Source organism: Agrobacterium sp. LR_9, from assembly GCF_041954855.1.
Lineage (GTDB): Bacteria > Pseudomonadota > Alphaproteobacteria > Rhizobiales > Rhizobiaceae > Agrobacterium > Agrobacterium leguminum.
Map to the genome: position 1 here is coordinate 56230 of NZ_JAVAYA010000002.1, position 55669 is coordinate 111898.

The following is a 55669-nucleotide window of genomic DNA, read 5'->3' on the forward strand; positions in this document are numbered from 1 at the left end:
GTTTGGGCAGGAAACCGAACTTGGCGTCGGCCGGCAGGTTCTTTGCGAAAGCATCCTCGGCATACCCCGAAACGAAGATGAATTTCAGGTCCGGATAGGACTTTCGCAGTTCCCTCAGCAGCGACGGACCGTCCATTTCCGGCATCACGACGTCGGAAACGACGATGTCGACCTTGCCTTCCAGTTCCTCCATCACCTCCAGGGCTTCGGTGCCGGACCCGGCCTCGTGCACGGTGTAGCCTCTGGTTTCCAGCATGCGCTTGCCGCCGCGCCGCACCGCTTCCTCGTCCTCCACCAGAAGCACGACGGCGGATTTGCCGGTGAGATCCAACGGCTCTTCCTTCACCGGCTCGGTTGCGATGACCGGAGCAAGCGCGGCCTCGCCGGACTGCCCGTTGCCCTGAACGGCCTCCACCACATGGCGCGGCAGGTAGATGCGGAAGGCGGTTCCCTTGCCAACTTCCGATTCGGGATAGATATAACCGCCCGACTGCTTGACGATGCCATAGACCATCGACAGGCCAAGGCCGGTGCCCTTGCCGACTTCCTTGGTGGTGAAGAAGGGCTCGAAAATCTTGTCCATGATCTCCGGCGGAATACCCGTGCCGTTATCGGCGACTTCCACCATCACCATGTCCTCGGCCGGGAATTCCGGACGGCCAAGCGCTGCGATTTCTTTCGCGTCGACGTTGCGCGTCCTGATGGTGATCTTGCCGCCGTCGGGCATGGCGTCGCGTGCATTGACGCAGAGATTGATGAGCACCTGCTCGAATTGCGACAGATCCGTCTTCACCGGCCACAGATCGCGGCCGTAATCGACCTCCAGCTTGACATTGGTGCCGGAAATAAGCCTGTCCACCAGCATGCGCAGATCGCCGATCACATCCGTCAGGTTGAGGATGGCAGGACGCATGGTCTGCTTGCGCGAGAACGCCAGAAGCTGGCGCACCAGCACGGCCGCGCGGTTGGCGTTGCGCTTGATCTCCATGAGGTCGGCGAAGCTCGGATCGGCAGGCCGCGCCTGTAGCAGCAGGTGGTCCGACGACAGCAGGATGGCGGTAAGAACGTTATTGAAATCGTGGGCGATGCCGCCTGCGAGCGTACCAACGGCATTCATCTTCTGCGTCTGCGCCATCTGGGTCTCAAGCGCCTTCTGCTCGGTCACCTCTATGGCATAGACGATAGCCACCTCTTCCGGCGCCTCGTCGTCCTGATCGATCACGGCGTTGACATAGAAGCGGAAATGCCGGCCCTCATCGCTCGGATGGCGGGAATCGAAGGGCGCGATATCGCCCTGACGGTCCTTGGCTTCGGCCAGCGCCTGCTCGAGTCGTGGTTTTTCATTGTCATGGATGACCGTCTCAAGCGCAACGCCGCGATCGATATCGTCGCGACCGACAACGCCGGAGAACAATTTCAGGAAGGGCGCGTTGATCCGCAGGATGCGGCCTTCGCCGTCGAGCGAGGCAATCGCCATCGGCGTGTTGTTGAAAAAGCGGGTGAAACGCATGGCGGAGGAGGATTCCGTATCCTCCTGCCCCTTTGGGCGCATCAGGACGATGGTGCGGCTCTCGCCGGGCGCGCCATCTTTCGAGGTGACCTGATGCACGAGGCGGGCCGGCATGCTCTGGCCGTTCACCCGTCGCATGTCGAGATCGAGGATTTCAGTGCGCTTCGCCGTGCCCTGCGGGTGCACCGATTCGATCAGCGCCATGCCCTCGCCGGCGACGATATCGGAAACCGTCATAGAACCGGGCGAAAACTGCGCGAGATCGATGCCGAGCCATTCCGACAGGGTAGCGTTCAGATAAACGATCTCGCCCTTGCGCCCGGCGGAAAAGAAACCGGCCGGGGCGTGATCGAGGTAATCGATGGCATTCTGCAATTCGCGGAAGAAGCGCTCCTGATCCTCGCGCTCCGGCGTGATATCGGCGATCTGGAAGACGTGCAGCCCCTCGCCGCCCGCATCCTTCAGCACCCGGCCCTTCAGCCTGTACCAGTGCGGGCCTGCATTGGAATCCTCACCCAGCGGCTTCAGCAGCCGGAACTCTTCGTAACCGTCGCGGCCTTCGCGCAGCACGTTGATGAGCCGGTAAAGCGCTTCGGTCGATTCCCGGCTGCGCGACAGGAGCGTTTCGAGACTCTGGATATCGCTCGCCTTGGTGGTGCCGCTCATCCGGCAATAGGTGGCATTGGCATAGACCATATGCCCCTTGGCGTCGGTGATCAGCGTGCCTTCGGGATGGGCCGAGAGAAAGCGGCGGGCAAGCCCGTCGGATTGCGACTGCGGCATGACCTCGATGAAGCCGATGATCGACGATACCAGAAAGAAGATGCCCATCATGGCCAGCACGCCGAGAATGCCGAGCACGATTTCGTTTTCGAGCGAATCCTTGAAATAGACGAAGGCGGCAGCGGCGGCGATCAGAACCAGCGCCAGAAGCAGAATGCGCAGGACCGTGCCGGAACGGGCGCGCCTGTCCACCAGCGGAAGGTCGTTGTCGCTTGTCTCGCGCACCCGTGTCATCTTGGCCTCGCAGTCGTGCAGGTCGTCATTCGGTCAGCCCCATCTCCCTGACGGAATCGGGCAGTAAAATTTCTTGTAGCAACTCGCTTGACCGGCAAAAAGCTCCGCCAGGACACAAAGGCTTAAAAACGCACAGCGAAAACGGCCTGAAAGGTGTATAAATGCCTTAAAAGACTACGGCCTTGTACAGGTCAGCTCCTTCACCTGACATTGAATGCGCGGCGCGGAACAGACGATCTTGCCGTCAGCGACAGTGCAAACCGAGCATCCGTCCGTGAAGTCGACGCAGGAAGGATTGTCGCGCACGAACTCCGCCATGGTCGCGGCGTTGTCCGGCACCTTGTCTTCGGCCCCGGCTATCGAATACGGAAACGCGAAAAACGGTGGCAACAGCAAAACGACACGCATCAAATGCCGTGCGGAGGAGCCGTTAATGCGCAATGACTGGAACATTCCGGAACGCTCCTTCGGCAAAAGAATTGCAACTTTCACTGTCTTTCAGCATTGAAGGACGAGATATGGCGCTTTGGTGGCGTCGTTACGGTTGAGGCGGCAATCCTGTGGGGCGAAATGAATAAACCTTGTATCGCGCCCAAAAAAATCGTCTTTTCCTGCTTGACGTTCACTTTATAAGAACCACGGCAATATTAATTGCCCAAGAAACGAAAAAGCCAAAAAATCTGAAGGGATGATCTCCATGATGGAAGATTTTATCGGCGCTTATGGAAACCGTCTCATCGTCGCCGTCGTCGGTGTGGGTGTGGCCCTGCTTGTTCTGGCGATTGCGCTGTGGCTTCTGCGCAGGCGCAGCGGTTCTGCCCCTTTCATCCGCGGCGGGCGCAACCGGCAGCCGCGCCTGCAGGTTCTCGATGCAACGGCCGTGGACGCACGCCGCCGTCTGGTGCTGGTGCGCCGTGACAATGTCGAGCATCTCGTCATGATCGGCGGTCCGACGGATATCGTCATCGAAAGCGGTATAGGCGCGATCCCGATTGTCAGGGACGTGCAGGAGCCGGAATTGAAGGCGCTGCCGCGCCAGGAAAGCGAGCAGAAGCGAGCCGAGCCGGGGATCCAGCAGGAACGTCGCCCCGCCCTGCCGCAACAGCAGCCCGTTGCAGCTGCGGCTCCCGTTTCCGTGCCTGAAGAACCCGTCAAGCAAGCACAGCGGCCGGAGCCGCCGGCACCTGTGGCGTCCCCGCGTCCAGCACCCGTTGCGGCGGCCGCCGCTCAGGTTCCGCCACGCCCATCGACCCCGCCGCAACCCGTACCCACGCCTTCTACGGCGCGCGAAACCGCGCCGCCGGCAAGACAGGCGGCACCCGAGCGGGAGATAGCGCGCCCCACGCCGCCGCCAATACCGGTTGCAGCGGCTCCGGTCGCTGCGGTCTTGCCCCTGGCGGCGGCATCGCTCGACATGGCGGCGGCGCGAACGGAACCCAGGCGTGCCGAGCCCGTCGTGCCAGCTCCGGCACCGGTCGCACCGCCGATCCCTGCACAGGCGCCCATAGAGGCAAAGGCGGAAGAACGGACTGCGGAATTCGCTCCGCCGGTCTTTGCCGCGCGCGAGCCGGTGATCGACCAATCCATCGCCGCCGATTTTCTCGACGCCGCACGGGAGCGCGTCCTTCCCGACCTGAAGCCGGGACAAACAACGCCGCCCGCACCTTTCCCGCCCAAGCCTGAAAATCCGGCTGTGGCTTCGAACGACGCCGAGCCGAAATTTTCCGACGAGCTCGCCAGTGATTTCGAAAGCTTCCTTGAGGCGGAGATCGCCAAGAGCAAGGAGGCGGATAACGAACCGTCCATCGCCCCTGTCGCGGAAAAGCAGATCAAGCCGCAGCCAGCTTCCCCGCCTGTCACCGGCGCTTCACCGGATGGAGACATGCAGAAGGAAATGGCGCGTATTTTCGGAGAGCTTTCCGTGACCCGAGACCGCTGACGCGCGCGGGTCTTCCGACAAGAAATTCGAAATAGAATAAGGGCACGGAAACGATTTCCGTGCCCTTATTATTTGTCATGCGATTTGCCGACCTCTCGGCCGCAGCGCCTTACTCGTCGCGATAGACTTTTTCGCGACGCTCGTGGCGCTCCTGCGCCTCGATGGAAAGCGTTGCAATCGGGCGGGCGTCCAGACGCTTGAGGCCGATAGGCTCGCCCGTTTCCTCACAGTAACCGTAAGTGCCGTCTTCGATCCGCTGAAGAGCCGCATCGATCTTGGAAATCAGCTTGCGCTGACGGTCGCGGGCGCGAAGTTCGATCGCCCGGTCCGTTTCGGAAGAAGCCCGATCGGCGAGATCGGGGTGGTTGGCGCTTTCTTCGGCGAGATGTCCGAGGGTCTCGCGCGCTTCTCTCAGGATGTCATTTTTCCAGGCGACCAGCTTCGCGCGGAAGTAAGCCCGCTGGCTGGCATTCATGAACTCATCGTCTTCCGAGAGCACATATTTGCTAAGATCGATCTTCTCACTCAACGCGATTCTCCTCGAAGAACATCTCAATGCGGCGGTGTATACTCCAATGATAGTGGCCGATTCAAGTCTGCAGATCAGTTTTCAGGCATTTTTAAAACTGACACAAAAATCATCTAAATGACTAATTTTTATCCTTTATTCGTATTGAAGCGAACTCTTCTTCAATCACTTCAACGCGACTTACCAACAGGAAAGAGGACTTGCGGTCCTGCAACCCTATCCTATAGCATTCAACCCGTGCCCTGACATTCGAACGCCGGTCCCCGCCCTTGACAGCATCTTCCCCGAGCCGAGTTTATCTTCTGCGCCACGCCAAGGCCGCCTGGGCGGCGCCGGGAGAACGGGATTTCGACCGGGGATTGAACGAAGCGGGTTTTGCCGAGGCGGAGGTCATCGCCGACCTTGCCGCCGACCGGCATTACCGCCCCGATCTGCTTCTGTCATCCACGGCTGCGCGTTGCCGGCAGACCACGCAGGCCTGGCAGCGTGCCTTCAACGAAGGCATAGACATCTTCTACGTCGATGAAATGTATAATGCGCGCAGCGAAACCTATCTCTCCCTCATCGCCGCGCAGGCGCAGGCGCAATCGGTGATGCTGGTGGGCCACAACCCCACCATGGAGGCGACGCTGGAAGCGATGATCGGTGAGGATTTGCTGCATGCCGCCCTGCCCTCGGGTTTTCCGACATCGGGCCTTGCGGTTCTCGACCATGATGACAGCGCCGCAAACGGTAAAAACAGCTGGCGGCTGGTCGATTTTCTCGCGCCGGGCAAATAATCGCTGCGGCCCTTCCTACGAATTTTGCAAAGCCGCCCTGCTGAAAATCCGCTGGAGCGCTTCTTTTTTGGGCAGCCATACCTTCCTATATTGCAGCCGTGACCGTTAAACACAGCCAGGAAACTGCCATTGCCGCCTTCTCTTACGTCCCTGACAGACAGCGCGCTTATCGCATTCGATAATCTGGCCGACCGTGCGAGCAACCTCACCCACCCGACATTGCGGCTTGGCGTCACCGGCCTTTCGCGGGCGGGCAAGACGGTTTTCATCTCTTCCCTCGTCCACAATCTCCTGAACGGCGGCCGGCTGCCGCTGTTCGAGGCGATGCGGTCCGGACGTGTCTCGAATGTGCGGCTGGAGCCGCAGCCGGATGACGCCATTCCGCGTTTTCAATATGAGGATCATATTCAGGCGGTGGTACGCGACCGGCTGTGGCCGGATTCGACACGGGCGATCTCGGAACTCAGGATAACGCTGGATTATCAGAGCGCCAGCGGCTGGGGCCGATGGTTTTCGGCCGGCAAGCTTTCCATCGATATCGTCGATTATCCCGGCGAATGGCTGCTCGACCTGCCGCTTCTGTCGCAGGACTATAAACAGTTCAGCGACGCGACCGTCGCCCTTGCCGGAAGCGGCATCCGCGCCGAACTGGCGCAGGAATGGCTGGCGATCGCCTCTTCGCTCGACATCAACGCACCGGCCGAGGAGATGACGGCTCGACGTCTGGCCGAAAGTTTCGCAGCCTATCTGAAGGCCTGTAAATCCGATGAAAGATCGCTTTCCACCCTGCCGCCCGGCCGCTTTCTGATGCCCGGCGATCTGGAAGGATCGCCCGCGCTGACCTTCGCACCGCTTCCCGGCCTGACGGACGAGAAAGCGCCGAAAGGCTCGCTGCGCGCCATGATGGAACGGCGCTATGACGCCTACAAGTCGATTGTGGTCAAACCCTTCTTCCGCGAGCATTTCGCCCGCCTTGACCGGCAGATCGTTCTGATCGACACGTTGCAGGCGGTCAATCGCGGCCCCGAAGCCGTGCAGGATCTGGAGCGGGCGCTGGGCGATGTGCTTGCCTGTTTCCGCCCCGGCACCAACAGTCTGCTGTCCTCGCTGATCGGCCGGCGTATCGACAAGGTGCTGATCGCCGCCACCAAGGCCGATCACCTGCACCACGAAAGCCACGACCGGCTGGAGCGCCTGACCCGCCGTCTGGTGGACCGCGCCATCACCACCATCGGCATGAATGGCGCCGGCATCGAGGTCATGGCGCTCGCTTCCGTGCGCGCCACCAGAGAGGCGAGCGTGCGACAGGATGGCCACGAGCTGCCCGTTATCGTCGGCACGCCCATGGCCGGTGAAACCATCAATGGCGAGACCTTCGACGGCAATCGCAAGACGGCGATCTTTCCCGGCGATCTGCCCGAGGATCCGGAACCGCTTTTCCGCAGCATCGACAGGGATGGCGACAAGGCGTCGCTGCCGGACGTCAATGTCGTGCGCTTCCGCCCGCCGAATATAGACGAGCCGGGCAGCGGCGGCATCCGCCTTTCCGTTCCCCATATCAGGCTCGACCGCGCCATGCAGTTCCTGTTCGGAGACAAGCTCGCATGAAGCTTCCCACACCCACCGATCCGCAGACACGCCGCCCGGCAGCTTTCACGCTCGAGACCGAGGAGACGGCACGGCCGTCGACGGCGCAGAAACGCGCGCCGCGCAGCTTCGACGCCGAGATTTCGCTGACGCCCGACGAGGACGATCCGTTTCTGGCGCCTGAGGAGATCGATGCCGCCGCGCTGCCGGTGGCGTCTCCGAAGAAAAGCCGCTTCTCCTTCGGCAAACTTGCGCTCGGCGCGCTTGGCGTCCTGTTCTCGCTCGCCTTCGGGCTCTGGGCGGATCAGCTCATCCGCAACCTGTTTTCCCGTTCCGACTGGCTGGGTTACACGGCCACTATCGCTCTTATTGTGGCGCTTTTCGCCGTTCTCGTTCTCGTCGGCCGGGAAGTCTTCGGCATCATGCGGCTTAACGCCGTGCAATCCTTGAAGGCCGATGCCGAGACGGCGAGCCTCGACAAGAGCCCGAAACCCGCACGCGCCATCGTCACCCGCCTGAATGCCGTTCTCTCCCACAGGGCCGAAACGGCCAAGGGGCGTGCGGCGCTGAAGGAAACGGAAAACGATGTGATCGACGGCCCGCATCTGATCGAGCTTGCCGAACGTGAGTTGCTCGTTCCGCTCGACAGGCAGGCCCGCGCCCTCATTCTCAATTCGTCCAAGCGCGTCTCCGTCGTCACCGCCGTCAGCCCGCGCGCGGTGGTCGATCTCGCTTATGTGCTGTTTGAAGTGACGCGGCTGGTGCGCGCCATGGCGGAGCTTTATGGCGGCCGTCCCGGCACACTCGGCATGCTGAAGCTGCTGCGCGATGTCGTCGCCCATCTTGCCGTCACGGGCTCGATCGCCGTTGGCGACGGGCTCGCCCAGCAGGTTCTCGGCCACGGTCTTGCCTCGAAACTCTCGGCGCGACTCGGCGAAGGCGTCATCAACGGCCTGATGACGGCGCGAATCGGCATTGCCGCGATGGATCTGTGCCGTCCGCTGCCGTTCCGGGCGGTGAAGCGGCCGGGGATCGGCGATTTCATGTCCGATCTCACACCCGATTTAAGCGGTGGAAAAACCGGTGAAAAAGCCTGATTGCCCGGGCTTGGGCGGTTCAAAAGGTTACGAACGAAGCCGCAAATGAGAGCAAAATAAACCAAGCATTAACCATTCCGCCGGTAGATTGCAGCCTATCGAACAGGCATCTTCGCCGGGGAAAGTATCATGTATTCGCGCTTCTTTTCGCTTGTGGGCGGGCTTGCCGCCATATTGTCCGTCAGCGGCGGTTTCGGCATGTCTGACGTCCATGCCGCATCGCGCGATCGCGACGACGTGTTCTTCCGCTCCGTGGCCGGTGTGTGGAAAGGCCCGGGCGAAATCGTCGCTGGCAAATACAAGGGCACGAAGTTCACCTGCGATCTGACCGGCGAGCCGCTCGACGACAAGCAGACCGGCATCAAGCTCGGCGGCACCTGCCGCGTCGGCGTCTTCAGCCAGCCCATGTCGGCCGTCATCAGCCAGAAGGGCAACTCTTACGAGGGCAAATTCCTCGACGGTGCTGAAGGCAAGGGGCTGGACATCACCTCCGGACAGGTCAGCGGCGACAAGGTCGTCGTCGGCATCAACCGCGCCAAGCTCAACGGTGCAATGGTCGCCCGCGTCTCGAACGACAATTCGATGAACATTACCATTTCGGTCAAGGTCGCCGACCAGATGATCCCGGTCATCGGCGTGACGCTGGCGCGCGATATCGACCAGCTCGCCGTCGGTTCGATCAAGCCGTAAAAGCCATACTCTTCTCAGCCATCGCCAAGCGGGAGTGTCCACCACTCCCGATTTTCGTTTGCGCTGACAATGCCCGTCTTGTCCGCCTGCTGAAGCCATTCCCGCACGGGCTTGCCTTTTACCTCAAGGTCGGGTGCGATATCGGCAAGCGGCATCAACACGAAAGCGCGCTCCGTCATGCGCGGATGCGGCACTTCGATGCTTTCCGCTACGAGAGATTCATTCCCATAGGTCAGCACATCGATATCGATGGTGCGCGGCCCCCAGCGCTCCGTGCGCACCCGCTTCATACCCTTTTCGATGTCGAGGCATAATTGCAGCAGCCCAGGCGCTGAAAGCGAGGTTTCGACCAAGGCGCAGCAATTGAAAAAATCCGCCTGATCCGTCTTGCCCCAAGGCGGCGTGCGGTAAAGGCCGGACACGGCCAGCAGGCGGCAGTCACCATGCGCATCGAGCTCGCGCAGAGCCCTCGCCATGGCGGCTGCGGGATCGCCGATATTGCCTCCGAGCCCCAAGGCGGCGACGGTCATCTTTTCAGGCACGGTGTTCAACGCTCACCTGCGCATAATCGAGAATGCCCGGAACCGGCGCCGAGGGTTTGCGTACCGTTATCCTGAGCCAGACGATCTGCGGATAACGGGCGCGAAGCGCCTTGGCGATGTCGTTCGCCAGCGCCTCAATGAGATAACGGCGCTGGCCGACGACGATTTTTTCGATGACGGCGAAAGCCACGCCATAATCGACGGTGTTTTCGATATCGTCGGTTTCCAGCGCATCACCCGCCTCGACTTCCATCTCGGCATCGACGAAAAAGCGCTGGCCCAGCACCTCCTCCTGTTCGAGAAGGCCATGACGGGCGAAAAAGGAACAGTTTTTCAGGATGATGGTATAGCGGCTCATCGCATCGCCTCCATGGCAGGACTGTTTCGCCAGAAAGCCGCGCCACATTCCGGACACGGCATTCGGGCACTCGTTGACTTACGCATCGGCCTTTGCCGACGTTTTGGCAAGAACCGCATCGGCGATTGCCAGCGCATCGCGGGTCGCGGCGACATTGTGCACGCGAAAAATCGAAGCGCCGGCAAGCCGCAGTATCGCGGTTGTCGCAGCCGTTCCGATATCCCGTTCATGGGCCGCATCCCGGCCCGTCAGCGACCCGATGAAACGCTTGCGCGACGTACCGGCCAGAACCGGCAGGCCGAAGGCGGCAAGTTCGCCGAAACGCGCCATGAGCGCGACATTTTCGCTCTCGTCCTTGGCGAAACCGAAACCGGGATCGAGCACGACGGCGTCGCGGGCAATACCCGCATCCTCGGCGATCTCCAGCGAGCGATTGAGAAATTCGAACTGGTCGGCGATGACATCCGCAAGCTTCTGCCGGTCGCGGCCGGTATGCATGATGCATACGCCGGCGCGGGTGGCGGCGACCACACCGGCCATTCCCGCGTCCTTCTGCAGGCCGAAGACATCATTGACGATATGTGCGCCCGCCCCGACCGCCAGCCGCGCTGTCGAGGAGCGATAGGTGTCGACGGAAATCAGCACATCCGTCTCGCGGCGCAATTTTTCGATGACGGGCAGCACCCGGTCCTGTTCTTCGGCTTCCGTTACCGCGGCCGCTCCCGGCCGGGTGGATTCGCCGCCGATATCAATGATGTCAGCGCCTTCCTCCACGCAGGTCAGCGCATGGGAAAAAGCCGCATCGACGGCGAGATAACGGCCGCCATCGGAAAAGGAATCGGGCGTTGCATTGACGATGGCCATAATAAGGCCACGCCCATCAAGTTTCAGGGAGCGGCCATGGGCCGCTTGCCACGCGTTGCTGCCGGCTGTTATCACGTAACACGCGCCTTTCGGGAATAACGGAGTGTTATGCCAATTCTTATAAGTTCCGCTCCGCCTATGCAGCAAACCTTTTTCAAGTTCAACCGGAAGGCCGGGTCATGACCAAATCATCACGTGCTCTTTGCGCCGCTTTAGCGGTCGCGGTGGCACTTTCTCTACCCGGATCGGCTTTTTCCGAAACCATCGTCCGCAAGACCTATTCCTATTTTTCGATCAGCGGCAAAACCGCCGCCGACCTCGACCAGCAGCTTTCCAGGCACGGCCCGCTGACGCGCAATACCGGCGCGCGCCATCCAGGCGCCACGGAAATCAAATTCGGCGGCGAGCTCACCTATGTCGAGAAAAACGGCCTTTGCAGCGTCGGAACGGCCAAGGTGGTGTTGAATACCCGCATCCTTCTGCCGCAATGGAAAAACCGCCGCCGCACCACGGCGGAATTGGCGTTCATCTGGGATACGCTGCTTGCCGATATCAAGCGCCACGAGGAGCGCCACGCGGAAATCGCCCGCACCCACGCCCGCTCGCTCGAAAGACAGCTGACGTCGCTTCGCCCGCAGAAAAGCTGCGAGACGCTGCAGGAAATGGTCGGCAAGATCACCCAGACGGTGATGGACGAGCACGACCGCGATCAGATGCGCTTCGATGTGGTGGAATCGAAAAATTTCGATGCCCGCATGACACGGCTTTTGAAGAACCGGCTCGAGCAGGGCCAGAACCGCCGCTGAGCGGTCTTACACCCCATCTCATTCCCTTAACATCAAGCGCGGACATGACGCTACGTCATGCCCGATATCACCCGTGAATTCTCGTGATGGTGCCATCGCCAAGACTCATTGTACGTTCTTCGTACGGTATCGGACCATTCGGCCAAGCGGCTTGAGGGCTCCAGCCGTCTCCGGTTCTCCCGGTGCGCACTTGAGGGCTCGCAGGTGTTTCCTCCCTCGCCTGCATGCTGCGTACCCGCCTCGCCCCGCTCCCCGCTACCAGGTGAGCGGGGCTTTTTCTGCGTTCAGCGATGACGAAAGATGTCAGCCCTGACGTTCGGGAACATGAACGACGAGACCATCGAGCTCGTCGTTCATCTTGATCTGACAGGAAAGGCGCGAGGTGGGGCGCACGTCAAAGGCGAAGTCCAGCATATCTTCTTCCATCGGTTCCGGGCCGCCGACGCGCTCGGCCCAGGCGTCGTCGACATAGACATGACAGGTCGCACAGGCGCAGGCGCCGCCGCATTCGGCATCGATGCCGGGAATGGAGTTGCGCACCGCATTCTCCATGACGGTGGAGCCGTTGCTCACGTCGAGTTCATGGGGCGTGCCATCAAAGGCAACGATGGTCAGTTTTGTCATGCCGGAAATCCAAAATGTGATCTAAGAACTGTTCTAAACACATAGAAAGGCCGGTCCGCCTTGGCAACCCGCTTCAAGGGCGCACAGATGCAACCGGCCTTGCAAAATGCCAAATTTGATATGTTGCGCCTCAGCGGCAGAGCTTGAGGATGAAATTTTCGGCCTCGACGATGGTCGCCGCGAGTTTTGCTATCGCCGCGCTGTCATTGCCCTTGACTTCCACCACGGCTGCGGCCGCGGAAACGGCCGAGGCGCCGACGGCCTGCGCAGACCCCTTCAAACGATGGGCCGTCGCCATGACAGCCTTGTCGTCGGCGCCTGCCATTTCATGCAGGGCGGCGCGGGCGTTGCGGCTGAAGAGTTGCAGCACTTCGATCTCCAGATCCTTGTCGCCCATCGTCTGCCGGGCGAGATGATCGAAATCGATCGGTTTTTTACCGGCGGCGGGCGCACCGCCGCAATTGTCGGGAGCTTCGAAAGCAATACTGACCGCTGCCATGGCTGAAATTCCTGTCTCGCCGTTTCCTGTTTCGTGTCACATCTGTGTCGTATTCACGCATCCGGGCCGCTGCTATCGGCTTAAATTACGGCGTGACGCAGGCGAAAATCTTCTGCTATGGTTAATTTATGTTAAACTTATGCGAAACAAGGCGTTCAGCGTGAAACTCAGGTTTAAAAACTGTTAAAAAGCCGACACTTCGCCACCGCCGCAAATCCGCATTAATTGTTTCGAACACCTAAATGTGTCACTACAGTACTGCCGTTCCCACGAGGCTTAAGCTCAAGCTTTGTTATTGCGGCACAGTGATGTAATTTCGCCCGAAAGCTGGACCACCAGCAATTCGGGATTTGGTAAATGGCGGAATTGTTCTCTCTTCAAGGGATAATGTTCCGCTGGCATGATGGCGGCAGTCCGCTTGCGGAACGCAAGTGGTCAACGGCATGAAGCCGGGCGTATGTGTAACGAGGCGTAACCGCATGGCGAATAACAAGATCAGCGACTCTGTCGACGAGACTGCATTTCAGGCGTTGGAAGACGCCCTGCAGCTTGGCGCTTTCGAAGAAAAGCCGGAGACGCGGAAAACTGCAGCGCCGAAGCAGCCGGAGGCCAGATTGAAGGAAGCAAGCAGACCGACCCCTGCTCCCGAGGCCGCCCGCGCGCCTGCCGAACAGACGCCCAGATCGCCCAATCTCGAAGCGGCCAATGACGGCTCCAAGCGCAGCCCGGCCATGATCCTGAAATCGCTGGAAGGCGGCTCCATCGGCGGCGCGCTGCGCAACGCCACGATCATGTCGGTCATCTGGGCGCTCGGCGGTCTTGGCATCGCACATCTTCTTTATGGCAACGCGCTGTGGAACATCGCTTCGCTGGCCGATCTCACCGCGATCCCCGGCCTGATGGCTATCGTCGTTGGCATCCTCATTCCCATCATGCTGTTCTTCGCCTTTGCGATCATGATGGCGCGCGCCCGCGATCTGCGCAACGCCGCCCGCTCCATGGCCGAAGTCGCCCTTCGCCTTGCCGAGCCGGAAACGGTCGCGTCCGACCGCATCATGTCCGTCGGCCAGGCGGTTCGCCGTGAAGTCTCGGCCATGAATGACGGTATCGAGCGCACGATCGCCCGCGCGACGGAACTCGAAACCCTCGTGCATTCCGAGGTCAACGCGCTTGAGCGCAGCTATGCCGACAACGAACTGCGCGTGCGCAGCCTCGTGCAGGAACTGACCGCCGAGCGAGACGCCATCGTCAATCACGCCGAGCGTATCCGCTCCTCCATCGTCGGCGCGCAGGAACAGATCAAGGAAGAGCTTTCCATCGTCGGTGAAGAGCTTTCGATGCGGATCGCCACGACTGGCGAGGCCTTCGCTTCGATGATCGACACCCGCTCGGCCGCGCTTTTGGAAAAATCGCGCGCCTCGACCGAAGCGATGGGCAGCCTGATCGCCGCCAAGACCGAAAATCTGCTTCAGGCGCTGAATTCCTCCGGCGCGACGCTGTCCAACGAATTCGACATGCGACTGCACAACCTCACCTCGACGCTGGATGAGCGCGGTGAAGTCCTGCTCGAGCGTTTCGCAATCCATGCCTCGACGCTGGATAGCGGTGCGGAAAGCCTCAACAGCGCGCTTGAAGAGCGTACCCGCCAGCTCAACGAGACGCTGTCCACGCGCACGCTCGAACTCAACCGCAATATCGACCGCGGCCAGCAGATCATCGGCGGTTCGCTGGATACCGTTCTCGACAAGCTGTCCACGACGCTTGAAGAAAAGGGTCTCTCCTTCCGCCAGAGCCTGCAGAGCACGGCGGACGATGCGATCATGGATCTCGACCTTCGCTCCGGCCTCTACGAAGAGCGCATGCAGGCGACGGTCGGCCAGGTCAACTCCGCCTTCGACGAGCATGTCGCGCAGTTCGCCAGCGCCTTCGACCAGCGCGCCGGCAGCCTCGACAGCAAGCTGATGGAAAGCCTCGCCCGCATCAACGAAACCGTTGCCGGCGGCTCCGAAGCGCTCGACACCATGCTGAGCGCCGGTCTGGAGCGCATCGGCACCACCATGACCGATCAATCGCTGGCGCTCGCAACTGCGCTCGGCACGGGTCAGGAAATGCTGGAAAGCGCCCTTGAAAGCCGGACACAGGCCTTCAGCGACGCAATCGGCCAGCGTACCGCCGAAATCACCGATGCCTTCACCAGTTCGCACGAGAAGATCGACGCCGTGCTGGCCGAACGCAGCAATGCCCTGTTCGGCGCGCTTTCGGCCAGCCAGAACCGTTTCGACGAAGCACTCGCCAGCCGTTCGATGGCGATTACCGGCTCCGTCTCCGGCACGGCCGAACGTCTCGCCGCCATGCTCGACGAACGTGCCGCCGCAATCAACAGCGTCGTCGCCGATGTCGAGCGCCGTCTTGCCGAAACGCTCGAAACCCGGGCAGCAGCCATCACCGGCGCGGTTTCCGGCATCGAGGACCGCATTTCCGACACGCTGGAAAGCCGTACCGCTGCCCTGCATGACGTCGTCTCCGGCGCGGAGAGCCGTATCGCCGATACGCTTGATGGCCGCACGGCCGCGCTTTCCAGCGCCATTTCCGGCGTCGAGGAACGCATCGCCGACACGATGGACAGCCGCACACTGTCGCTCGACATGACCTTTGCCAATGTCGAGGAAAGACTTTCCGAGACGCTCGACAACCGCACCTCTGCCCTCACCGGCATTGTCGCAAGTGCTGAGGAAAAGATTGCCGGCGCGCTCGACAGCCGCACGGCCACCCTCGGAGACGTGGTCGCCGGTGCTGAAACCCGCATCGCGGAAACGCTGGATGGCCGCACCGCAGCCCTCAACGCCGTTGTCTCCGGTGCTGAAGAACGCATCGCCGATGCGCTCGACAGCCGTACCATGGCGCTCGACATGGCATTCTCCGGCGCGGAAGAAAAAATCACAGAAGCGCTCGACACCCGCACCGCAGCCCTTGGCGAACTGGTGGCCGGCGCCGAGACCCGTATTGCCGGGGCGCTCGACAGCCGAACCGAGTCGCTGAAGACCGTCGTTTCCGGCGCGGAAGAGCGGATCACCGATGTGCTCGACAGCCGCACCATGGCGCTCGATATGAGCTTCTCCGGTGTCGAGGAAAAGATCGCCGATATTCTCGACGGTCGCACCACAGCGCTGCAGAATGCCGTTTCCGGTGTCGAAGACCGCATTGCCAGCGCGCTCGACAGCCGTACTGCGGCCCTCTCGGGCATAGTCTCCGGTGCGGAGGAGCGCATCGCAGACGCGCTCGACAGCCGCACCATGGCGCTCGACATGGCGATTTCCGGCGTCGAGGACCGTATTGCCGAGGCTATGGATGCCAGAGCATCGTCGCTTTCGCTTGCGGCGGCCGGCGTCGGCCAGCGTCTCGAAGCCACCGCATTCACGCTTGAAAACGCACTTGCCAGCGGCCATGAGCGGCTCGAAACCATGCTCGGTTCGCAGGCGGAACGCATTGCCGGATCGCTGGAGCGCAATAGCGGCCTGATCGAGCAGAGCGTCTCGGGTGCGGCCAACCGCATCGAAAGCGTCGTTGAAGACGGCAGCACCCGTTTTGCCCAGACGGTGGAAGAAGGTGTTTCACGCCTCGAAAGCAATCTGTCGCAATCGCATGAGGATATTCGCACCGCGCTCGATCAGCGCCAGGCTGATCTTGCCGCGACGCTCAGCTCCGCCACGACCCAGATGGGCGACATGCTCTCCGAACAGGCGATGATGATCGGCACCACGGTCGCCTCCAGCGCCAGCATGCTCGAACTCTCTCTCGAAACCCAGCAGGAAGCGCTGCAGAAGGCGATCGACGGCAGTGCGCAGACGCTGGAAGAGCGCCTGCGCAACAGCGCCGGCGACATCGCCGTCAAGATCGGCGAAGCTGCCCGCGAAATCGGCGGTGCGACGGATGCCCTGTCCTCGAAAATCGAGACCTCCATCGGCAATGTCACCACCCGTCTCGACGAGACCGGCGCCCGTATCGAGACCTCGCTCGATACGTTGCAGGCACGCGTCGGCGGCGATCTGGCCAATGTGAACACCTCGATCGAGGACGCCGGCCGCCGCTTTGCCGAAGCGCTGGAAGACAAGACGGCCGTGTTCGCCCGCGCCAGCGACGAGGCGGCCGAGCGTATCACGGGCATTCTGGACGAACAGACCACGCGTGTCGCAGACACGTTCGAAAACCGGACCAACCGTCTGGCAGAAACCTTCGATACCGGCACGGCCCGTATCGATGAACGCCTCGGCACCATGGACCGGGCGTTGACCATCGGTCTTGAAAACGTCAACCGCACCATTGAAGGCAAGGCGAGCGATCTCGCCGTCAGCCTGCGCGGCGCGGTTACCTCCGCCACCCAGAGCATCGGCGAAGAAGCCGTGCGCTCCACCTCCCTTCTCGCCAAGTCCGGTTCGGAATTCGCCGAACAGGTGCAGGCGCAGAACGAGGCCTTCACCAAGGCCATCGAGGAACGCTCCGGCGAGATCGTCAACCGCATTTCGGATGCGCAGACCCGTCTCTCCGGTCAGGCCGCCGCCGTCGCCCAGACCTTCTCCGAGGCCGGCAACATCATCGTCAACAAGGTTGCCGAGGCTGAAGCCGTCGTTCGCTCTCAGGTCGGCGTCATTTCCGAGACACTCACCAGTGTCGAATCCGCTCTCGACGCCCGCGGTGAATCCATTCGCTCGGCGCTGGACAACCGCACCCGCGAACTCAACTCGATGCTGGCCAGCCGCTCCGCCGAGCTTTCGCGCCTGATCGAGGAGAAAGCCAAGCCTGTCGTCGACGAATACGCCACCATCGGCCGCGAAGCCGCCGAAAAGATCGTTTCCGCAGCCCAGCAGAGCGCGGACCTTCTGTCGCAGAGCAACAGCGGCATGGTCGGCATGGTGGAACAGGCGATCAGCGATTATGCCGCTGCCGGAACGGATGCGGCAAGCAAGCTCGTCGCCGCCACCCGCCAGAGCACCGACATGCTGTCCGAAACGCATACGGCCATGGCGGACGCCGTCGAACAGGGCATCGAAAAATATGCCCGCGCCGGCAGCGATGCGGCCAACAAGCTGGTGGCCGCCACCCGCCAGAGCACGGATATGCTGTCGCAGACCCATAACAGCATGGCGGAGATCGTCGAACAGTCGGCAACCAACTTCAACTCCGCTGTCGAGCGCGCCGCACAGGGCTTCGGCGCGGCAGACGAGGCATTGAACGCCTCGGCGACGCGCTTCTCCGAATCCGCCTCGCAGGCCGCCGACATGGTGTCCAGCTCCAGCCGTCTGCTCGAAGGAAAGATCGACCGCCTGTCGAATATTTCCGGCCAGACGCTGGCGCAGGTTGCCGGCATCGTCGGCCGTTTCGAGGAACATTCGAAGGTGCTGAGCCAGGCTTCCGAGCTCCTCAATGCCGCACAGTCGAGCCTCGTCGGCACGCTGGAAGAGCGCCAGGACGCGCTGCGCAGCCTGTCGGTCGGCCTCGTCAAGCGTTCCGAGGAAATCGAAAGCGCCATGCGCAACGTCATCGGCGTGGTGGAAACCACGCTCAACGAGGCCGAGGAGCGCTCGCAGAACGTCGCCGGCAATCTGCGCGACAATCTGCAGGCCTCCTTCTCCGATATCGGCCGTTCGCTTGATGAGACCGAACAGCGCGCCCGCTCTGCGGCACAGACCATGCGGGGCGCCCTGCTGTCGGCCGGTCAGGATGCCAGCCGCTCGATTGAAAGCACGCTGTCCGACGCGCAGAAATATTCCGACGAGCTGGTCAATCGCCTGCGTGGCGGTGTCGAATCCTCACTTTCGGAAGTCGACAATCTTCTCGTCAGCGCCTCGGAAAAATCGAATGCCGCCGCAGCCAGCCTCAAAGAGACGCTGCGTCAGGCCGTGGAAGAAGCCGTCAGCCGATTCGCCGGCGCGACGGACGAAATCCGCCGCTCGAGCCACGATATCCGCCGCGAACTGGATGCGACCCGTGCGGAATTGAAGCGCGGCGCGTTCGACCTGCCGGAAGAAGCCAAGGAAAGCGCTGCCGCCATGCGTCGCGCCGTTTCCGAACAGATCAAGGCCCTGCAGGATATTTCCCAGCTCGTTGGTCGTTCGACCCACCAGATGGAAGTCTCCGAACCGGTCGCCCGCGCCATCGCCGCAACCCAGCCGGCGGCCGAGCGCCGTGTCGAGACACGTCCGCAGCCGGCAGCTCCGGTTCAGCAGCAGCGCCCGGCCCAGCCGCAGCCTGCTCCCGCACCGGCCGCATTGCGCGGTACCCTGCCGCTTGAGAACCGTCAGGTCGAGAACCGTCAGGCGCCTGCCCCGGCTCAGCCGGGTGCTCCGGCCGGACGCCGCGAAGAAGGCGGCGGCTGGATCAGCGATTTGCTGCGCGGCGCATCGCAGGAAACGCCAGCGGCATCCGCACCACGCGCCGGCGCGGAACAGCAGCCGACCCGTGCGGCCGACACCCGCAATCCGCGCCACATGGTGGAATCGCTGAACTCGCTTTCGGTCGACATCGCCCGCGCCATCGATCACGACGCCTCCGTGGAGTTGTGGCGGCGCTACCAGCGCGGCGAGCGCGACGTCTTCACCCGTCGCCTCTATACGCTGAAGGGTCAGACCACCTTCGACGAAATCAAGCGCAAATATGAGCGGGAAGCGGAATTCCGCACCGCCGTGGACCGCTACATCACCGATTTTGAGAAGCTGCTTGCCGACGTGGCCCGCACCGACCGCGACCGGACCGTGACACAGTCCTACCTCACCTCCGATACCGGCAAGGTCTATACGATGCTTGCCCATGCGGCGGGCCGGTTCAACTGAGCCGAGTGACGCTGAAATGACAAAACCCCGGTCAAGACCGGGGTTTTTCTTTTGGCTCTGCTCGCTGTTTCATCGCTCCTCGAAGACAGCGAACTGAGCGGGTGACGCTGAAATCAAATCTCGAACGTGCCCGAAGCAACGCGCACCGCGTGGCCGCCGATGCGGGCGCGGGCGATTTCGCCGTCCTTGACGTCCATACGCAGGTGGATATGGGACGGTCGTTCCATCTCCACGCCCTGCTCGATCAGCAGAGGATAATGGCCATCGGTCAGGCCATCGAAATGGTGGATGGCGCCGGAAAGGGCGGCCGCGGCGGAGCCGGTGGCGGGGTCTTCTGAAATGCCCATATCTGGAGAGAACATGCGGGCGTGGAACTTCGCAGCGTGATTGACGCCGCCGCGACAGTAGATATAGGCCGCCGTCAGGCGTCCTTCGACCAGAGGGGCGGTGCGCAGCCACAGATTGGCATCGAAATCCATGTCCCTGATGGCGGCGATATTGTGCAACGGTACGATGAGGAACGGTACCCCGGCCGTCCAGATCGACGGCACATGGTTTTCAAAGCCAAGATGCGCCTCGCTGACGCCCAATGCATCGGCAAGCGCGGTGTGATCGAGCGGTAATTCCACGCGGGACGATTTGCGCGGCAGGTCGAATTCCGCGAAGCTGACCGCGCCGGCACGCATCTTCACCGCGCAACGCACCGGACCCACCTGCTCTTCCAGCACGCAGACCATATCGATATCGTCATCGCCCTCGCCGCGATTTCGCTCGGCGATGGCGACCGCCGCGCCAACTGTCGGATGGCCTGCGAAGGGCAGTTCACCCGATGGCGTGAAGATGCGCAGCGAAGCCGCATGGGCCGGATTGCTGGACCTGTTGACGAAAACCGTCTCGGAGAGATTCATCTCCCGCGCGATCGCCTGCATCGTGGCCTGGGGAAGATCATCGGCGTCATACATGACGGCCAGCGGGTTTCCCGCCATTTTCGTCTCGGTAAAGACATCGTAGATATCGTAGTTCAGCGCCACATCCGTCTCCTGCCACTCGTCATTCCGACTGCTTTGGCAAACTGCATCAGGCCGTTCCGCATCGCAACCCTTGTCGGCGGGTGCAAATCAAGAAGCTGTGGACCGGAGCGGTGCGGTCCGCCATCAGGGAACGCCTGCGTCTTCGAAAGGCCTTGTCGCCAGCCGTCGTCTTCATGTACCAAGGGTGCGTCTGGCGGCTTGTTATCGACCTCCCTGTCGAGGTTTAAAGATTTCGAGCCGCTTCAACGGGTTACAGCGCCTTGCGTGGACGGTTTCCGGTCTGCGCGTTGTCGAGGGAAGCGGATGTCGCATTCTACCTATTCACTGTCCTTCGTCGCCTCGGCAACCGAGGAGGCGCAGACGGCGCTGAAAGAGCTGAAAGGCATTTACGGCGATACACCGTTCGAAGAGGCGGAGGTGATCGTCGCGCTCGGCGGCGACGGCTTCATGCTGCAGATTCTCAACGAGACGATGAATTCCGGCAAGCGGGTCTATGGCATGAACCGGGGGTCCGTCGGCTTCCTGATGAATGACTACCGGGTGGACGGCCTGCTGGAGCGCATCGCGGTGGCGAGCGGCAACGATTTCCATCCCCTGCGCATGACGACGACGGATTCCGACGGCGACGAATTCACGGCACTTGCCATGAACGAGGTCAGCCTGTTTCGCCAGTCGCATCAGGCCGCCAAGCTTCGTGTGGAGGTGGACGGCAAGGTGCGGCTGGAAGAATTGATCTGCGACGGCATGATGGTGGCAACCCCGGCAGGGTCGACAGCCTACAATTTCTCCGCCCATGGACCCATCCTGCCGCTGGAATCGCCGCTGCTTGCGCTCACCCCGGTCAGCGCTTTCCGGCCGCGACGCTGGCGCGGCGCGCTTTTGCCGAATAAGGTAACGGTCGATATTCATGTTCTCGAACGCGACAAGCGCCCGGTGAATGCGGTGGCCGACCACACCGAGGTGAAATCCGTTCGTCACGTTCGGATCGCACAATCGCAGGACAGGACGGCCAGAATTCTCTCGGATCCGGATCGTTCATGGTCGGACCGGGTTCTCGCGGAACAGTTCAACAATTGACGCCCACAATCGACAATGGCCATGCAACTGACAAGACCTATCCTCGCTGCCTTTCTTTTCGCCGCCGCCGTGCTTCCCGCGCGGGCGCAGACGGAAGCGATTGACACGCTGCCGGTTTCGGCAATCTTCGTCGTCAGCAGCGGCATGTGGGAAGATCGCAATCTTGAGCCGGTGAAAGGCCCCGACGGGCAGTTGCGGCCGCCGCCTGCCTCGCCCACGCGCGGCTATTACAAGGTCATCGCCATCCGCCAGGGCGACGGCACGGCGAAAATCTACCTGCAGCGAATCGTCTTTACCGCCGATGGGCCGAATCTCCTGGAAAATATCGAGCTGGAAGAATTCAGCCAGATGAAGTCCTATGTCACGGATATTCGCCCCGAAAGCTCGAATGGCGCACCCGCCTCGCCCGGCCTGTTCGTGACCGTCTACCTGAAGACGGACCCGATAGCCAAGGAAGCGGAAAGCTGGACGATCCTGATCGATGAGCTGGGCGAGATGAAGATCGAGAAAGCGTCCAACTGATCGGCCAGATGCGCGGCTCGGGCAAGGTTACGCTTGCAGCGCCTCCGGCCCGACAAGAACCGCACCGAAATGATGTTTCCACAATCTCGCACCGAGTTCACCGCTGCGGTCGAGACTGGAGCCCACCGTAAGCCACGGCAACAGCGTGGGATGCAGCCCCGCATCGAAGAGGGCAAAACCGGCGGCCAGCACGCAGGTATCGGCCTGAATGCCGCAGACCAGCACCCTGTCGAGTTTCAGCGACAGAAGATGGTCGATGACCTCCCGGGGTGGCGCATAACCGTGTTTGACGAATATGCGATCTGCCGCAACAAGCGACTCGTCGTCCCTGCCCGGTTTCCAGCCGAGTTGCCCCTCAAAGGGTGTTACGCTTTCATCATGGCGCTCGACACTGGCGATGCTGGGCATTGTCAGGGCGAGAGCGGATATTTCCGCCACCAGCGCAGCCGGCGGATTGAAGCTTGGCTGGACGTCAACGATATAGAGCGCCTGTTTCATGCTTGTCCTCCAACGAAAAACCCCTCGCAATGGGTTTGCGAGGGGTAATCTTTTTCAATCGACGCACTTGGCGCGTCAGTCGATATCCGCGACTTCCACATCCGCGCCGCCGCTGATGCGATGCGCGAGGGCCGCTTCCATGAACTCGTTCAGATCGCCGTCCAGCACGTTGCTGGGTGCGGTGCTTTCCACGCCGGTGCGCAGGTCCTTGACCAGCTGATAGGGCTGCAGAACGTAGGAACGGATCTGGTGGCCCCAGCCGATATCGGTCTTGGATGCAGCCTGCGCATTGGCCGCCTCTTCCCGCTTCTGCAGCTCCACCTCGTAGAGGCGGGCGCGCAGCATGTCCCACGCCTTGGCGCGGTTCTTGTGCTGGGAACGCTCCTGCTGGCAGGCAACGGCAATACCGGTCGGAATATGCGTGATACGCACGGCCGAGTCGGTGGTGTTGACGTGCTGGCCGCCTGCGCCGGACGAACGATAGGTATCGATGCGACAATCGCTCTCGTTGATGTCGATCTGGATCGAATCGTCGACGACGGGGTAAACCCAGACGGAAGAGAAAGATGTGTGGCGACGCGCATTGCTGTCATAAGGCGAAATACGAACGAGGCGATGCACGCCCGATTCCGTCTTCAGCCAGCCGAAGGCATTGTGGCCCTTGACGAGGATCGTCGCGGACTTGATGCCGGCTTCTTCGCCGTCGTGAACTTCGAGCACCTCGACCTTGAAACCTTCGCGGTCGGCCCAGCGGGTATACATGCGCAGAAGCATGTTCGCCCAGTCCTGGCTTTCGGTGCCGCCGGCACCCGAATGCACTTCGAGATAGGTATCGTTGGTATCGGCTTCGCCTGAAAGCATGGCTTCCACCTGACGGCGGTTCGCCTCGCTCTTCAACGCCTTCAATGCGTCTTCGGCGTCCTTGACGATCTCGTCATCGCCTTCCATCTCGCCGAGTTCGATCAGCTCGATATTGTCCTTGAGCTGCTGCTCCAGCGCCTTGACGCCATTGATGCTGTCGTCCAGCTGCTGGCGTTCGCGCATCAGCTTCTGGGCTTCAGTGGCATCGTTCCAGAGGGTCGGGTCCTCTGCCTTGTTATTCAACCAGTCCAGTCGTCTTATCGCCTGGTCCCAGTCAAAGATGCCTCCTCAGCAGGCTTATGGCCTGCTTGATTTCGTCGACTACGTTCACGATTTCATTGCGCATTTCGCTGGTTCTTCACCTTCATTGAAACTCGTTGCTCAAATAAATGCGGGGGGCGCGGATGTAAAGACCCGCGCCCCCGCCAAACGTCAGGAGTGATATCAATAAAGACCGCCGCCACCGCCGGTGATGGCCTGCTGCGCCTGCGGCGACGTCTTCAGAATGTCTTCCTGCGACATGTATCCGTCATCGCCGATGACAGAGAAGGTGGAAGCAGGACCCGTGCCGGGCTTGAAGGCTTCCATGATGGTGTCGGGCTCGCCCTCGACCGCCGCCATGCCGGTCTTGCGGTTGACGGCGACGAAATTCATGCCGGCAGGTACGATGAACTTGCTTGGCTCCATGTGCTTGGCCGCATCGGAGATGAACTCACCGAATATCGGCGCCGACAGCGAGCCGCCCGTGCCGCCACGGCCGAGAGGGGCCGGCGAATCGAAACCGATATAGAGGCCGGCGACCATGTCCGGCGTGTAACCGACGAACCAGGCATCCTTTTCATCGTTGGTCGTGCCCGTCTTGCCGGCAACCGGCAGATCGACCTTGATCTTGCCCGCCGCCGTGCCGCGCTGCACGACGCCTTCCAGCATCGAGGTCGTCTGATAGGCGGTCATCGGGTCGAGAACCTGTTCGCGATTGTCGACGATGACAGGCTCATCCTGGTTCTGCCAGCTTGTCGCGTTGCAGCCTTCGCAGGCGCGCTCCTCATGCCGGAAGATCGTCTTGCCGTAGCGGTCCTGAATACGGTCGATCAGTGTCGGCTTGATCTGCTTGCCGCCATTGGCGATGACCGAATAGGCCGAGACCATGCGCATCACCGTCGTTTCACCGGAACCCAGCGACATGGACAGAAGCGGCGGCATCTTGTCGTAGATACCGAAGCGTTCGGCATATTCCGCAACCAGATTCATGCCCATATCCTGCGCCAGACGCACCGTCATGAGGTTACGGGATTTCTCGATACCGAGACGCAGGGTCGACGGGCCGGCGGAACCGCCGCCGTAATTCTGCGGCTTCCAGACCTGATTGCCGGAAACGACCTCGATCGGCGCATCGAGAATGACCGACGCCGGCGTATAGCCATTATCGAGTGCCGCCGCGTAGATGAACGGCTTGAAGGAGGAGCCCGGCTGGCGCATCGCCTGTGTCGAGCGGTTGAATTCCGACTGCGCATAGGAGAAACCGCCGACCATGGCCAGAACACGGCCGGTATGCGGGTCCATCACCACCATGCCGCCCTGCACTTTCGGCGGCTGGCGCAGGCGATACTCGTTACCGGAATTGGAAAGCGGCTGCGCATAAACCACGTCACCGGCGGAGAGGACGCCAACCGGAGACTTGGCGGTCGCCTTCTTGCCGGTCGCATCGCGGAAAGCCCAGCGCATGTTTTCAGCGGAGATGTGGCCGCGCGTGCGCTTGTCGCCATCTTCCGTTTCCGTATCCGGCTGCACGCCGATGTCGACGCCATCGGCAGCGACAGCGAGGACCACAGCGACTTTCCATTCCGGAACGTCGCGCAGGCCCTTGACCTTGGCGAGCGCCGCCGTCCAGTCCCCCGCAGTCTCGATCTTTTCGACGGGTCCGCGGAAACCGCGACGCTCATCATATTGCACCAGACCGTCCTGAAGCGCCTTGCGGGCTTCCATCTGGATCTGCGGATCGAAAGAGGTGCGGACCGAGAGCCCGCCTTCGAGAAGCGCTTCCTCGCCGTATTTCTCGACGATCTGGCGGCGGACTTCCTCCGCGAAGTAGTCAGACGCGAAGATATGCGCGCCACCGCGACGCAGATTGACGCCAAGCGGCTGCTTTTTGGCGTCCGTGGCGTCGGCGACCGTGATGTAGCCATTTTCGGCCATGCGGTCGATCACCCAGTCGCGACGCTCAAGAGCCGCCTTTTCGCGGCGGATGGGATGGTAGTTGGCCGGACCCTTCGGTAGCGATGCGAGATAGGCGGTTTCCGCAATCGTCAGTTCCGTCACCGATTTGTTGAAATAGGTGAGCGCCGCGCCGGCAATGCCGTAGGAATTCAGGCCGAAGAAAATCTCGTTGAGATAAAGCTCGAGAATCTTGTCCTTGGAGTAGGTCTGCTCGATGCGGAAGGACAGAATGGCTTCCTTGAGCTTGCGGTCGATGGTCTGGTCGTTGGTGAGCAGAAAGTTCTTCGCCACCTGCTGGGTGATGGTGGAGGCGCCGACCGGACGGCGGCCGGAGCCAAAATTCTGGATATTGACGAGAATCGCGCGGCCGAGGCCGAAGACATCCACACCCGGATGGTTGTAGAAATTCTTGTCTTCCGCCGAAAGGAAAGCAGCCTTCACCCGGTCGGGAATGGCCTGGATCGGCAGGAACAGGCGTTTTTCATGCGCATATTCCGCCATCAGCGCGCCGTTGCCGGCATGCACGCGGGTCGTCACCGGCGGCTCATAGGTGCTCAAAACTGCGTAATCCGGCAGGTCCTTCGTCACGCCGTGCAAATAAATCGCACCGGCGGCGGCGGCGCACAGGAAGAGCACGCTGGCCAAGCCGAAAAAATATCCAATCAGTCTGATCATACCAAGCTACCGATAATTCGAATCGTAACCATCAACGCCCGACGATTTACGGGCGCATCCTTGCATATCGCGTGCCGTTTTGCACACCATACCTTCGATGACAAGCCGGATACGGCAGCATTCGCTGATATGTTACCGGGCGGTAGGCCCGCAATCGCGCTGCGGACGCTTTGCGGATCGCCACCGAATCCGCTTTCCGAGTAACGCGGCGAATGTGAGTAAAATAGGGCTTCGCCTTCGTAATCGTCCGCAAGACCCAAGAATTGAACAGCTTTTCGGCGGTCAATTGCAGGGCGGCAACAGCATTGCCGCTCCGCCGGCTGCCCTCTCAGCCGCCATTTGCCATGGCCTTGGCGCGGTATCGCCCAACGGCGGTTGCCAGCGTATCGGCCACCTTCTTGCGCCATTCCCCATCGAGAAGCAGCTTTTCGTCTTCCGGATTGGAGAGGAAACCGAGTTCCAGCAGCACCGACGGCACATCGTGGGCGCGCAGCACCATGAAACCGGCGTAACGGTGCGGATTGTTGATGAGCCCCACCTGCCCCTCGAAGGAGGAGACGATGTTTTCAGCCAGCGTCACCGAAAAGGCCTGCGTTTCACGGCGGGTGAAATCAAGAAGAATATCGGCCACTTCCGGCGGCTCGCTGGAAGCAGCGACGCCCGCGATCTGGTCAGACTTGTTTTCGCGCTCCGCCAGTTCCTGCGCCTGCCGGTCCGATGCCCGGTCCGACAATGTATAGACGGTCGCGCCCCGGATGCCCTTTTGCTTCAACGTATCCGCATGAAGGGAAATAAAGAGGTTGGCATTGTTCTGCCGCGCGATGGTCACCCGTTCCGACAAGGCGAGAAAGGTATCGGAATCGCGCGTCAGGAAAGCCTTGATGCCTGGCTCGCGGTTCAGCCGCTCGGCAAGTTCCTTGGCGAAAGTCAGCGTGATAACCTTTTCCTCGGTGCCGGTGGTGCCGCCGGTGGCGCCCGCATCGATGCCGCCATGGCCGGCATCGACAGCGATGACGAATTCCGCTGGCCGCGACGTCTTGTCATCCGGCGTGATCGCGGCAGTCGTCACCGGGGCCGGCGCCTGCCACTGCTGATCCTTCACCAGTTCCGCGAACTTGCCCTTGGTGGTGATTTCCGTATCGAGCACGAAATGGAAAGATTGGCCGTTATCGGTCTTTTTGGTTTCGGCGACCGCCACCTGAACCGGCTTTTTCGCCGTCAGCACGATGCGGGCGCTGTTCTGCCCCATGCTGCCGAAACGGATATCCGAAAAAAGACCGGTCGGCTTCAGGTCGGATGCGGGAAAGCTGAAATTCACCGCCGGAAAGTCCACAACGATGCGGGCGGGCGAATCGAGATAGTGAACGTCGAATTCCGGCTCTTCGGCGAAGTCGAGAACGATGCGCGTGCGCGCCTCATCGCCGATGATCCGCGCCTGATGGACGACGAGCGGCTCCACGGCATGGGCTGCCGGCGCGGCGAAAACAGAGGCGACGACGGAAAATGCCAGAGCCGCCGCAAGCCGCGCGATTCGCGCGCCAAGCCGCCCTCTCCCACCGAATATCGCTGCGTTGCGCGTGAAATTCATGGTCTTCAAGAAATTCCGTATTTCAGTCATTTTCGATAAAGGGCGAGGAAAAACGCCGGCAACAGTGCCGTTTCGACCACGCCGTACGATAGTTTGCGCGTTTGCGCCCCACAATCGCAGGCCTTGGTGAACCAATTGTTAACCCGGAAATTCCACCAATAATATTGCATATTTAGCCAGCCTATTGCTATTATGACAGAGAAAACATACAACACGGATGAGGGTTAAAAGTGTTGACGGGATAGATGCCCGCCGGCTGCCAATCGAAAAAGACGCTGGCGCTGCAAATCGGGCAATCATCTGCCGTCGTTACATTTATCCTGAAACTCGATCAATTCCGGCCGTGGCCGGAGACCTACCCGGTGGCGCTGCCACCGCCGCTCTGAGGAGAGCAAATTCATCGGATCCCAAGGGGTCTATATATTATTGTCGTTCCGCCTGGCCAATGATGTCGCAGCAGTTTTCACATGAACCGGATACCAGGAGCAGGCCAAGCGCCTCGCCGTCGGTCCGGATGCTGCCAGTTTACAGACGCCCGGCAGGAGACTTCATTTCCGGCACATCCTTGCACTCATATGAAAGGCTCGTCCGTGTGGCGGGCCTGTTCTCGTATAAAACAAGGCTGCGCCGAGGAGCACAGCTTACATGGCAGACAAAATGCTTATCGACGCCTCCCACGAAGAGGAGACACGCGTAGTCGTTGTCCGTGGGAACCGGATCGAAGAATTCGATTTCGAATCGGAGCACAAGAAACAGATCCGCGGCAATATCTACCTTGCCAAGGTCACGCGGGTTGAACCCTCGCTTCAGGCGGCCTTCGTCGATTACGGTGGAAACCGCCACGGCTTTCTCGCTTTTGCGGAAATCCATCCGGACTATTACCAGATTCCGCTCGCCGACCGTCAGGCCCTCCTGAAAGCGGAAGCCGAGGATCATCGCCGCAGCGACGATTTCGAATCCGCTGACGCACCCGAGCCCGGCGCCCCCATGATCGACCTTTCGCAGGTGGATCAACCGGATGTCGGCATTGTTTCCGCCAGCGAAACCACTGAAACGGTCGTCGTGGAAGAGACTGCACCTGCCGCGGAAGAGGTTTCCGGAGAAGCGGCCGTCGAGGCCGTAGCCGAAGAAGCGCCCGCCGAAGAAGAAAAGCCGAAGAAGCGCACCCGCCGCCCCCGCGCCAAGAAGAAGACGGCCGAAGAAGAAGCCGCAGCGGCCGAGGCCGCCGAAGCGTCTTCCGAAGACGATGGCAGCGCCGGTGGTGAAATGGCCGCCATGGTCGATACCGACACGATTTCGGAGGAAGTCGAGGGTCTTCGCCGCGGCAATGACGATGATGACGACGACGATGACGATCACCACGAAAAGGAAGTGATCGAATCCGTCGGCGCCGAAGACGCCATGGAAGAGGTTCCGGACCGCGTCGCCCGCAAGCCGCGCAAGCAGTATCGCATTCAGGAAGTCATCAAGCGCCGCCAGATTCTTCTGGTGCAGGTAGCCAAGGAAGAACGCGGCAACAAGGGCGCGGCGCTGACCACTTACCTGTCGCTCGCCGGCCGTTATTCCGTTCTGATGCCGAATACGGCGCGTGGCGGCGGTATTTCCCGCAAAATCACCCAGCCGGCCGACCGCAAGCGCCTGAAGGAAATCGCGCGCGATCTGGAAGTGCCGCAGGGCATGGGCGTCATCCTGCGCACCGCCGGCGCAAACCGCACCCGCGTCGAAATCAAGCGCGACTTCGAATATCTGATGCGCCTGTGGGAAAATGTCCGCACGCTGACGCTGAATTCCACGGCCCCCTGCCTCGTTTACGAGGAAGGCTCGCTCATCAAGCGTTCGATCCGCGATCTCTATAACAAGGATATCGGCGAGATCATCGTTTCGGGCGAAGACGGCTACCGTGAAGCCAAAGACTTCATGAAGATGCTGATGCCGAGCCACGCCAAGGTGGTTCAGCCTTACCGCGACATTCACCCGATCTTCTCGCGCTCCGGTATCGAAGCGCAGCTTGACCGGATGCTGCAGCCGCAGGTCACGCTGAAGTCGGGCGGCTATCTCATCATCAACCAGACGGAAGCTCTCGTTTCCATCGACGTCAACTCGGGCCGTTCGACCCGCGAGCATTCCATTGAGGAAACCGCGCTGACGACGAACCTCGAGGCGGCGGAAGAAGTGGCGCGCCAGCTGCGCCTGCGCGACCTTGCCGGCCTTGTCGTCATCGACTTCATCGACATGGAAGAAAAGCGCAACAACCGCGCTGTCGAGAAGAAGCTCAAGGATTGCCTGAAGAACGACCGCGCCCGCATCCAGGTCGGCCGCATCTCGCATTTCGGCCTGCTGGAAATGTCGCGCCAGCGCATCCGCGCTTCGGTGCTGGAATCGACCACGCAGGTCTGCCAGCATTGCGGCGGCACGGGCCATGTTCGCTCGGAATCCTCCATCGCGCTGCATGTGCTGCGCGGTGTCGAGGAATATCTGCTGCGCAACACCACCCACAACATCACGGTGCGCTGCACGCCGGAAACGGCGCTCTACCTGCTCAATCACAAGCGCGGCACGATCGTCGATTATGAAGGCCGCTTCGGCGTGTCGATCATCATCGCTGCTGACGCCGGCGTCGGTGCGCAGCATTTCGCCATCGATCGCGGTGAAGCCGTCGAAAATCCGGTGAAGATCGAAAGCCTCATCCAGATGCTGCCGAACTTCGTGGAAGAGGAAGACGATTTCGTCGCCGAGGTGGAAGAGGACGAAGACGAGGAAGAAATCGTCAAGGCGCAGACCTCCGAGCCACGCCAGCAGCAGCAGGGCGACAATGGCGAGGAAGGCAAGCGCAAGCGCAAGCGTCGCCGCCGCCGTCGCGGCAAGGGCGGTCAGGGCGAGCAGAACGGCGCGCTCGACGCCCAGTCCGGCGATGCGGAAGGCGATGATGCCGAAGGTGATGACGATGGCGTCGAAACCGATGAAGCCGATGCTGAAACCGAAAACGGTGCAGCGGAAGCCGTAACCTCCGAAGAGGACGGCAAGCGCAAGCGCCGCCGTCGCGGCAAGCGCGGCGGCCGTCGCAACCGTGCGGAAGACGAGGCTCTCGATGCTGCCGATTCGGAAGCCGAGGGTGAAAGCGAAGAGGCTTCCGCCGAAGCATCCGTAACCGAAGAGCCGACCGCCGCCGAGGTGGTGGAAGGTGCGGTTGCCGAGGTCGCGGAAGAGGACGTGCCGAAAAAGCCGCGCCGCACCCGCAAGGCGAAAGCCAAGACTGAAACCGAGGAAGCGCCGAAGGCCGAAGCCGTTGAAACGGTGGAGCCGGTGATCGTTGAGGAAACCGTGGTGGACGTCGCCATTGAAGAAGCGGGTGAGGCTTCGGCCGATCTGGCTTCGGAAGCGGAAGCACCGGCCACGGAAGAAAAGGTCCGCGCGAACCGGGGCAGCAATGTCTCGAGCTCGGAGCCGGTGGTCACCTCTTCCGGTTCCTCCACCCCCGCCGATGGCGAGGAGCCGAAGCCCCGCAAGGGTGGCTGGTGGCAGCGCAAGGGCTTCTTCTGAGAGAAGCCACATCCTGAATAAAAGACGCCCGCAACGATGTTGCGGGCGTTTTCTTTTGTCGGCGCAAAGAGCGGTTTTTTGAGCTGCTGACATTTCCTCATTCCTGCGCTTGTCACAGGGATGAGTAGTGGGAAAGGCCAACCCGTCAAACAGACCGCGTCAGCCCGCCATCAACGCGGATATTCTGACCGGTAATATAACCGGCCCCATCAGAGGCAAGGAATGCCACGGTGGCGGCGATTTCCTCGCTCTTGCCGTAACGCTGCATCGGCACGCTCTCGCGGCGCTCCTCCGTCGCCGGCAGGCTGTCGATCCAGCCGGGCAGAACATTGTTCATGCGCACATTGTCGGCCGCATAGGTATCGGCGAAAATCTTGGTGTAGGAGGCAAGGCCGGCGCGGAACACGGCGGATGTCGGGAACATGCTGCTCGGTTCGAAAGCCCAGGCGGTCGAGATGTTGACGATGGCGCCCGCCTTCTGTTTCACCATGACGGGGGCAACGATCCGCGTCGGGCGAATGACGTTCATGAGGTAGACATCGAGGCCGGTGTGCCATTGCTCATCGGTAATATCGAGAATGGAGGCGCGCGGGCCATGGCCGGCGCTGTTGACCAGCACATCGATGCGGCCGAATTTTTCGATTGTCAGATCCGTGAGCCGCTGGAGATCGTCATTGGACTGGTTGGAGCCGGTGACGCCGATGCCGCCCAGCTCCTGCGCCAGCGCCTCTCCCTTGCCGGAAGAAGACAGGATCGCGAGCTTGTAGCCATCCGCGGCCAGACGTTTTGCCACGGCGGCCCCCATGCCGCTGCCGCCTGCCGTTACAATCGCTACTTTTTCTGCCGACATCGCTTTTCTCCTTGTCCTAACCTTAAGGGTGTCCCGCACCACATTGGCCCATCTATAACGGGTTTCAAAGGCGAGTTCGAACCAGAAAGCCTTGCAGCGGCATGCAGAAAAACTGATGCTGGAAATATCAGCCTAAGCTGTTCCCTCTCCCGGATGGGCTTTCCGGCTGTCGGCTGGCGCTTCCTCCCTCTCCTCCAGGCCATAGTTGCGGATCACCTGCGCGATACGCAGCCGGTAATCGGAAAAAACACCGGACCGGCCCAGCGACTGCGCGGCGCGATGCGGCATGGTGTTGCGCCATGCCCTCACCGCCTCCTCATCCCGGAAGAAGGACAGAGAGAGCATCTTGTCCGGATTGCCGATGCTTTGAAACCGCTCGACGGACAGGAAGCCGTCGATGGTTTCCAGCTCAGCCCGCAGGCCTGCCGCGATGTCGAGATAATGCTGCTTCTCGCCTTCAGCGGGCCAGACCTCGAAGATAACGGCGATCATTGTCCGCCTCCGGCGTGCGGAGCGGAGGCGAGACGCAGGAAAAGCCGGTCCTCGCGGCGGATGAACTGCTCGCGGCGGGCGAATTCGTAATTTTCCCGCCCTGCAGGATCGGCGGCGAGCCGTGCCCTGTAGGCTTCGTAGGCGGCGAGATTTTCGATGTTGTAGACACCGTAAGCAATGGTGCTCGATCCCTCCTTCGGAGCGTAATAGCCGATCAGATCGGCCCCGCAGCGCGGTATCGCTTCACCCCATGTGCGGGCATATCGCTCAAAGGCATCAACCTTGAAAGGATCGATCTCGTAGCGGATGAAACAGGTCAGCATCGTTTGTCTCCTCGTGGTTTGCCTCTCTCTTTTAAGCCATTGCCTTGCATCAATGCTTCGGCTACCATCGAAGCATGAAAGACGGACCCCTGATCGCCAATGTCGCCGCGCTGATCGGCGACCCTGCCCGCGCCAACATCCTGACGGCGCTGATGGACGGACGTGCGCTGACCGCAAGCGAGCTTGCCGAAGCCGCTGGCGTGACCCTGCAGACCGCCAGCGGGCATCTATCGAAGCTTTCCGAGGCGCAACTCCTGAAAGCGGAAAAACAGGGGCGTCACCGCTATTTCCGTCTTTCCGACGAGGATGTGGCGCATGTTCTGGAAGCGTTGATGGGTCTTGCCCAGCGCACGGGCGCAGTCCGCGTTCGCACGGGACCGAAGGACAAGGCGCTGCGGGAAGCGCGCATCTGCTACGATCATCTGGCCGGGGAAAGCGGCGTGGCGCTGCTTGCGGCCATCACCGCAAAAGGGCTCGTGACGTTAGGTGATGATCCTGCCCTGACGGAGAGCGGACGCGACTTCTTCTCAAGCTTCGGCATCGACCTTTCGTCACTCGAAAAGGCCCGTCGCCCGGTCTGCCTGCATTGCCTGGACTGGAGCGAACGCCGCCATCACCTCGGCGGCGGGCTTGGCGCATCGCTTCTCGAAGCCATGCAGCAGCGAGATTGGCTGCGGCGCGGAAACGGCCGTGTGCTGACCTTCACTGCAAAGGGTGAAAAGGCGTTCAACAGCACCTTCGGCTGCACGCCCGCCTGATCTCCCTTACCTAATTTCCCCGAACGGATCATCCCGGCTTATTTCAGCCAGCCGGCAATACGTCCAACGGCCTCGGCGATATCCGATACGGAACCCGCATAGGAAATGCGTAGCGCCCTGTGGCCTTCCTCGGGGTCGAAATCCATGCCGGGCGTCGCCGCCACATCGATTTCCGCCAGCATGCGCTTGGCAAAATCCATGCTGTCATTGGAAAAACGGCTGGTATCGACATAGGCGTAAAAAGCGCCATCCATAGGGGATGCCAGCGGCAGGCCGATCTCCGGCAGGCGCGCCATCAGGAAATCGCGGTTGGTGCGATAGCTTTCCCGGTAGACATCCAGTTCCTCCGCCGCCGAAAAGGCCGCTGTCGCCGCAAGCTGCGACAGTTCGGGCGCGGAAATATAAAGGCTCTGGGCCAGACACTCGACGGGACGGACCAGATTTTCGGGCAGCACCATCCAGCCGATGCGCCAGCCGGTCATGCAATAATATTTGGAGAAGGAGTTGATGATCACGGCATTGTCGGTGATTTCGAGCGCGCTCGTCTCTTCGCCGACAAAGGTAAGGCCGTGATAGATCTCGTCGGAAATGAAAGCCATGTCGCGGCTTTCGCAGTAGCTCGCAAGCCGCTTCAGCGCCTCACGGCCGGTAACGGTGCCGGTCGGATTGGCCGGGCTTGCCAGAAGCACACCCTTCAGCTTGCAGCCGGCCTTTGTCTCCGCCCGCTCCAGACTTGCCGGCGTCAGCGTATAACCGGTTTCCGCGGTGACCGGCACTTCCACGACATTGAGACCTAGAGCCTTCAGAATATTGCGATAGGCCGGATAGCCAGGCCTTGCGATGGCGACATAATCGCCCGCATCGAAAAGGCTGAGGAAAGCGAGATTGAAGGCTGCGGATGAGCCCGTGGTCACGGCGATGCGGGCCGGATCGATGGCGACCTGGTGGCGCAGCCGGTAATGGCCGGCAATCGCCTCGCGCAGCTCACGCAGACCCAGCGCATCTGTGTAACCGATCCGCCCGTGCTTCAGCGCCGCCTCAGCCGCCGCAAGCGAGGCTTTCGGCGCGGGATGCGAGGGCTGGCCGACCGCCATGGAAATGACGGGGCGGCCCGCCTGCCTGCGCCGATTCGCTTCCGCCAGAATATCCATGGCGTGAAAAGGTTCGACTGCGCTCCGCTTCGACATCGTAATCAAGGGCATGCTCTTTCCTGAACCGTATTTCAGAGACTTGCCGCAGAATCACAATCTTCACAATCATGCGATCATAATGCGGACAAGTATTTTTGCCGTATGGCATTTGGCTTAAAGTAAGGTAATTGCCTTCATAAGATTTCAAGAGGCTCCGGCCGCACAGAATGAGGACCGATATGGCGCATTTTCTCCGTTCCACCCTTCTCGCCAGCGTGACGGCCCTTTCGACGGTATTCGCCTCCCTGCCCGCCCATGCGCTCGACGAGCAGCAGAAGAAGGAAATGGGCGAGTTCATCAAGCAATATCTGATCGAGAACCCGGAGATCATGCTTGAGGTTCAGGATGCGCTTGAGCGCAAGCAATATGCGGCGCGCAACGCCAAGGCGGCGGAAGCCGTCGCCGACAACAAGAAGGCCATCTTCGAATCGAAATTCGATCTGGCGCTCGGCAACCCGGACGGCGACGTCACGCTGGTCGAGTTCTTCGACTACAATTGCGGTTATTGCAAACGCGCAATGGGCGACATGGACAACATCCTGAAGAGCGACAAGAAGGTGCGCGTCGTCCTCAAGGAATTCCCGATCCTTGGACCGGAATCGGTTGCGGCCCACCGTGTCTCCAATGCCGTGAAGCTGCTTGCGCCGGCCAAGTATCCCGAATTCCAGCGCACGCTGCTCGGCGGCCGCGGGCGCGCGAATGAGGACAGCGCCATGGAAGTCGCGACCTCGCTCGGTCTCAAGGAAGCCGACATCCGCAAATCGATGGCGGAGAACCCCAATGACGAGCAGGTGCAGGAGACTTACAAGCTGGCAACCAGCCTCGGCATCACCGGAACGCCGTCCTATATCGTCGGCGACGAGGCGGTTTTCGGTGCGGTCGGCGCTGACCCGCTGAAGGAAAAAATCGCCAATATGCGCAGCTGTGGAAAAGCCACCTGCTCCTGATTGCCAAAAAAGCCACTGCATTCCCTGTGAGATGCCTGCCAAGCGGCCGGTTTAGGGCTTGCGGGGGCTTTTCCTTGACGGCTGCGCAGTCTATAGGTGTCGCTGATTTTCTTATGGAAACGTGAATGAGCAACATCATCATCGTCATCAACGGCCCCAATCTCAACATGCTGGGAAAAAGGGAACCGGGTATCTATGGTGGCAAGACGCTGAAGGACATCGAGAATGATTGCCTTCAAGCCGGTGCCGATCTCGGTTTCGCAGTGGAATTCCGCCAGTCCAACCACGAAGGCGTGCTGGTGGACTGGTTGCAGGAGGCGGGCGAGCGGGCGGTAGGCGTCGTCATTAATCCCGGCGCCTACAGCCACACATCGATCGCGTTGCATGACGCCATTCGCGCGATTTCCACGCCCGTCGTGGAAGTGCACATTTCCAACATCCACGCCCGCGAAGAGTTCCGTCACAAATCGATGGTATCACCCGCGGCAAAGGGCATGGTCTGCGGTTTCGGACCATATGGATACATCATGGCGCTTCACGCGCTGAAAAACATCACGGCATAAAAAGAAACAAAGAATAGGGTTTGTCATGTCTGAAAAGAAACAGGGTATCGACAAGGAACTGATCCGCGAACTCGCGAATATCCTCAACGATACCGACCTTTCGGAAATCGAAGTGGAGCAGGACGACCTGCGCATCCGCGTTTCCCGCGCCGCTCCCGCCGCCACGGTCTATGCCGCAGCGCCTGCTGCTTATGCGCCCGCACCGGCAGCAGCCCCCGTTGCTGCACCGGCCGCAGCCGCGCCGGCCGCCCCTGCGGCCTCCGCAGCGCCTGCCCGTAACCCGGCCAACACGGTGTCCTCGCCCATGGTCGGCACGGTCTATCTTTCGCCTGCCCCGGGCGCACGTCCCTTCATCGAAGTGGGTGCAACCGTCAAGGAAGGCCAGACCATCCTCATCGTCGAAGCCATGAAGACCATGAACCAGATCCCGGCTCCCAAGTCCGGCAAGGTCGTGGAAATCGTCGTCAACGACGCTCAGCCCGTGGAGTATGGCGAAGCCCTCGTGGTCATCGAATAAAGGCGGTTCAGCATGGTTTCGAAGATCCTCATAGCCAATCGCGGCGAGATTGCGCTGCGCGTCCTGCGCGCCGCCAAGGAACTTGGCATTCCGACGGTGGCCGTGCATTCAACGGCCGACGCGGATGCCATGCATGTGCGCCTTGCCGACGAAAGCGTGTGCATCGGCCCGCCGCCCTCGCGTGACAGCTACCTCAACATCCACCAGATCGTTGCGGCCTGCGAAATCACCGGTGCGGACGCCGTTCACCCCGGCTACGGCTTCCTGTCGGAAAATGCCAAGTTCGCAGACATTCTCGACGCGCACGGCATCACCTTCATCGGGCCGACCGCCGAACATATCCGCATCATGGGCGACAAGATCACCGCCAAGCAGACGGCGCAGGAACTCGGCATTCCCGTGGTTCCCGGTTCCGATGGCGAAGTGAAGCCTGAAAACGCGCTCGAAATCGCCCGGACGATTGGCTTCCCGGTCCTCATCAAGGCGACGGCGGGCGGCGGTGGTCGCGGTATGAAGGTGGCGAAGACCGAAGCCGATCTGGAAGAGGCCGTTGCGACGGCCCGCTCCGAAGCGGCAGCAGCCTTCGGCAACGACGCCGTGTACATGGAAAAGTACCTCGGCAAACCGCGCCATATCGAAGTGCAGGTTTTCGGCGATGGCGAAGGCAATGCCGTTCACCTCGGCGAACGCGATTGCTCGTTGCAGCGCCGTCACCAGAAGGTTCTGGAAGAAGCCAATTCGCCGGCTCTGACCGTCGAACAGCGCATGAAGATCGGCGAGATTTGCGCGAGCGCCATGCGCAAACTGAAATATCGCGGCGCCGGCACCATCGAGTTCCTTTATGAAAACGGCGAGTTCTATTTCATCGAAATGAACACCCGTCTGCAGGTGGAGCATCCGGTGACGGAAGCCATCACCGGCATGGATCTCGTGCAGGAACAGATCCGGGTCGCTTCCGGTCAGGGCCTGTCGGTCACGCAGGACGATATCGAATTCCATGGCCATGCCATCGAATGCCGTATCAATGCCGAGGACCCGCGCACCTTCGTTCCCTCACCGGGCACGCTGACCTATTTCCATACGCCGGGCGGTCTTGGCGTGCGCGTCGATTCGGGCGCCTATCAGGGCTACAAAATCCCGCCCTATTACGACAGCATGATCGGCAAACTGATCGTTCACGGCCGCGACCGTGACGAATGCATTCGCCGTCTGCGTCGGGCGCTCGACGAATTCGTCGTTGATGGCATCAAGACCACGCTGCCGCTTTTCCAGGATCTCCTTCAGAACGAGGATATCCTGAAGGGCGATTACGACATTCACTGGCTGGAGAAATATCTGGCCGGTGACGCGTCTCACTAAGACGATATGGTTGGGCGGCGCAGTAGAAATAATGGCATAACGGTCGATATCCTGCTGCGCGCCTATTCCGCCGGCCTGTTCCCAATGGCCGATTCGGCTGACGATCCCGAGCTTTTCTGGGTCGAGCCGGAAATTCGGGGAATCATCCCGCTCAATGGTTTTCACGTTTCCAAAAGCCTCGCCAAGGCGATGCGCAGGAAGCCGTTCGAGATTCGCTTCAACACCGCCTTCGAAGCGGTGATGGCCGGATGTGCGGCGGAAGCGCCGGACAGGCCAAGCACCTGGATCAATGCCACCATCCGCAGGCTCTATACCGAATTGCACCAGATCGGCCACGCCCATAGCGTCGAGGCGTGGGAGGGCGAGGAGCTCGTCGGCGGGCTCTACGGCGTCTCGCTGGGCGCCGCCTTCTTCGGCGAGAGCATGTTTTCCCGCCGCACCAATGCATCGAAGATTTGCCTCGTGCATCTGGTCGAGCGTTTGCGGCAGCAGGGGTTTACGCTGCTCGACACGCAATTTACGACCGAACATCTGAAGACATTTGGGGCAATCGATATCCCAAAGTCGGGATATGCCACGATACTTGAAGCGGCTGTCGACAGGCCGGACGTACCCTTCGAAAAATTGTCTGCGCAAGAAAATCTACGCTGAAAACAACCTGAAATTTTGCTTGCAACCCTCGAAAACATGACCTATCCGATCATGATATATGGTTTGCCGGGGGATGGCCATGCGCTGGATTGCGGCCTTGTTATTGATGTTGACGCCGGCGGCGAATGTCACCGCTGCCGAACAGCGCCCGAACCCGCAGGCCGCCTGGCGAAGCGAAATTTCCCGAGCCTTGACGGGCGTAACCGGCCGCCCGGAATTCAAGGTCGTGCGGACGAACAAGAAGCAGGTACTCCTTGTTACTTTCCGCGTTGACCCGGCGGGAAAGATGCAGGCTATTCAGGTCAAAAACATAAGGGATAGTACCTATCAGACAAGAACGGCCGTGAAGAGGGCATTTTCCGAAATCAGGTTCCCCTCACCGCCCGCCGGCGATCAGCCCAACAAGTTCACCGTTCCGATTGTGATCGAGCCTGAACTGACACGGGAGGAAATGATCGAACAACTGGAAAGCAAAAGCAAAGCCCTGGCCGATTTGGCCGAGAAGCTCAGACGCCAGAAATAGGCGCGGTCGTGGGTTAATTACTTGCTTGCCGTTGAAGGAGCGGGAACTTCCGAGTCCTGCTTGCAGCCCGTCAGCCACACGTCGTAGATGGGGTGTTCCACGGCGTTGAGGCCGGGGCTGTCGGCGAACATCCAGCCCGTGAAAATCCGCTTGATCTTGCGGTCGAGGGTGATTTCATCCACCTCGATGAAGGCATCGATCTTCTGCGCTTCCGTCTGGTCGCGGGAATAGCAGACTTTCGGCGTCACCTGAAGCGCGCCGAACTGCACGGTCTCATCGATATAGACATCGAAGGAAGTGATGCGGCCGGTGATCTTGTCGATGCCGGAGAACACCGCCACACGGTTTTCAAGACGAGCAGCATAAACGGGCGAAATGAGGATGACAGCAGAGACCGCTGCAAACAGCGAGACTGTCAGCGCACGCAAAGAACGATCCCGCGTGAATTTCCTCATACGATATGTCTCCAAATATTTGCCTGTGTCGAACCGCCGACCGGATCAACGCCTAAGGGCGGAATGTGGCAAAAACCGGTGAGGCCGGATGCAAGCGCGGCGTTTTGCACAACACCGCGCATCGCAAGATGCTTAGTTGCCGGGGGTCCAGGCGTCGTAGTCGCCGGTCACGCGCGGGCGCTCGCCAGCCACGGCCAACGACCCCTGCGGGCGATAGGCCTTGGAGGAACCGGTGAGGTTCGGCTGATGCGGCTTCTGCCAGTCGCGGGCAACGTAGCTTTCCTGGCTCGGCGGCACGTCGGTGCGGTAATGCATCCAGCCATGCCAGCCGGGCGGAATGGCCGACGCTTCGGCATAACCATTGTAGATGACCCAGCGGCGCGGCATGCCCCAGGAAGTGGTGCCGCCTTCGTAATAGGTGTTGCCCAACTCGTCCTGTCCTACCTTCTTGCCGAAACGCCAGGTATGAAACCGCGTTCCGATCGTCTGGCCGTTCCACCAGGTGAAGATTTGCGTCAGGAGAGTCTTCATTCTACGTTCCTCGGGCTTGAATGCGCCGCAGCGATTTTCCGTGCACGGCACAAGACATGCTTATGCCGCCCCTCACGGCAATTGTCCAGCATTTCGAGATATATCCGCGCTATTTCAGCTTCATCCTGAAGCCTAAATGCCGCTTCTCGAAACCCAGCCGCTCATAGAAGCGGTGAGCGTCCAGCCGGGCCATGTTGGACGTCAGCTGCGCGGCGTTCAGGCCCTGCCGGCGGGCTTCTTCCAGGCAATGATTGATCATCACCGCACCGATGCCGCGGCCGCGCATGTCGGCACGCGTCTGCACCGCCTCGATCACCATGGACTTTGCCCCTCGCCCGACGAGCTTGGTCAGGATCGCCGTCTGGAAGGTGCCGACCACCTCGCCATCCAGTTCCGCCACATAGAGCGTTTCGCTCGGCGACGCTTCGATGGCGCGGAAAGCGGCGAGATAATCCGGCTGTGCCGATTCTTCCGCCGTATCCCCGTGGCCGCCGATCTCGTCGGCGGCAAAAATGGCGGCGAGTGCCGGAAGATCGTCTTCGCGCGCCGTGCGGATGATCAGTTGTTGAAGTGTCTCATTCATCGGGTCAGGCTCTTTTCCATAACGACGCCGGGCAGACCCTCGATGCCCGCCATGCGCTCGATTCGGTCGACCTCGACAAATCCGACGCCTTCATAAAAGGCGATTGCGACAGTATTTTTAGGCTCGACTTCCAGCCGCATGATTTCGGCATCCGGAAAACAGGTTTCCAGTTCGGCGAAGAGATCGCGGCCGACGCCCTGCCGCTGAAGGTCAGGCGCGACATAGAGCTGGTGCAGCAGGGCCGTCTTCGCCATCTTGGTGGACATGGAGCCATAGGCCATGCCGCCAATCCGCTTGCCGTCGTCAGCCACCAGAAACTCGCCGCCCTTTTTCTCGATGCGGTCCTTCATGGCCTGCGGCGAATGCCATGCGAGGATCAACTGGTTGACCTTGTCCACGCCATAGATCGCATCATAGGTCGCGTGCCACGTCGTGGCGAGCAGGGTGCGCACCGGCTCGATGTCACGCAGGCTTGCCGTGCGGATGAAGAACATGATTTGGCTCCGTCTTGAAACAGAAATGCCGGGCGTTGATCCCGGCAGAAGTGATGTCAGTCCCTCGTGACGTCATCCTCGGGCCTGTCCCGAGGATCTGAGCACGTTGGACCTTGTGGGTCGTTAGATCCTCGGGACAAGCCCGAGGATGACGGATGAGAGCTTTCTGCCTCGATACCTGTGAGCACGAGGCAGCGTCCGCTTACTCTTCCTCGATACCGAGCTTGGCCTTCACCAGCGCCTGCACCGCCTGCGGGTTGGCCTTGCCGCCCGTCGCTTTCATGACCTGACCGACGAACCAGCCGGCAAGAGTCGGCTTTGCCTTCACCTTCTCGACCTGATCCGGGTTGGCGGCGATGATCTCGTCGACGGCCTTTTCGATGGCGCCGGTATCGGTCACCTGCTTCATGCCGCGGGCTTCCACGATTTCAGCCGGGTTGCCGCCCTCGTTCCAGACGATTTCGAACAGGTCCTTGGCGATCTTGCCGGAAATGGTCTCGGCCTTGATGAGATCGATGATGCCACCGAGCTGTTCCGGCGAAACCGGCGTCGTCTCGATATCCTTGCCCGATTTGTTCAGCGCGCCGAGCAGATCGTTGATGACCCAGTTGGCGGCGGCCTTCGCATCGCGACCGGCGGCGACTGCCTCGTAATAATCGGCAATCGCCTTTTCCGAAACGAGGATCGAGGCGTCATAGACCGACAGGCCGAGATCGGCCACGAAACGGGCCTTCTTGTCGTCAGGCAGTTCCGGCAGATCGACCTTCAGCGCCTCGACAAAGGCATCGTCGAATTCGAGCGGCAAGAGGTCCGGATCGGGGAAATAACGGTAATCATGCGCATCTTCCTTGGAGCGCATGGACCGCGTCTCGCCCTTGCCGGGGTCGAACAGGCGGGTTTCCTGATCGATGACGCCGCCATCTTCCAGAATGGCGATCTGGCGGCGCGCCTCATATTCGATGGCCTGACCGACGAAGCGAATGGAGTTGACGTTCTTGATTTCGCAGCGCGTGCCGAAACCTTCGCCCGGACGGCGCACGGAGACGTTGACGTCGGCGCGCATCGAGCCTTCATCCATATTACCGTCGCAGGTGCCGAGATAACGCACGATGGAACGCAGCTTGGTGAGATAGGCCTTGGCTTCGTCCGACGAGCGCATATCCGGCTTGGAGACGATTTCCATCAGCGCCACGCCCGAACGGTTCAGGTCCACGAAGGACATGGTCGGGTGCTGGTCATGCATGGACTTGCCGGCGTCCTGCTCCAGATGCAGACGCTCGATGCCGATTTCGATATCTTCGAAATTGCCCTGACGGTCCGGACCGAGCGAAATGGTGATGGTGCCCTCACCGACGATCGGGTCCTTGAACTGCGAAATCTGGTAGCCCTGCGGCAGGTCCGGATAGAAGTAGTTCTTGCGGTCGAAGATTGAGCGATGGTTGATCTTGGCCTTCAGGCCAAGACCGGTGCGCACCGCCTGCTTCACGCATTCCTCGTTGATGACGGGCAGCATGCCCGGCATGGCAGCATCCACCAGCGACACGTTGGAATTCGGCGCATTGCCGAAGGTGGTCGATGCACCGGAAAACAGCTTGGAATTGGAGAGAACCTGCGCATGCACCTCCATGCCGATCACGATTTCCCAATCGCCGGTGGCGCCGGGAATGAAGCGTTTCGGGTCGGGGGTGCGCACGTCTACAAGGGTCATCTGAAGCTCACGATATACGGGTTCTTTGGCCTTGGTGGGTAGAACAAATGGAGCGCGGGCGCAAGACATCTTGCACCCTCTCACGCGGGGTCCGGGATTTTCGCCTATACAGGATACGCGTTTTTTACGCTTCCCGGTTTCAATTCACGTCATGGTGACGGTCGCTCTCTGTTTCATAACCTATATCGCCTTCAATCTTTTCGTCTTTCTTGTCTATTGGTGGGACAAGGAAGCGGCGAGAAATGGCGCACGGCGCATCCGGGAAAGCACGCTGTTATCGCTTGCACTCATCGGCGGCAGCCTGGGCGCAATCTGGGCACAACGGCTGCTGCGGCATAAAACGCGCAAGGAACCGTTCCGCAGCATCCTGATATCGATCATGATATTGCAGGTAAGCCTTGTCGCATCACTCGCCATCATGCCGGACTGGCCGATGCGGCTGGTGGAGGCTCTGCAAACTCTGTCTCAGAAAGCCGGCCCATAAAGACCGCTCTCGACCTCGGCCAATTGCTTCTGCAGGCCTACCGACTGCACTTCGCGGTCGAGTTTCGGCGCATAGGAGACGGAGAGCCAGCGGACGCTATAGCCATGGTGGCGGAAGAAGGCGACGGCCGGCTCATTCTGGGCATGGGTTTCAAGCCGGATGGTCTCGAACCCCCTGTCCTCAATCAGCCTTTCGACATCGCCCAGCAGGTGACTGCCGATACCTCTGCGCTGAAAATCAGGATCGATCCAGAAATCGGAAATCGTCTCGTCGAAATGCTCCCGCGCCGCCCATCCGGCAACCGAGCCGCCAAACTCCGCCACCCTGATCGCCAGCCATGACGAGCGGGTAAAATTGGAAAAGGCGCTGGCCGCATTGTCGTAAAGGGTTGGGGTGATGCCGAGAGCCGCGGTTGCCTGTCGCCATGCCCTGAGGCCGGTGGCCGCCAGAACCTCCGCTTCCTGCTCATGCGCATTGCGAATGACGATCAAGCCGCGCCCTCCATGGCCGTTGAAATTAAACCATTGCCAGGGCGATTCGACCAGCATGGTTTTCTCGCGCCTGGCGGGACTTGACCGCCTCGGCTTTGCCCGTTACCCAAAAGGAGCAAGAACGGAGTTTTTATGTTCGCTCAATCGGAGTCCCGGTAAAGGCCCTGCCCGCAAGTTTCTTGCGCGCCGGGCCATGCTGAAACCGAGCCGGATGCCTTAACCGCACCCGGATTTGCTTTCACGCGTCTATACGACGCCGACCGGACTTCCAAAAATGGACATTTCCCGCGCCGAACAGCGCATTCTTCACCTGCTCGCCCAGGGCGGCAGAATTGAACTCGTTCGAGACGACGCCCACAAAATCGAAAAACTCGTGCTCTACACGCGTGACGGCTGGATTTTCAGCGGCCTCGATCTCCTCACCTTCCGCAAACTGAAACGGAAGAGAGCCATCGCCTCCTCGGGCGGCAAGCCCTACCGCATCACCACGCGCGGGCTGGAACTCGTGCGGGGTGAGCTGGACAATCGATGAAAAACAAACGGGCGGCATTTGATGCCGCCCGTTCGTGTAGAGAGCTTGGTGAATCCACTCACCACCATTTGGCGGGGGTGAACTTGCCGGCTGCCTGCTCGATGGCGTGTGCCGTCTTGAACAGCGTTTCCTCCTCGAAAGGCTTGCCGATGAGCTGGAGGCCGAGCGGCAGGCCCTTGCCGTCGAGACCGGCCGGAACCGAAAGGCCCGGAAGGCCGGCCATGTTGACCGTGATGGTGAAAACGTCCTGCAGGTACATCTTGACCGGATCGGAGGCGAGTTCCTCGTCACCGACTGCAAAGGCGGAAGACGGGGTGATCGGCGCCAGAATGGCGTCGACGCCGTCGTGGAAGACGTTTTCGAAATCGCGCTTGATGAGGGTGCGGACCTTCTGCGCCTTCAGGTAATAGGCGTCGTAATAACCGGCCGACAGCACATAGGTGCCGACCATGATGCGGCGCTGCACTTCCTTACCGAAACCGGCGGCGCGGCTCTTTTCGTACATGTCGGCAATGTCCTTGCCGTCGACGCGCAGACCGTAACGGACGCCGTCATAACGGGCAAGGTTGGACGAGGCCTCTGCCGGCGCGACGATGTAGTAAGCAGGCAGCGCGTATTTGGTGTGCGGCAGCGAAATATCGACGACCTCGGCACCAGCATCGCGCAGCCATTCCACGCCCTTGGCCCAGAGCTTTTCGATTTCTTCCGGCATGCCGTCGACGCGATATTCCTTCGGAATACCGATCTTCAAGCCCTTGAGCGACTGGCCGATGGCCTTTTCGTAATCCGGCACCGGCAGGTCCACGGAAGTGGTGTCCCTAGCGTCGACGCTTGCCATGGTCTTCAGCAGGATCGCGGCATCACGCACGTCACGGGCAATCGGGCCTGCCTGATCGAGCGAGGAAGCATAAGCGACGATGCCGAAGCGCGAGCAGCGGCCATAGGTGGGCTTGATGCCGACGGTGCCGGTGAAGGCCGCTGGCTGGCGGATGGAGCCGCCGGTGTCGGTTGCGGTGGCGCCGGCGCACAGATGCGCGGCCACGGCTGCAGCCGAACCGCCGGAGGAGCCGCCGGGCACCAGCTTCTGGTCGGAGCCATTGGCGCGCCACGGGTTGATCGCCGGGCCGTACCAGGAGCTTTCATTGGACGAACCCATGGCGAATTCATCCATGTTGAGCTTGCCGAGCATGACGGCGCCCTGATCCCAGAGGTTCTGGGTAACGGTGGATTCATATTTCGGCTTGAAGCCATCGAGAACATGCGAACACGCCTGCGTGTGCACGTCACGGGTGGCGAACAAGTCCTTCACGCCAAGCGGAACGCCTTCCAGCTCGCCAGCCTTGCCGGCGGCGATGCGGTCGTCGGAGGCTTTCGCCATGTCGCGCGCCTTTTCAGGCGTCGTCGCCACATAGGCGTTCAGCGCGCCGTTGGCCGCATCGATGGCGGAGAGATAGGCCTCGGTTAACTCGAGGGCGGAAAATTCTTTGGCCTTCAGCTTCTCGCGGGCTTCGGCAATGGTCAGGCTCGTCAGGTCGGTCATGGTCGGCAACGGCTTTCGAAATCTTGGAAAAATCGGGCGGCAGAGGCGGTCGGCTTATTCGACCACTTTCGGGACCATGAAGAAGTCCCGGTCGGTCGCAGGCGCATTGGCGACAATGTCTTCCGCCTTGTTGCCGTCGGTCACCACGTCGGCGCGTTTTTTCATGTCCACCGGGGTCACCGAGGTCATCGGCTCAACGCCGTCGACATTCACTTCCGAAAGCTGCTCCACGAAACCGAGTATGCCGTTCAGCTGGCCGAGCATATTCTGTGCTTCTTCTTCGCTGACTGCGATACGGGCAAGGCGCGCAACGCGCTTTACGGTGGCGAGATCGACGGACATGGTTCTACTCCGATGGGATATTTCCCATTCGCTATAATCACCATGTCCGTCATTCGCAACGGTAGAAAGCATGTCGCGCCAAACTGTATGGCGGTTTGCGGTCGCGACATGCACGGGCAAAATGTCAGAAGGACAGCGTATCGCCGGCCTTCGGCGTGTGGACGCGCGCTTGCGCCCCTTCCATGCCGGCCACGAACTTCTCCGGCGTCTGGTCGATGATCGGGAAGGAACCGTAATGGCAGGGAATGACATTGCCGAAATTGAAGAAGCGCTGGCATGCGAGCGCGGCGACGGCTCCGCCCATGGTGAAGCGGTCACCGATCGGCACAAGGCCGATATCCGGCTGATGCAGTTCATTGATGAGTTTCATGTCGGAAAAGATGTCGGTATCGCCCATGTGATAGACGGCCGGGCCGTCTTCGAAATGCAGCATCAGACCGTTGGCATTGCCGAGCGAATGGGAGACGCCGTCTTCGGTGATCTGGGCGGAGGAATGCAGCGCATTGGTGAAGGTGACGGAAAAACCATCGAAATGCACCGTGCCGCCGGTATTGCCCATATCGACCTTCGCGACGCCCTTGGCGGAAAGCCAGGCGGCAAGATCGGCATTTGCAAGAACCGTCGCGCCGGTTTCGCGGGCAAGCTGGACGGTATCGCCGACATGGTCGCCATGGCCGTGGGTCAGGAGAATATGGGTGATGCCTTCGGCTGCCGACTTTCCATCCTGTCCGACAAAACCGGGGTTACCGGTGAAGAACGGATCGATGAGTATCTTCGCGCTGCCGTTTTCGAGGCGGAAGGCGGAATGGCCGAGCCAGGTGATTTTCATGGGAAGTTCTCCTTTGTATTGCCGGTATATTATGACATAGGACGGCCTGAACAACCGCACTACCAATATTTAAGAGAGGCGACCATGGCCGCAAATGATGACGAGTACGTGTATGACGAGGCGACCGGTGAATGGCGACCGGCCTCCGAGCTGGCTGCAGAAGCGGCGCGTACGAATGAAGTGCGCGATGCGGCGGGCAATGTGCTGGCGGATGGCGATTCCGTCACCCTGATCAAGGATTTGAAGGTCAAGGGCACCAGCACGGTCATCAAGCAGGGCACCGTCATCAAGTCGATCCGCCTGACCGATAATCCGGAAGAGATCGATTGCAAACATGATGCGGTGAAGGGTCTGGTGCTGCGCACCGAATTCGTCCGCAAACGATAAGGACAACACGCGACATGGCAACACTCACCATTGAGGAACTGGCGCAGGCGCTTCAGCCGGGACAGGCTATTGCCGGCCTCGACCTTGGCACGAAGACGATCGGGCTTGCCATGTCGGACCTGTCGCGGCGTTTCGCAACGCCGCGCCCCGTCATCAAACGGGTGAAATTCACGCAGGATGCGGAAGTGCTGCTGGCCTTTGCCGAAAAGGAAAAAGTTTTCGCCTTCATCATCGGCCTGCCGATGAACATGGATGGTTCGGCCGGTCCCCGCGTGCAGGCGACGCGCGCCTTTGTGCGGACGATGGGCGAAAAAACCACCCTGCCCTTCATTTTCTGGGATGAGCGGCTTTCGACGGTCGCGGCCGAGCGCGCATTGCTGGAAATGGACGTCTCACGCGCAAAGCGGGCCGAACGCATCGATTCAGCCGCCGCGAGCTTCATTCTTCAGGGCGCGCTGGACAGGCTTTCCGCACTCACCCGCGCGGCCGACTGACGGCCCTGCCACCAGGCCGCAATCTGCTTTCTCTTGCGGAAGGCGAGAATCGCAAAAACGATCAGGCTGTCGACGGCAATGGCGCGTGCCACCAGGGGCGGCAGGCTTTCCGGCGGCAGGCCGAGAATATTGCCGTAAATCTCGAACACCAGATCATGGGTCTGGCGTGTGAGCATGTAGAAGCCGAAGCTCATGTCGTAATAGGAAAGCCAGTACCAGCTGCCCAGCAGCGCAACGGGACCGGCCCAGAGGATCAGAAACCACTTCATGCCGCCTGCCCCCGCACAAACATCGTATCGGGAACGCCGGCAAGCACCGCCCAGCGCACCACGGCCATAAGGCAGAGGTTCAGCGCCGGCGCGTCGATATCCAACGGCAGCATCACAAAAAACGTCATCATGACGCCTAAAGCTGTCCAGCGGCTCACTTGCGGCTCCCTTATGCGCAGTCATTGCGCATGGTTAACATTTCGTTAATCCACACTGGACCGGCAGCCATGGCGAGGCAAATGAAAGCTGTCATTATGGTTAACGACGGCGGCCGGCATGTGGATAAAAACGTGATCGCGTGGACGGCCGGATGCGCCGCGCGTTTGCCGGCCCGATGAAAACATGACTGATTTTTCTTTAATGCGCAGGTCCAGGCGCGACTGTCTTCCGCCTGCGAAACCGGTTCAGCCGTAAACGCCGCGCACCAGCCTTTTGACGGCAGTGGCGATCTTGTCCCAGTCCCGGTCTGATTTCAGCGGTACGCCAGCGAACTGACCGCTGGTCGCAGCGGAAATGACGAGGTGCTGAATGGCAGCGAACAGTACGGCATTGACCGCCGCTGTATCCACCCCCTTCGGCGCCGCCAGCGAACCGCGCATACGCTCCAGCCATTTGCCGAGCGATTTGGCGCGGGCTTCGGCCAGTTGCCGCACCTGGGGTGAACCGTCAGACACTTCCCAGGCGATGATCTTGCAGACGAGAGGATCGCTGCGCAGCGCATCCATGAAATAAAGCGCGAGCTTTTCCATGAGGTCGCCATAGGTCAAAAGGAACATGCCGCCGGTATCTTCCGGAATGCGATCCTTCACCCATGAACCGAGGTCCTCGCCGATCGCCTCTATCAGGCCGTCGAGGCCGCCGAAATAACGGTAGATGAGCTGCTTGTCGCAGCCGGCGCGGCGGGCAACGGCATTGATGCCAAAACCCTGGAATCCCTCTTCGGCAAGCAGCGACCGCGCCGCATTAAAAATCGCCTTCTCGGTCTGAGCGCGATCCTTGATGCGCTTTTCCGGTCTGTCGGCTGAAATCGCCTCTGCGGTCGCCAGCATGATTCCCTACCCGTGTTTTGAAAGGCCTCTCTCAACGGGTTAACAAAGCATGAAGGGAAGAACAACGCGGCGGGGCGGATGGACGGAAGGTTTTTGTGGATGAAGGTGACACCATGCGTTTTCAGCCGCTGACATCTCCATAGTCAACCGGGAGATGCCGCTCGATTTCCATGGAATCATGAAGAATGCGACCGATGCCCACCAAATCGGGATTCAACACGCGATAAAGCAACAGATGCCTCGGATATTTAACCAGGCCGGTTTCACTTCTCGCCCTTTCCCGGCTGTAAGGAGATGGTAGCTGCGGACATCGTCTGCCACTTCCGGGCGGAGACTTGTTCCGGAGCGAAACGGATCCCGCGCAACATCACGCAGCGCCGTGACAAGCAATTTTTCGTAGCGTTTTCTAGCTGCGGCCCCAAATGTCGTGTGGGTCAATCCAAGAATTTCAATAATGTCCGATTGCGCGGCTTCGGACAGACGATACTTCGTCATGCCTTATCAGATTTGGCAAGGCGCGCTTCAGCGTCGCGCCCGAGAGCGGAAATGAAGTCGTCGAGATCATCCTCCGCCACATCCGTAAAACGGCCTTGATCAAGGTCTGCGAAGCCCTGTTGCGCCGCCACCCTCAAGGCTTCCAATCTGGTCACCTCAAGGCGCTCGCGCCTTTCGATCAATCGTAAGCCCTCGCGCAGCACTTCGCTGGCATTTTGATAGCGGCCAGATTTAACGAGTTCGTCTATGATCTCTTCGTGATGCTGTGTCAGAACGACGTTACGCGTCGGCATCAGAGCCTCCACCAGATATTAGCGACGTCCAACAATACCACCGATTGGCATAATCTGCCAATATTACTCCAGCGCCATGCCGAACCATACGCTGCCCGGCGTTTCGTGGCTTTCGAGGCGTTTGAACCCGCGGGTTTCCCAGAAGCGCATACCCGCATGGTTGCGTTCGCTGGCACCGAGGTGGATGCCGTAGACGTTGTTCTGTCTCGCCATATCGAGCCAGCGCGACAGAAGCCGGGTGCCGCCGCCCTTGCCCTGCGTGCGCGGCAGGAGGTTCATGTGGATATGGGCCGGAAACGGATCGGTGAGCCAGGCGGGCGTGCGGCGTGGATGGTGGATGAACTGGGCGCGGCGCTGGTCGGCGTCCCATGTCTGCTGATCGCCGCCGGGATCGGGATAAAGGCTGCGCAGATGCGGCCACCATTCCCGCTCCAGCCGTTCTTCGTGCACCGCCGTATCGAGTGCGCCGACGATATAGCCGCACACACCTTCCTCATCCTCCGCCACGAAAACGGCATCGGGCCAGAGATGTAGATAGGGCACGGAATAGATATGCCCGACCATGCGGCCATCATTGTAAAGGGCGGTGGCGTCCTGCCCGGCATCGCCGGTGGCGAGGCTTATGGCGTAGAGCGCGTCTTCATCCTCGGAACGGGCGGAACGGAAGGTCAGCATTGGCAGCCGCCTTCCCTTGCCGCGCATCGATGCGCGAAAGTGTCACGACAGATCAGAACACGCTTTACGCCATTGCTGTTTTTCAAATCCGAGACCCCTCCCGCCGGGACTGCAAAACCTTCATCCGCAAGCATCGGTCAAGATGCAGGCGGATAAAGAAGATCGATTATATAATTCGGATCGAAGCGGGAATCGAGCATGCCGTAAGTATGCCGCCAGCCGCCCGCGAGACGGGTCTCGAGGAAGGCATCGGCAATCTTGCCGGCGCCGAGGCGGCAAAGCTCGGCGGCAGCGGCCGCAAGCGCGAACTGCTCCACCAACAGGCGGGCCGCTCCCTCGTCACGTTCGGCAAGGGCGATTGCGGCGCGCAGCACGTCGGTGGTCTTTTTGCCGGCTGCACCCAGATCGCGCTCCAGCGTCTGGAAGACGAGATCGAACAGATCCTTGCCGCGCTGGAGAACCCGCAGCACATCCAGCGCCATGACGTTGCCGGAGCCTTCCCAGATGGCGTTGACGGGCGCTTCGCGATAGTGGCGGGCAATCGGCCGCTCTTCCACGTAACCGTTGCCGCCAAGGCACTCCATGGCCTCATAGATAAGCGCCGGCGCGATCTTGCAGCACCAGTATTTTACGATGGGCGTCATCACCCGCGCATAGGCGGCCTCGGCCGGATTGTTGCGGGCAGCGTCGAATGCGGTCGCCAGCCGGAAGGAGAGCGCAGTGGCCGCCGCCACATCCAGCGCCATGTCGGCGAGAACACGCGTCATGATCGGTTGCGTGACCAGCATCTTGCCGAAAACAGAACGGCCACGGGCATAATGCACGGCTTCGGCAAGCGAGGCGCGCATCATGCCGGCGGAGGCAAGCGCGCAATCGAGCCGCGTCAGCGTCACCATGTCGAGGATCGTACGGATGCCGCTGCCGGGATCGCCCAGCAGATAACCGAAGGCATCGGTGAATTCGACTTCGGCGGAAGCGTTGGAGCGGTTGCCGAGCTTGTCCTTGAGGCGCTGGAAATGCAGGCCGTTCTTCGAACCGTCTTCCAGATAACGCGGCACGAGGAAGCAGCCCATGCCGTCGCCCATCTGGGCGAGCATGACGAAACCGTCGCTCATCGGCGCGGACAGGAACCACTTGTGACCGGACAGGCGATAGATGCCTTCGCCCACCCGCTCCGCCGTAGTGCGGTTGGCGCGCACATCCGTGCCGCCCTGTTTTTCCGTCATGCCCATGCCAATGGTGACGGCGGTTTTCTGCAGGGCCGGTTTCTGCGAGGAATCATATTTGCGCGAGAGAATCTTCGGCGCCCATTCCTTCTGCACGCGCGGCGAAGCCATGATGGCGGCAACGGAGGCGCTGGTCATGGTGAGCGGGCAAAGATGCCCGGCCTCAAGTTGCGAGGTCAGGTAGAATTTGGTGGCGCGGGCCTTGTGCTCATTGCCGCGCGTATCAGGAGAATTTTCCCAAACGCTGGAATGCAGGCCTGACAACATGGAACGGCGCATCAGCGCGTGCCAGGCGGGGTGGAATTCCACCTGATCCAGACGCTCGCCACGCGGGCCGTGGGTATGCAGCTGCGGCACGCCCTGATTGGCCATGCGCGCCAGCTCCTGCGCCTCATGCGACGTGACGTAGCGGCCGAGCTGGTCGAACTCATCCCTTAGATTGCGCGACAGTCCGGAAGTGAGGTCGACGATCAGCGGATCGGAACGATAGGCGTTGATACCGGACCAGAGGCTTGGCTGGTTCAGTTCGGCGAGCGTTTCTTCTGTCCGGGAATTCTGGGTCATCCGCTGCTTCTAGCTGTTTTGTACTGGCGTTGCATAGTGGGGTGATATTGCATAATTCCACCCGCAGGAAGCGATTGAGGCGATTAAACCGCCGCTTTCAGCATTTTTCGGGAATGTCCCTGATTTAGATATCCGGCCCGGAGAATACCAAACACGTTTCCGGCAAGATCAACGACAGTCCCCAAAAAAGCCGCGCAGAAGTTGCGGCAGCAACCGGCGGGCATGCGGATAAACGCATTCTCCATAATCTGCGGCCTGACGTGGAACCTGCGGCATGCTTTTTCGGTTGGCGACTTTGCTGAACGGCTGCACAGGGAGGAGACCATGGAGGCCAGCGTAAGAAGGCTCTTCGAGCGATATGAGCGATTTTTCAATAAGTCTCTCAAGGGTGACATGGATATGGAGGAGGTCGCCTCCCTCTACGCCTCCGACTTTATCGCCGCCTCCCCCGCCGGGGTGATGACCGGAAAGAACGATGACCACTTGAAGCAGGTCATGATGAAGGGCTACGAGCGCTACCGGACGATCGGAACGAAGGAAATGCGGATACGCGACATCCGTATCTCGCCCATCGACGACCATCATTGCCTTGCCCATGTTGCCTGGACGGCGACCTTTGATCGCAAGCGGCAACCGGATGTCGCAATCGATTTCGATGTTCACTACTTCGTCCAGAGGCTGGACGGAGCCCCGAAAGTTTTCGGCTGGGCGTCAGGAGACGAGCAGGCGCTTTTGAAGGAGCATGGCATCGTTTAATGCCTGCGCCTTCCATCGTCAGGCCGTTTGTGCTCGAGGGTTGGGGAAACATCGGCATGTTTTCATTTCAGGAGTTGCGGGCGCTTGCCCCGCGACCATGCAGTCTCTATAGAGCGCAGGACCGAATTCCGCCGCACTCCTGAGGCGTGTTCACAGCGAATGGGAGCGCGCGGATCAGCATTCGGGCGTTCCGGGCATTTTCACGGGAAAATGCGGCGCCCGTCAGGAGGCAAACCGCATGGTCTTCTTCCCCCATCGCCATCTCCTCGGCATCAAGGGGCTTTCCCATCAGGATATCACCCTGCTTCTCGACAAGGCCGACGAGGCGGTGAAAATCAGCCGCCAGCGCGAGAAAAAGACCTCGACGCTTCGGGGCCTGACGCAGATCAACCTGTTCTTCGAAGCCTCGACGCGCACGCAGTCCTCCTTCGAGCTTGCCGGAAAGCGCCTTGGTGCAGACGTGATGAACATGTCGGTCGGCAATTCCTCGGTGAAGAAGGGCGAAACGCTGATCGACACGGCGATGACGCTGAACGCCATGCGCCCGGACGTGCTGGTCGTGCGCCATTCTTCCGCCGGTGCGGCAGCGCTTCTAGCGCAAAAGGTCGCCTGCTCCGTCGTCAATGCCGGCGATGGCCAGCATGAGCACCCGACGCAGGCGTTGCTCGACGCACTGACCATCCGCCGCGCGAAGGGCGAACTGTCCGGCATTACGGTGGCGATCTGCGGGGACGTGCTGCATTCACGCGTCGCCCGCTCCAACATCATCCTGCTCAACCAGATGGGTGCGCGCGTTCGCGTCGTCGCCCCCGCCACGCTTCTTCCTTCCGGTATCCGCGACATGAGCGTCGAAGTATTCCACGACATGAAGGAAGGACTGAAGAACGCCGATGTGGTGATGATGCTGCGCCTGCAGCGCGAGCGTATGTCCGGCTCCTTCGTGCCTTCGGTGCGCGAATATTTCCATTATTACGGTCTGGATGCCGAAAAGCTGAAAGCGGCGAAGGAGGATGCGCTGGTCATGCATCCCGGCCCGATGAACCGCGGCGTGGAAATCGCCTCCGACGTGGCCGACGGTCCGCAGAGCGTGATCGAAAGCCAGGTGGAAATGGGGGTTGCCGTGCGCATGGCGGTCATGGAAACCCTGCTTGTCTCGCAAAATCAGGGTGAGCGCGTATGAGTGCCGTTACCGTTCTCAACAATCTCCGCATCGTCGATCCATCCCGGAATCTCGACGAGACCGGCAGTGTGATCATCGGTGCCGACGGCACCATTCTGGCGGCAGGCAAGGACGCCCATAATCAGGGCGCTCCCGAAGGGGCGACCGTTCGCGACTGCAAGGGTCTGCTGGCTGTTCCCGGTCTGGTGGACGCCCGTGTTTTCGTGGGTGAGCCGGGTGCCGAACACCGCGAAACCATCGAATCCGCCTCGCGCGCGGCAGCGGCCGGCGGCGTCACCAGCATCATCGTCATGCCCGATACCGATCCTGTCATCGATGACATCGCGCTGGTCGAATATGTGAAAAAGACGGCGCGCGACAAGGCGCTCGTCAACGTGCATCCCGCAGCAGCCCTGACCAAGGGTCTGAACGGCGAGGAAATGACCGAATTCGGCATGCTGAA

Annotated in this window: 56 protein-coding genes and 1 pseudogene (2 of these 57 running past the window's edge); 25 read left to right on the forward strand and 32 right to left on the reverse strand. The window is 60.6% G+C overall.

Features of this window, described 5'->3' with window-relative positions; all coding sequences use genetic code 11:
• Positions 1 to 2527 carry the 5' portion of a cell cycle histidine kinase CckA gene (gene cckA / locus RAC79_RS02665; protein WP_174039100.1) on the reverse strand. 59 nt of this gene lie to the left of the window's left edge, so 2527 of the gene's 2586 nt are visible here — the first part of the coding sequence; the start codon lies at positions 2525 to 2527; its stop codon lies beyond the left edge, outside the window.
• 214 nt (positions 2528 to 2741) lie between these two features.
• On the opposite strand from cckA, the gene RAC79_RS02670 reads away from it, so the two are divergent.
• Together RAC79_RS02670 and RAC79_RS02675 are read left to right on the forward strand one after the other, a co-directional pair.
• Entirely contained in the window at positions 2742 to 3035 is a 294-nt protein-coding gene (locus tag RAC79_RS02670) for a hypothetical protein (RefSeq protein WP_174039099.1), read from the forward strand.
• A gap of 180 nt (positions 3036 to 3215) precedes the next feature.
• Entirely contained in the window at positions 3216 to 4466 is a 1251-nt protein-coding gene (locus RAC79_RS02675) for a flagellar biosynthetic protein FliO (protein WP_174039098.1), read from the forward strand.
• Between the two features lie 109 nt (positions 4467 to 4575).
• Here RAC79_RS02675 and dksA read toward each other — a convergent pair whose 3' ends face one another.
• Entirely contained in the window at positions 4576 to 4995 is a 420-nt protein-coding gene (dksA, locus tag RAC79_RS02680; protein ID WP_003496274.1) for an RNA polymerase-binding protein DksA, read from the reverse strand.
• A 302-nt stretch (positions 4996 to 5297) separates the two neighbouring features.
• Here dksA and RAC79_RS02685 point away from each other — a divergent pair, with 302 nt between their 5' ends.
• The 4 genes from RAC79_RS02685 to RAC79_RS02700 all read left to right on the forward strand — a co-directional run bounded on the left by RAC79_RS02685 (position 5298) and on the right by RAC79_RS02700 (position 9148).
• Positions 5298 to 5774 carry a histidine phosphatase family protein gene (locus RAC79_RS02685; RefSeq protein ID WP_059753198.1) on the forward strand — a complete coding sequence of 159 codons (477 nt, stop codon included), beginning with the start codon at positions 5298 to 5300 and terminating at the stop codon, positions 5772 to 5774.
• 129 nt (positions 5775 to 5903) lie between these two features.
• A complete protein-coding gene (locus tag RAC79_RS02690) occupies positions 5904 to 7382 on the forward strand; it encodes a YcjX family protein (protein ID WP_174039097.1) in 1479 nt (492 codons plus the stop codon).
• Complete coding sequence (locus RAC79_RS02695) at positions 7379 to 8458, forward strand: YcjF family protein (protein ID WP_174039096.1); 1080 nt, start codon at positions 7379 to 7381, stop codon at positions 8456 to 8458. Before RAC79_RS02690 ends, RAC79_RS02695 begins: the two co-directional genes overlap by 4 nt.
• A gap of 129 nt (positions 8459 to 8587) precedes the next feature.
• Complete coding sequence (locus RAC79_RS02700) at positions 8588 to 9148, forward strand: hypothetical protein (RefSeq protein ID WP_003521427.1); 561 nt, start codon at positions 8588 to 8590, stop codon at positions 9146 to 9148.
• Positions 9149 to 9162: 14 nt separating this feature from the next.
• On the opposite strand, the gene folK is transcribed toward RAC79_RS02700, so the two are convergent.
• The 3 genes from folK to folP all read right to left on the reverse strand — a co-directional run bounded on the left by folK (position 9163) and on the right by folP (position 10912).
• Complete coding sequence (gene folK / locus RAC79_RS02705) at positions 9163 to 9678, reverse strand: 2-amino-4-hydroxy-6-hydroxymethyldihydropteridine diphosphokinase (RefSeq protein WP_174035955.1); 516 nt, start codon at positions 9676 to 9678, stop codon at positions 9163 to 9165.
• A gap of 4 nt (positions 9679 to 9682) precedes the next feature.
• Positions 9683 to 10048: a dihydroneopterin aldolase gene (folB, locus tag RAC79_RS02710; RefSeq protein ID WP_003502532.1), complete on the reverse strand. Its 366-nt coding sequence runs from the start codon at positions 10046 to 10048 to the stop codon at positions 9683 to 9685.
• A gap of 78 nt (positions 10049 to 10126) precedes the next feature.
• A complete protein-coding gene (gene folP, locus RAC79_RS02715; RefSeq protein ID WP_174039095.1) occupies positions 10127 to 10912 on the reverse strand; it encodes a dihydropteroate synthase in 786 nt (261 codons plus the stop codon).
• 179 nt (positions 10913 to 11091) lie between these two features.
• On the opposite strand from folP, the gene RAC79_RS02720 reads away from it, so the two are divergent.
• Positions 11092 to 11718, forward strand: coding sequence for a DUF922 domain-containing Zn-dependent protease (locus tag RAC79_RS02720; RefSeq protein WP_174039094.1), 627 nt, complete (start codon positions 11092 to 11094; stop codon positions 11716 to 11718).
• A gap of 303 nt (positions 11719 to 12021) precedes the next feature.
• On the opposite strand, the gene RAC79_RS02725 is transcribed toward RAC79_RS02720, so the two are convergent.
• Positions 12022 to 12342 carry a 2Fe-2S iron-sulfur cluster-binding protein gene (locus RAC79_RS02725; RefSeq protein ID WP_003502527.1) on the reverse strand — a complete coding sequence of 107 codons (321 nt, stop codon included), beginning with the start codon at positions 12340 to 12342 and terminating at the stop codon, positions 12022 to 12024.
• A gap of 130 nt (positions 12343 to 12472) precedes the next feature.
• On the reverse strand, positions 12473 to 12841 hold the full coding sequence (locus RAC79_RS02730; RefSeq protein WP_142845801.1) for an Hpt domain-containing protein: 369 nt from the start codon (positions 12839 to 12841) through the stop codon (positions 12473 to 12475).
• A gap of 479 nt (positions 12842 to 13320) precedes the next feature.
• Here RAC79_RS02730 and RAC79_RS02735 point away from each other — a divergent pair, with 479 nt between their 5' ends.
• The gene (locus RAC79_RS02735; protein ID WP_174039093.1) at positions 13321 to 19668 is read left to right on the forward strand and encodes a hypothetical protein; all 6348 of its coding nucleotides are present in this window, start codon (positions 13321 to 13323) and stop codon (positions 19666 to 19668) included.
• Between the two features lie 113 nt (positions 19669 to 19781).
• Here the strand turns inward: RAC79_RS02735 and RAC79_RS02740 are convergent, their stop codons facing one another.
• Positions 19782 to 20699, reverse strand: coding sequence for a PhzF family phenazine biosynthesis protein (locus tag RAC79_RS02740; protein ID WP_065653944.1), 918 nt, complete (start codon positions 20697 to 20699; stop codon positions 19782 to 19784).
• Positions 20700 to 21002: 303 nt separating this feature from the next.
• Here RAC79_RS02740 and RAC79_RS02745 point away from each other — a divergent pair, with 303 nt between their 5' ends.
• The gene (locus RAC79_RS02745; protein WP_020810264.1) at positions 21003 to 21776 is read left to right on the forward strand and encodes an NAD kinase; all 774 of its coding nucleotides are present in this window, start codon (positions 21003 to 21005) and stop codon (positions 21774 to 21776) included.
• A gap of 21 nt (positions 21777 to 21797) precedes the next feature.
• Positions 21798 to 22298: a hypothetical protein gene (locus RAC79_RS02750; RefSeq protein WP_080857006.1), complete on the forward strand. Its 501-nt coding sequence runs from the start codon at positions 21798 to 21800 to the stop codon at positions 22296 to 22298.
• A 27-nt stretch (positions 22299 to 22325) separates the two neighbouring features.
• Here the strand turns inward: RAC79_RS02750 and RAC79_RS02755 are convergent, their stop codons facing one another.
• From RAC79_RS02755 to RAC79_RS02770, 4 genes are all read right to left on the reverse strand, one after another.
• Positions 22326 to 22796: a cysteine hydrolase family protein gene (locus tag RAC79_RS02755; RefSeq protein WP_174039091.1), complete on the reverse strand. Its 471-nt coding sequence runs from the start codon at positions 22794 to 22796 to the stop codon at positions 22326 to 22328.
• A 75-nt stretch (positions 22797 to 22871) separates the two neighbouring features.
• A protein-coding gene (gene prfB, locus RAC79_RS02760; RefSeq protein ID WP_173999815.1) for a peptide chain release factor 2 occupies positions 22872 to 24003 on the reverse strand; the annotation gives its coding sequence in 2 pieces (ribosomal slippage) (positions 22872 to 23933 and positions 23935 to 24003; 1131 coding nt in all).
• A gap of 98 nt (positions 24004 to 24101) precedes the next feature.
• Positions 24102 to 26549, reverse strand: coding sequence for a penicillin-binding protein 1A (locus RAC79_RS02765; protein ID WP_065653947.1), 2448 nt, complete (start codon positions 26547 to 26549; stop codon positions 24102 to 24104).
• 328 nt (positions 26550 to 26877) lie between these two features.
• Positions 26878 to 28137: an N-acetylmuramoyl-L-alanine amidase gene (locus RAC79_RS02770; protein WP_174039124.1), complete on the reverse strand. Its 1260-nt coding sequence runs from the start codon at positions 28135 to 28137 to the stop codon at positions 26878 to 26880.
• A 645-nt stretch (positions 28138 to 28782) separates the two neighbouring features.
• Here RAC79_RS02770 and RAC79_RS02775 point away from each other — a divergent pair.
• Positions 28783 to 31677 (forward strand): ribonuclease E/G, encoded by a 2895-nt coding sequence (locus RAC79_RS02775; RefSeq protein ID WP_174039090.1) that lies wholly within the window; start codon positions 28783 to 28785, stop codon positions 31675 to 31677.
• 145 nt (positions 31678 to 31822) lie between these two features.
• Here the strand turns inward: RAC79_RS02775 and RAC79_RS02780 are convergent, their stop codons facing one another.
• From RAC79_RS02780 to RAC79_RS02790, 3 genes are all read right to left on the reverse strand, one after another.
• Positions 31823 to 32527, reverse strand: a complete 705-nt coding sequence (locus RAC79_RS02780) for an SDR family oxidoreductase (RefSeq protein ID WP_065653950.1) — start codon at positions 32525 to 32527, stop codon at positions 31823 to 31825.
• A 132-nt stretch (positions 32528 to 32659) separates the two neighbouring features.
• Positions 32660 to 33019, reverse strand: coding sequence for an antibiotic biosynthesis monooxygenase (locus RAC79_RS02785; protein ID WP_125145943.1), 360 nt, complete (start codon positions 33017 to 33019; stop codon positions 32660 to 32662).
• A complete protein-coding gene (locus RAC79_RS02790; protein WP_003521451.1) occupies positions 33016 to 33342 on the reverse strand; it encodes an NIPSNAP family protein in 327 nt (108 codons plus the stop codon). Before RAC79_RS02790 ends, RAC79_RS02785 begins: the two co-directional genes overlap by 4 nt.
• A gap of 74 nt (positions 33343 to 33416) precedes the next feature.
• Between RAC79_RS02790 and RAC79_RS02795 the strand changes: the two genes are divergently transcribed.
• Positions 33417 to 34100 (forward strand): helix-turn-helix transcriptional regulator, encoded by a 684-nt coding sequence (locus tag RAC79_RS02795; RefSeq protein ID WP_065653952.1) that lies wholly within the window; start codon positions 33417 to 33419, stop codon positions 34098 to 34100.
• A gap of 38 nt (positions 34101 to 34138) precedes the next feature.
• Here the strand turns inward: RAC79_RS02795 and RAC79_RS02800 are convergent, their stop codons facing one another.
• A complete protein-coding gene (locus RAC79_RS02800) occupies positions 34139 to 35296 on the reverse strand; it encodes a pyridoxal phosphate-dependent aminotransferase (RefSeq protein WP_003521454.1) in 1158 nt (385 codons plus the stop codon).
• A gap of 173 nt (positions 35297 to 35469) precedes the next feature.
• Here RAC79_RS02800 and RAC79_RS02805 point away from each other — a divergent pair, with 173 nt between their 5' ends.
• From RAC79_RS02805 to RAC79_RS02830, 6 genes are all read left to right on the forward strand, one after another.
• Complete coding sequence (locus RAC79_RS02805) at positions 35470 to 36237, forward strand: DsbA family protein (protein ID WP_003521455.1); 768 nt, start codon at positions 35470 to 35472, stop codon at positions 36235 to 36237.
• A 125-nt stretch (positions 36238 to 36362) separates the two neighbouring features.
• Entirely contained in the window at positions 36363 to 36800 is a 438-nt protein-coding gene (gene aroQ / locus RAC79_RS02810; RefSeq protein WP_065653953.1) for a type II 3-dehydroquinate dehydratase, read from the forward strand.
• A 25-nt stretch (positions 36801 to 36825) separates the two neighbouring features.
• Positions 36826 to 37317 (forward strand): acetyl-CoA carboxylase biotin carboxyl carrier protein, encoded by a 492-nt coding sequence (gene accB / locus RAC79_RS02815; protein WP_059752742.1) that lies wholly within the window; start codon positions 36826 to 36828, stop codon positions 37315 to 37317.
• 12 nt (positions 37318 to 37329) lie between these two features.
• Positions 37330 to 38676, forward strand: a complete 1347-nt coding sequence (accC, locus tag RAC79_RS02820) for an acetyl-CoA carboxylase biotin carboxylase subunit (protein ID WP_065653954.1) — start codon at positions 37330 to 37332, stop codon at positions 38674 to 38676.
• Positions 38677 to 38682: 6 nt separating this feature from the next.
• Complete coding sequence (gene aat / locus RAC79_RS02825) at positions 38683 to 39327, forward strand: leucyl/phenylalanyl-tRNA--protein transferase (RefSeq protein WP_142845793.1); 645 nt, start codon at positions 38683 to 38685, stop codon at positions 39325 to 39327.
• A gap of 79 nt (positions 39328 to 39406) precedes the next feature.
• Positions 39407 to 39850: a hypothetical protein gene (locus tag RAC79_RS02830; protein ID WP_236780843.1), complete on the forward strand. Its 444-nt coding sequence runs from the start codon at positions 39407 to 39409 to the stop codon at positions 39848 to 39850.
• A 17-nt stretch (positions 39851 to 39867) separates the two neighbouring features.
• Here RAC79_RS02830 and RAC79_RS02835 read toward each other — a convergent pair whose 3' ends face one another.
• The 5 genes from RAC79_RS02835 to gatB form a co-directional block, all read right to left on the reverse strand.
• Positions 39868 to 40305 (reverse strand): DUF2155 domain-containing protein, encoded by a 438-nt coding sequence (locus RAC79_RS02835; RefSeq protein WP_080856277.1) that lies wholly within the window; start codon positions 40303 to 40305, stop codon positions 39868 to 39870.
• Positions 40306 to 40437: 132 nt separating this feature from the next.
• Positions 40438 to 40836 (reverse strand): NADH:ubiquinone oxidoreductase subunit NDUFA12, encoded by a 399-nt coding sequence (locus RAC79_RS02840; protein WP_003521463.1) that lies wholly within the window; start codon positions 40834 to 40836, stop codon positions 40438 to 40440.
• A 109-nt stretch (positions 40837 to 40945) separates the two neighbouring features.
• Positions 40946 to 41419 (reverse strand): GNAT family N-acetyltransferase, encoded by a 474-nt coding sequence (locus RAC79_RS02845; protein ID WP_065653958.1) that lies wholly within the window; start codon positions 41417 to 41419, stop codon positions 40946 to 40948.
• A complete protein-coding gene (locus RAC79_RS02850) occupies positions 41416 to 41913 on the reverse strand; it encodes a GNAT family N-acetyltransferase (RefSeq protein WP_065653959.1) in 498 nt (165 codons plus the stop codon). The genes RAC79_RS02845 and RAC79_RS02850 overlap by 4 nt, the downstream gene beginning before the upstream one ends.
• A 202-nt stretch (positions 41914 to 42115) precedes the next feature.
• Positions 42116 to 43621 carry an Asp-tRNA(Asn)/Glu-tRNA(Gln) amidotransferase subunit GatB gene (gene gatB, locus RAC79_RS02855; RefSeq protein ID WP_078054000.1) on the reverse strand — a complete coding sequence of 502 codons (1506 nt, stop codon included), beginning with the start codon at positions 43619 to 43621 and terminating at the stop codon, positions 42116 to 42118.
• Between the two features lie 151 nt (positions 43622 to 43772).
• Here gatB and RAC79_RS02860 point away from each other — a divergent pair, with 151 nt between their 5' ends.
• A complete protein-coding gene (locus tag RAC79_RS02860) occupies positions 43773 to 44105 on the forward strand; it encodes a DUF1294 domain-containing protein (protein ID WP_174039088.1) in 333 nt (110 codons plus the stop codon).
• Here RAC79_RS02860 and RAC79_RS02865 read toward each other — a convergent pair.
• Positions 44087 to 44596, reverse strand: coding sequence for a GNAT family N-acetyltransferase (locus tag RAC79_RS02865; protein ID WP_374996934.1), 510 nt, complete (start codon positions 44594 to 44596; stop codon positions 44087 to 44089). The two genes, RAC79_RS02860 and RAC79_RS02865, sit on opposite strands and share 19 nt — an antisense overlap.
• 274 nt (positions 44597 to 44870) lie before the next feature.
• On the opposite strand from RAC79_RS02865, the gene RAC79_RS02870 reads away from it, so the two are divergent.
• Positions 44871 to 45128 carry a YjhX family toxin gene (locus tag RAC79_RS02870; RefSeq protein ID WP_174039087.1) on the forward strand — a complete coding sequence of 86 codons (258 nt, stop codon included), beginning with the start codon at positions 44871 to 44873 and terminating at the stop codon, positions 45126 to 45128.
• A 58-nt stretch (positions 45129 to 45186) separates the two neighbouring features.
• Here the strand turns inward: RAC79_RS02870 and gatA are convergent, their stop codons facing one another.
• The 3 genes from gatA to RAC79_RS02885 form a co-directional block, all read right to left on the reverse strand.
• Positions 45187 to 46668, reverse strand: a complete 1482-nt coding sequence (gene gatA / locus RAC79_RS02875; protein WP_174039086.1) for an Asp-tRNA(Asn)/Glu-tRNA(Gln) amidotransferase subunit GatA — start codon at positions 46666 to 46668, stop codon at positions 45187 to 45189.
• 54 nt (positions 46669 to 46722) lie between these two features.
• On the reverse strand, positions 46723 to 47010 hold the full coding sequence (gatC, locus tag RAC79_RS02880; protein WP_003521472.1) for an Asp-tRNA(Asn)/Glu-tRNA(Gln) amidotransferase subunit GatC: 288 nt from the start codon (positions 47008 to 47010) through the stop codon (positions 46723 to 46725).
• 124 nt (positions 47011 to 47134) lie between these two features.
• Positions 47135 to 47839, reverse strand: coding sequence for a metal-dependent hydrolase (locus RAC79_RS02885; RefSeq protein WP_065653963.1), 705 nt, complete (start codon positions 47837 to 47839; stop codon positions 47135 to 47137).
• An 84-nt stretch (positions 47840 to 47923) separates the two neighbouring features.
• Between RAC79_RS02885 and RAC79_RS02890 the strand changes: the two genes are divergently transcribed.
• On the forward strand, positions 47924 to 48226 hold the full coding sequence (locus RAC79_RS02890) for an alkylphosphonate utilization protein (protein WP_065653964.1): 303 nt from the start codon (positions 47924 to 47926) through the stop codon (positions 48224 to 48226).
• 14 nt (positions 48227 to 48240) lie between these two features.
• Entirely contained in the window at positions 48241 to 48720 is a 480-nt protein-coding gene (gene ruvX / locus RAC79_RS02895; RefSeq protein ID WP_142844894.1) for a Holliday junction resolvase RuvX, read from the forward strand.
• On the opposite strand, the gene RAC79_RS02900 is transcribed toward ruvX, so the two are convergent.
• The 7 genes and pseudogenes from RAC79_RS02900 to RAC79_RS02930 form a co-directional block, all read right to left on the reverse strand.
• Complete coding sequence (locus tag RAC79_RS02900; RefSeq protein WP_003521478.1) at positions 48672 to 48989, reverse strand: DUF6105 family protein; 318 nt, start codon at positions 48987 to 48989, stop codon at positions 48672 to 48674. The genes ruvX and RAC79_RS02900 overlap by 49 nt on opposite strands.
• On the reverse strand, positions 48986 to 49120 hold the full coding sequence (locus tag RAC79_RS02905) for a hypothetical protein (RefSeq protein WP_256366667.1): 135 nt from the start codon (positions 49118 to 49120) through the stop codon (positions 48986 to 48988). Before RAC79_RS02905 ends, RAC79_RS02900 begins: the two co-directional genes overlap by 4 nt.
• A 273-nt stretch (positions 49121 to 49393) precedes the next feature.
• Entirely contained in the window at positions 49394 to 50038 is a 645-nt protein-coding gene (locus RAC79_RS02910; RefSeq protein ID WP_003521480.1) for a TetR/AcrR family transcriptional regulator, read from the reverse strand.
• Positions 50039 to 50159: 121 nt separating this feature from the next.
• A pseudogene (locus tag RAC79_RS02915) lies at positions 50160 to 50533 on the reverse strand (type II toxin-antitoxin system RelE/ParE family toxin).
• Positions 50530 to 50826: a type II toxin-antitoxin system ParD family antitoxin gene (locus RAC79_RS02920; RefSeq protein ID WP_059752717.1), complete on the reverse strand. Its 297-nt coding sequence runs from the start codon at positions 50824 to 50826 to the stop codon at positions 50530 to 50532. The pseudogene RAC79_RS02915 and the gene RAC79_RS02920 overlap by 4 nt, the downstream one beginning before the upstream one ends.
• A gap of 63 nt (positions 50827 to 50889) precedes the next feature.
• On the reverse strand, positions 50890 to 51501 hold the full coding sequence (locus tag RAC79_RS02925) for a GNAT family N-acetyltransferase (RefSeq protein WP_142844893.1): 612 nt from the start codon (positions 51499 to 51501) through the stop codon (positions 50890 to 50892).
• A 137-nt stretch (positions 51502 to 51638) separates the two neighbouring features.
• Positions 51639 to 53291 (reverse strand): acyl-CoA dehydrogenase family protein, encoded by a 1653-nt coding sequence (locus RAC79_RS02930; RefSeq protein WP_142844892.1) that lies wholly within the window; start codon positions 53289 to 53291, stop codon positions 51639 to 51641.
• 324 nt (positions 53292 to 53615) lie between these two features.
• Between RAC79_RS02930 and RAC79_RS02935 the strand changes: the two genes are divergently transcribed.
• The 3 genes from RAC79_RS02935 to RAC79_RS02945 all read left to right on the forward strand — a co-directional run.
• Positions 53616 to 54047: a nuclear transport factor 2 family protein gene (locus tag RAC79_RS02935; RefSeq protein ID WP_125145999.1), complete on the forward strand. Its 432-nt coding sequence runs from the start codon at positions 53616 to 53618 to the stop codon at positions 54045 to 54047.
• A gap of 238 nt (positions 54048 to 54285) precedes the next feature.
• The gene (locus RAC79_RS02940) at positions 54286 to 55227 is read left to right on the forward strand and encodes an aspartate carbamoyltransferase catalytic subunit (protein WP_003521487.1); all 942 of its coding nucleotides are present in this window, start codon (positions 54286 to 54288) and stop codon (positions 55225 to 55227) included.
• Positions 55224 to 55669, forward strand: partial view of a dihydroorotase gene (locus tag RAC79_RS02945; protein ID WP_174039083.1) — the start only. 847 nt of this gene lie beyond the right edge of the window; only the first 446 of its 1293 coding nucleotides appear in the window; the start codon lies at positions 55224 to 55226; its stop codon lies beyond the right edge, outside the window. Before RAC79_RS02940 ends, RAC79_RS02945 begins: the two co-directional genes overlap by 4 nt.

What these genes read in the sequence shown, in the direction of transcription:
- RAC79_RS02670 (WP_174039099.1), top strand. Translation starts at nt 2,742, where the DNA reads ATGCGCGGCGCGGAACAGACGATCTTGCCGTCAGCGACAGTGCAAACC.
- RAC79_RS02675 (WP_174039098.1), top strand. Translation starts at nt 3,216, where the DNA reads ATGATCTCCATGATGGAAGATTTTATCGGCGCTTATGGAAACCGTCTC.
- RAC79_RS02695 (WP_174039096.1), top strand. Translation starts at nt 7,379, where the DNA reads ATGAAGCTTCCCACACCCACCGATCCGCAGACACGCCGCCCGGCAGCT.
- RAC79_RS02700 (WP_003521427.1), top strand. Translation starts at nt 8,588, where the DNA reads ATGTATTCGCGCTTCTTTTCGCTTGTGGGCGGGCTTGCCGCCATATTG.
- folK (WP_174035955.1), bottom strand. Translation starts at nt 9,678, where the DNA reads ATGACCGTCGCCGCCTTGGGGCTCGGAGGCAATATCGGCGATCCCGCA.
- folB (WP_003502532.1), bottom strand. Translation starts at nt 10,048, where the DNA reads ATGAGCCGCTATACCATCATCCTGAAAAACTGTTCCTTTTTCGCCCGT.
- folP (WP_174039095.1), bottom strand. Translation starts at nt 10,912, where the DNA reads ATGGCCATCGTCAATGCAACGCCCGATTCCTTTTCCGATGGCGGCCGT.
- RAC79_RS02720 (WP_174039094.1), top strand. Translation starts at nt 11,092, where the DNA reads ATGACCAAATCATCACGTGCTCTTTGCGCCGCTTTAGCGGTCGCGGTG.
- RAC79_RS02725 (WP_003502527.1), bottom strand. Translation starts at nt 12,342, where the DNA reads ATGACAAAACTGACCATCGTTGCCTTTGATGGCACGCCCCATGAACTC.
- RAC79_RS02730 (WP_142845801.1), bottom strand. Translation starts at nt 12,841, where the DNA reads ATGGCAGCGGTCAGTATTGCTTTCGAAGCTCCCGACAATTGCGGCGGT.
- RAC79_RS02735 (WP_174039093.1), top strand. Translation starts at nt 13,321, where the DNA reads ATGGCGAATAACAAGATCAGCGACTCTGTCGACGAGACTGCATTTCAG.
- RAC79_RS02745 (WP_020810264.1), top strand. Translation starts at nt 21,003, where the DNA reads ATGTCGCATTCTACCTATTCACTGTCCTTCGTCGCCTCGGCAACCGAG.
- RAC79_RS02750 (WP_080857006.1), top strand. Translation starts at nt 21,798, where the DNA reads ATGCAACTGACAAGACCTATCCTCGCTGCCTTTCTTTTCGCCGCCGCC.
- RAC79_RS02755 (WP_174039091.1), bottom strand. Translation starts at nt 22,796, where the DNA reads ATGAAACAGGCGCTCTATATCGTTGACGTCCAGCCAAGCTTCAATCCG.
- RAC79_RS02765 (WP_065653947.1), bottom strand. Translation starts at nt 26,549, where the DNA reads ATGATCAGACTGATTGGATATTTTTTCGGCTTGGCCAGCGTGCTCTTC.
- RAC79_RS02770 (WP_174039124.1), bottom strand. Translation starts at nt 28,137, where the DNA reads ATGAATTTCACGCGCAACGCAGCGATATTCGGTGGGAGAGGGCGGCTT.
- RAC79_RS02775 (WP_174039090.1), top strand. Translation starts at nt 28,783, where the DNA reads ATGGCAGACAAAATGCTTATCGACGCCTCCCACGAAGAGGAGACACGC.
- RAC79_RS02780 (WP_065653950.1), bottom strand. Translation starts at nt 32,527, where the DNA reads ATGTCGGCAGAAAAAGTAGCGATTGTAACGGCAGGCGGCAGCGGCATG.
- RAC79_RS02785 (WP_125145943.1), bottom strand. Translation starts at nt 33,019, where the DNA reads ATGATCGCCGTTATCTTCGAGGTCTGGCCCGCTGAAGGCGAGAAGCAG.
- RAC79_RS02790 (WP_003521451.1), bottom strand. Translation starts at nt 33,342, where the DNA reads ATGCTGACCTGTTTCATCCGCTACGAGATCGATCCTTTCAAGGTTGAT.
- RAC79_RS02795 (WP_065653952.1), top strand. Translation starts at nt 33,417, where the DNA reads ATGAAAGACGGACCCCTGATCGCCAATGTCGCCGCGCTGATCGGCGAC.
- RAC79_RS02805 (WP_003521455.1), top strand. Translation starts at nt 35,470, where the DNA reads ATGGCGCATTTTCTCCGTTCCACCCTTCTCGCCAGCGTGACGGCCCTT.
- aroQ (WP_065653953.1), top strand. Translation starts at nt 36,363, where the DNA reads ATGAGCAACATCATCATCGTCATCAACGGCCCCAATCTCAACATGCTG.
- accB (WP_059752742.1), top strand. Translation starts at nt 36,826, where the DNA reads ATGTCTGAAAAGAAACAGGGTATCGACAAGGAACTGATCCGCGAACTC.
- accC (WP_065653954.1), top strand. Translation starts at nt 37,330, where the DNA reads ATGGTTTCGAAGATCCTCATAGCCAATCGCGGCGAGATTGCGCTGCGC.
- aat (WP_142845793.1), top strand. Translation starts at nt 38,683, where the DNA reads ATGGTTGGGCGGCGCAGTAGAAATAATGGCATAACGGTCGATATCCTG.
- RAC79_RS02830 (WP_236780843.1), top strand. Translation starts at nt 39,407, where the DNA reads ATGCGCTGGATTGCGGCCTTGTTATTGATGTTGACGCCGGCGGCGAAT.
- RAC79_RS02835 (WP_080856277.1), bottom strand. Translation starts at nt 40,305, where the DNA reads ATGAGGAAATTCACGCGGGATCGTTCTTTGCGTGCGCTGACAGTCTCG.
- RAC79_RS02840 (WP_003521463.1), bottom strand. Translation starts at nt 40,836, where the DNA reads ATGAAGACTCTCCTGACGCAAATCTTCACCTGGTGGAACGGCCAGACG.
- RAC79_RS02845 (WP_065653958.1), bottom strand. Translation starts at nt 41,419, where the DNA reads ATGAATGAGACACTTCAACAACTGATCATCCGCACGGCGCGCGAAGAC.
- RAC79_RS02850 (WP_065653959.1), bottom strand. Translation starts at nt 41,913, where the DNA reads ATGTTCTTCATCCGCACGGCAAGCCTGCGTGACATCGAGCCGGTGCGC.
- gatB (WP_078054000.1), bottom strand. Translation starts at nt 43,621, where the DNA reads ATGACCCTTGTAGACGTGCGCACCCCCGACCCGAAACGCTTCATTCCC.
- RAC79_RS02860 (WP_174039088.1), top strand. Translation starts at nt 43,773, where the DNA reads ATGGTGACGGTCGCTCTCTGTTTCATAACCTATATCGCCTTCAATCTT.
- RAC79_RS02870 (WP_174039087.1), top strand. Translation starts at nt 44,871, where the DNA reads ATGGACATTTCCCGCGCCGAACAGCGCATTCTTCACCTGCTCGCCCAG.
- gatA (WP_174039086.1), bottom strand. Translation starts at nt 46,668, where the DNA reads ATGACCGACCTGACGAGCCTGACCATTGCCGAAGCCCGCGAGAAGCTG.
- gatC (WP_003521472.1), bottom strand. Translation starts at nt 47,010, where the DNA reads ATGTCCGTCGATCTCGCCACCGTAAAGCGCGTTGCGCGCCTTGCCCGT.
- RAC79_RS02885 (WP_065653963.1), bottom strand. Translation starts at nt 47,839, where the DNA reads ATGAAAATCACCTGGCTCGGCCATTCCGCCTTCCGCCTCGAAAACGGC.
- RAC79_RS02890 (WP_065653964.1), top strand. Translation starts at nt 47,924, where the DNA reads ATGGCCGCAAATGATGACGAGTACGTGTATGACGAGGCGACCGGTGAA.
- ruvX (WP_142844894.1), top strand. Translation starts at nt 48,241, where the DNA reads ATGGCAACACTCACCATTGAGGAACTGGCGCAGGCGCTTCAGCCGGGA.
- RAC79_RS02900 (WP_003521478.1), bottom strand. Translation starts at nt 48,989, where the DNA reads ATGAAGTGGTTTCTGATCCTCTGGGCCGGTCCCGTTGCGCTGCTGGGC.
- RAC79_RS02905 (WP_256366667.1), bottom strand. Translation starts at nt 49,120, where the DNA reads ATGATGACGTTTTTTGTGATGCTGCCGTTGGATATCGACGCGCCGGCG.
- RAC79_RS02910 (WP_003521480.1), bottom strand. Translation starts at nt 50,038, where the DNA reads ATGCTGGCGACCGCAGAGGCGATTTCAGCCGACAGACCGGAAAAGCGC.
- RAC79_RS02920 (WP_059752717.1), bottom strand. Translation starts at nt 50,826, where the DNA reads ATGCCGACGCGTAACGTCGTTCTGACACAGCATCACGAAGAGATCATA.
- RAC79_RS02925 (WP_142844893.1), bottom strand. Translation starts at nt 51,501, where the DNA reads ATGCTGACCTTCCGTTCCGCCCGTTCCGAGGATGAAGACGCGCTCTAC.
- RAC79_RS02930 (WP_142844892.1), bottom strand. Translation starts at nt 53,291, where the DNA reads ATGACCCAGAATTCCCGGACAGAAGAAACGCTCGCCGAACTGAACCAG.
- RAC79_RS02935 (WP_125145999.1), top strand. Translation starts at nt 53,616, where the DNA reads ATGGAGGCCAGCGTAAGAAGGCTCTTCGAGCGATATGAGCGATTTTTC.
- RAC79_RS02940 (WP_003521487.1), top strand. Translation starts at nt 54,286, where the DNA reads ATGGTCTTCTTCCCCCATCGCCATCTCCTCGGCATCAAGGGGCTTTCC.